Source organism: Pseudomonas sp. 39004 (genome assembly GCF_028682155.1).
In the GTDB taxonomy this organism is placed as follows: Bacteria; Pseudomonadota; Gammaproteobacteria; order Pseudomonadales; family Pseudomonadaceae; genus Aquipseudomonas; species Aquipseudomonas capeferrum.
In genome coordinates this window covers 1-42,008 of record NZ_JANIAG010000027.1, presented here as the reverse complement: position 1 = coordinate 42,008, position 42,008 = coordinate 1, and the positions used below count along the sequence as shown (strand labels likewise).

Sequence of the window (42,008 nt, the reverse complement as noted above, 5' to 3'; positions counted from 1 at the left end):
TGTGCATATCCGCCGACAACACCGCCGCCATGAACGGCGCCGGGTAGTGGGTCTTGAGCCAGGCGGTCTGGTACGACACCAAGCCATAGGCGGCAGAGTGGGATTTGTTGAAACCGTAACCGGCGAACTTCTCTACCAGGTCGAAGATGTTACCTGCCAGGTCACCATCAATGCCGTTATTGGCGCAACCTTCGATGAAACCGCCGCGCTGCTTGGCCATTTCCTCGGGCTTTTTCTTACCCATGGCACGACGCAGCATGTCGGCACCGCCCAGGGTATAGCCGGCCATGACCTGGGCAATCTGCATCACCTGCTCTTGATACAGGATGATGCCGTAGGTGGGCGCCAGTACCGGCTGCAGGCCGTCATACTGGTAATCCGGGTGCGGGTAGGCCAGCTCGGCGCGGCCGTGCTTGCGGTTGATGAAGTCGTCCACCATGCCCGACTGCAGCGGGCCCGGGCGGAACAGCGCCACCAGTGCGATAAGGTCTTCCAGGCAGTCCGGCTTGAGCTTCTTGATCAACTCCTTCATGCCGCGCGATTCGAGCTGGAACACTGCCGTGGTCTCGGCTTTTTGCAGCAGCTCGTAAGTCTTGCGGTCATCCAGCGGAATGAAGTCGATGTTCAGGTCCGGCAGGTCCTGCTTGGCCTGCTCACGGTTGATCGTCTCCATCGCCCACTTGATGATGGTCAGTGTGCGCAGGCCGAGGAAGTCGAACTTGACCAGCCCGGCGGCCTCGACATCGTCCTTGTCGAACTGGGTCACCAGGCCGCCGCCTTCTTCGTCACAGGCGATCGGCGAGAAGTCGGTGAGCTTGGTCGGGGCGATTACCACGCCACCGGCGTGTTTGCCGGTACCGCGGGTGACCCCCTCGAGCTTGAGGGCCATGTCCCAGATCTCGCGGGCATCTTCGTCGCCCTTGAGGAAGTCACGCAGGATTTCTTCCTGCTCGTAGGCCTTCTCCAGGGTCATGCCGACTTCGAAGGGGATCATCTTCGACAGGCGGTCGGCCAGGCCGTAGGACTTGCCCTGCACCCGCGCCACGTCGCGCACCACCGCCTTGGCGGCCATGGTACCGAAGGTGATGATCTGGCTGACCGCGTTACGCCCGTAGGCATCGGCCACATATTCAATGACCCGGTCGCGGCCATCCATGCAGAAGTCGACGTCGAAGTCGGGCATGGATACACGTTCAGGGTTGAGGAAGCGCTCGAACAGCAGGTCGTAGGCCAGCGGGTCGAGGTCGGTGATCTTCAGCACGTAGGCGACCAAAGAACCGGCACCCGAACCCCGGCCCGGGCCCACCGGCACACCGTTGTTCTTGGCCCACTTGATGAAGTCCATAACGATCAGGAAGTAGCCCGGGAAGCCCATCTGGATGATGATGTCCAGCTCGAACTTCAGGCGGTCCAGGTAGACCTGGCGCTTTTCTTCATAGTCTGGCGTGGTCTCCTTGGGCCAGAGCACCGCCAGGCGCTCCTCCAGGCCTTCATGGGAGACATGGCGCAGATAATCGTCGATGCCCATGCCGTTGGGCGTGGGGAAGTCGGGCAGGAAGTGCTTGCCCAACTGCACCTGGATGTTGCAACGCTTGGCGATTTCGACGGTGTTGGCGATGGCGTCGGGCAGGTCGCTGAACAGCTCGGCCATTTCGTCCGAGCTCTTGAGGTACTGCTGGTCACTGTAGTTACGCGGGCGACGCGGGTCGTCCAGGGTCCAGCCCTCACCGATGCAGACACGGGTTTCGTGGGCATCGTAGTCGGCCTGCTTGATGAAGCGCACATCGTTGGTCGCCACCAGCGGCGCGCCAACCTTGTCGGCCAGGGCCACGGCGGCGTGCACGTATTCTTCGTCGCGCGCGCGGTTGGTGCGCTGCACTTCGACGTAGAAGCGCTCGGGGAACATGCCCAGCCAATCGCGCAGCAGCGCTTCGGCCTCTTCAACCCTGCCGCCCAGCAGCGCCGCGCCGATGTCGCCTTCCTTGCCGGCGGACAAGGCGATCAGGCCCTCGCTGGCGGGGGCGATCCATTCACGCTGCAGAATCACCAGGCCATTACGCTGGCCTTCGACCCAGCCCCGCGAAATCAGCTCGGTGAGGTTGCGATAGCCCGTGGGGTTCATCGCCAGGAAGCAGATGCGCGACAACGGTGCTTCCGGGTCGGCCCCGGCCAGCCACAGGTCGGCACCACAGATCGGCTTGATCCCGGCGCCCATGGCGGACTTGTAGAATTTCACCAGCGAGCACATGTTGCTCTGGTCGGTGATCGCCACCGCCGGCATGTTCATCCCCGCCAGCGCCTTGGCCAGCGGTTTGATCCGCACCAGACCGTCGACCAGCGAGAATTCGGAGTGCACGCGAAGGTGAACGAAGGGAACCGACATGGATGATCCTGTAGCAGAACGACAAGGGCGGGATTGTAGCGTAAAAACGAGGGTATTTTGGGGCCGCTGCGCGGCCCTGGCAGGCTAAATCAAGGAATCGACAACGCCTTCGCGCGCTTCCCAGGCCGCCCGCACAGGCGCAAAGGAACGCCGATGAATGGGCGTTGGCCCAAGCCGCGCCAGGGCCTCAAGGTGCACCGGCGTCGGGTAGCCCTTGTGCCCACCGATGCCATAACCGGGGTAGATCAGCTCGAACGCGCTCATCTCTCGGTCACGTGTCACCTTGGCCAGGATCGAGGCCGCCGCGATCGCCGGCACCTGGCTATCACCCTTGATCACCGGCGCCGCAGGCACTGCGAGTTTCGGACAGCGGTTACCGTCGATCAGTGCCAGCTTGGGCGTAACGTGCAGGCCCTCGACCGCGCGCTGCATCGCCAGCATGGTGGCCTGAAGGATGTTCAGGCGATCGATTTCGTCGACCTCGGCGCGGGCAATGCAATAGCTCAGTGCCTTTTCGCAGATTTCGTCGAACAACGCTTCGCGCTTGGCTTCGGTGAGCTTCTTCGAATCATTCAGGCCCAGGATCGGCCGTGCCGGATCGAGGATCACCGCAGCGGTGACCACCGCACCGCACAGCGGGCCACGGCCGACTTCATCGACACCGGCGACCAGTTCTTCGACCAGGTTGAAATCCAGTCCTACTTGCATGTCAGCGGTCCTTGAGCAAAGCCAGCACCGCCTCGGCCGCCTGGTTGGAGGCGTCCCGGCGCAGGGTGCGGTGAATCTCGTCGAAACGTTCGGTCTGCTGGCTGCCGTCGGCCACCAAGGGGACCAAGGTCTGCGCCAGGGCTTCGCTGGTGGCGTCATCCTGCAACAGTTCAGGCACCAGCGCACGCTGGGCCAGCAGGTTGGGCAACGACACGTAGGGGCTTTTCACCAGGCGCTTGAGAATCCAGTAGGTCAGCGGCGCCAGGCGGTAGGCCACCACCATGGGCCGCTTGTACAGCAGGGCCTCCAGGGTGGCGGTACCCGACGCAATCAGCACCGCATCACAGGCCGCCAAGGCCTGGTGTGACTGGCCGTCGAGCAGGGTCAGCGGCAGCTCGCGCCCTTCGAGCATCTGCTCGACCTGGGCACGCCGCGCGGCATTGGCACACGGCAGCACGAAACGTACACCTGGCACCCGCTCGCGCAAGCGCTCGGCCGCATCGAGGAACAGCGCGCCAAGGCGCCCGACCTCACCGCCACGGCTGCCTGGCATCAGTGCAACCACCGGGCCGGGCCCCAGGCCAAGCTCACTGCGCGCCGCCTGCCGATCCGCTTCGAGGGGGATGGTGTCGGCCAGCGGGTGGCCGACAAAGCGCACCGGCACACCCTGCTCTTCGTAGAACCGCGCCTCGAACGGCAGCAGTGTCAGCATCAGGTCGCAGCCTTCACGGATCTTCAGCACGCGCTTCTGCCGCCAGGCCCACACGGAAGGGCTGACGTAGTGCACGGTCTTGATACCGGCCTGACGAAGTTTCAATTCGATATTGAGGGTGAAATCCGGGGCGTCGATGCCGATGAACACATTGGGCTTTTCGGCGATCAGCGTCTGGATCAGCAGTTTACGGCGCTTGAGCAGCTCACGCAGGCGCCCCAGCACTTCGACCAGGCCCATCACGGCCAGGCGCTCCATGGGGAAATAGGACTGCAGGCCTTCGGCTTCCATCAAGGAGCCGCGAACGCCGATGAACCGTACGTCGGGATGGCGGGCCTTGAGGGCGCGCATCAAGCCGGAACCGAGAATATCGCCGCTGGCCTCACCCGCGACCAGGGCTACGCAAAGCTGGGCCATGTCAGCGCGTGATGCCGCGTGCGGAATTCAGGATCGACTGACGGAACAGCTCGACCTCGGGGTGCTGGGCTGCCGGCTCGTCCAGCGCCTTGATTGCATCTTCGACGGTCAGGCCCTGACGATAGACGATCTTGTAGCAACGCCGCAGGGTATGAATGACCTCGTCGCTGAAACCCCGGCGGCGCATGCCTTCGAAGTTCATGCTCCGGGCTTCGGCCGGGCTGCCGAACACCGTGACGAAGGCCGGCACGTCCTTGCCGATCGCCGTGCCCATGCCAGAAAACGCATGAGCACCGATATGGCAATACTGGTGCACCAAGGTGTACCCGGACAAAATCGCCCAGTCACCCACGTGCACATGCCCGGCCAACGCGGTGTTGTTCACCAGAATGCAATGATTGCCGATGACACTGTCGTGACCGATGTGCGCATAGGCCATGATCAGGTTGTGATCGCCCAGGGTGGTTTCGGCACGGTCCTGAACGGTACCGCGGTGAATGGTCACGCCTTCGCGGATCACATTGTGATCGCCAATCACCAGACGGGTCGGCTCACCCTTGTACTTGAGGTCAGGAGTGTCTTCGCCGATCGAGGAAAACTGGTAGATACGGTTGTGCTTGCCGATACGGGTCGGCCCTTTGAGCACCACATGCGGGCCAATGATGGTGCCCTCCCCGATTTCGACATCGGGGCCTACGATCGACCACGGGCCCACCTCGACACCATCGGCCAGCTTGGCCGATGGGTCGATGATGGCCCGTGGATCAATCGAATTCATAGGGAGCGTTCCGCGCAGGTGATCTGTGCCGAGCATACAGGCTTGCCGTCGACCAGGGCGCGGCATTCGAATTTCCAGATCATGCTCTTGCGGCTGAGGAACTTGGCTTCCAGCACAAGCTGGTCACCCGGCAATACCGGCTGACGGAAACGCAGTTTGTCGGAACCGACAAAGTAGTACAGGGTGCCGTCAGCCGGCTTGGCATCGAGCATCTTGAAACCGAGAATACCGGCCGCCTGGGCCATGGCCTCGATGATCAGAACGCCCGGCATGATCGGGTGGGCCGGAAAATGGCCATTGAAGAACGGCTCGTTGATGCTGACATTCTTGTAGGCACGAATGCTCTGGGCCTCGAAGTCCAGATCCGTCACGCGGTCCACCAGCAGGAACGGGTAACGGTGAGGCAGGTATTCGCGAATCTCGTTGATGTCCATCATTTCGGGGGGAAGCCTGTAATAAGAATAGGGAGCGCAGGTGCTGACCACGCGCTCCTTTTGCAGTCCAAAGAGGAGCCAGCTAGCGTCTGTTCACTCTTGCTCAGGGAATGGTATCAGCCTTCTGATGCCGGCTGGCCACCTGAGGTCACGGTATCGATGCGCTTTTCCACCTGCTGGAGACGCTTGGCCATGTCGTCCAGGTGGCGGATACGCGCGGCGCTCTTGCGCCAGTCAGCCAATGGCTGCATGGCTGTGCCGGAAGAATAGGCACCCGGTTCGGTGATCGATCGGGTCACCATGGTCATGCCAGACACAAAAACGTTATCACAGACGTCAATATGGCCCACCATGCCGACACCGCCCGCAATGGTGCAGTGCTTGCCGATGCGCGTGCTGCCGGAAATGCCAACACAGGCAGCCATCGCCGTGTGCTCGCCGATCTGGACGTTATGGGCGATCTGGATCTGGTTGTCGAGCTTGACCCCGTCGGCAATGCGCGTGTCCGACAGCGCACCACGGTCAATGGCCGTGTTGACGCCGATTTCCACATCATCACCGATGGTCACGCCGCCGATCTGGGCAATCTTGCGCCACACGCCCTTCTCGTTGGCGAAGCCGAAGCCCTCGCCACCGATCACCGCACCCGACTGGATGACGACACGCTTGCCGATGGTCACGTCATGGTACAGGGTGACCCGTGGCGCCAGCCAACCACCCTCACCGATGACGCAGCGGGCACCGACCACGCAATGAGCACCGATGCTGACATTGGCCGCAATTCGCGCACCGCTCTCGACGACCGCGAACGGGCCGATGCTGGCACTGGCATCCACCTGTGCATCTTCAGCCACCACGGCGCTGGGATGAACTCCCGCCACAGCCTTGGGCTTGGGATCGAACAGATGGGAAATGCGTGCATAGGCCAGGTACGGATCAGCGACGATCAGTGCGTTGCCGGCAAAGCCTTCAGCATCCGCAGCCTTTAGCAGTACCGCTGCCGCCTGGCTGTTATCCAGGAATTTGCGGTACTGCGGGTTGGCGAGGAAGCTCAATTGACCGGGCCCGGCCTCCTGCAAGGTGGCCAGCCCGGTAATCTGCAGCGCCTCAGGCCCCTTGAGGGTGGCCCCGAGGGCTTCGGCCAGCTGGCCAAGCGTCATGGTCAAGGTCATATCAACGGGCTTGGTTCATGCGCTCGATGACTTGGCGGGTGATGTCGTACTGAGGTTTGACATCGATGACCGCGCCACGCTCGAGGACCAGGTCGAAACCGCCCTTCTTGATCACTTCCTCGACAGCGCCGTCCAGCTTGGGCTTGAGCTGCTTGAGCATGTCGCGATCAGCAACGGCCTTGGCTTCGTTCAGTTCCTTGGACTGGAACTGGAAGTCGCGGGCCTTTTGCTTGAACTCGAGCTCCAGGCGCTCACGCTCCTGCTGCTGCATCTTGTCGCCGCCCTTGATCAGGCGGTCCTGGATGCCCTTGGCGCTGCTTTCCAGGCTCTTGAGCTTGGTCAGTTGCGGGCCGAATTTTTTCTCGGCATCGACCGCATACTTCTTGGCGGCATCCGATTCAAGCAGGGCCATCTGATAGTTCAGGACGGCAACCTTCATTTCGGCGAAAGCCGGGGTGGCGACCAGCGCCGCGGCCAAGATGGCCAGTTGAGTCAACTTACGCACGATGCACTCCTGGATAAACCGTTGTCGTTATGCAAGGGCCGACCTTAGAAGGTCTGGCCCAGAGAGAATTGGAACACCTGGGTATCGGCGTCGTCCGGTTTCTTGATCGGCATCGCCAGGCTGAAGCTCAACGGGCCCAGCGCAGTAATCCAGGTCACACCCAGGCCCACGGAGCTGGCCATGTCCGAGAAACCGACCTTGGCGCAATCAGGCTTGGAACCGCAATTGGTGTCGAACACGTTACCCACGTCCCAGAACACGGAAGTGCGCAGCGAACGTTGGTCTTTGACGAACGGCAGCGGGAACAGCAGTTCTACACCACCCTGGACCAGCACGTTGCCACCGAACGGCAGCGGATCCTGATCCGGGTCTTCGATAGTGCCCGGGTTGGTACCCCTACTCGGCGTGCTGCGCGGCCCCAGGCTGCTGTCCTTGAAGCCACGGACGGAGTTGAAGCCACCCGCGTAGTAGTTCTCGTAGAACGGCAGGCCGGAAGTGCCACCGAAACCATCACCATAGCCCAGTTCAGTGTGCAGGCGCAGGGTGTATTCGTTATTGATCGGCTTGAACAGCTGGCCGCGGTAGTCAAGCTTGTAGAACGACAGGTCGCTGCCCGGAATGGTCGACTCCAGGGTCAAGCTCTGGGAGTGACCACGGGTAGCCAACACGCCTTTGTTCAAGGTCGACTCGGACCAGCCGATCGACGCTTTGAAGTTGAGGAAGCTGTCGCCCTCTTCTTCGAGGAAATTGAAGATCTCGTCAACGGTGTACTTACCGGTCTTGATCTTGTCCTGCTGAACGCTCAGGCCGTAGGTCAGGCGCGAGGTCTCGCTGATCGGGTAACCCAGGCTGACGCCAGCGCCAAGGCTGTCGACCGCATAGCTGGCAACGTCGACATCGAGGTCGTCGTAGTCGGTGCTGCGGTAGAAGGCGTTGTAGCCCAGGCTGACGCCGTCTGCGGTGAAGTAGGGGTCGACGAAACCGAAGTTGTATCGGGTCTGGTACTCGGAACGGGTCAGGCCGATGGAGACCTTGTTACCCGTACCCAGGAAGTTGCTCTGGCTGATCGAGCCGCCGAGGATCAGGCCGGCGCTCTGGGCGAAACCGACGCTGGCGGTGATCGAGCCGGAGGCTTGTTCTTCGACGCTGTAGTTGACGTCGACCTGGTCATCGGTGCCGGGCACCGGTGGCGTTTCGACGTTGACTTCCTTGAAGAAGCCCAGACGCTCAAGACGGGTCTTGGACTGGTCGATCAGGTAGGTCGAAGCCCAGCCGCCTTCCATCTGGCGCATCTCGCGACGCAGCACTTCGTCTTCGGTCTTGGTGTTGCCGCGGTAGTTGATGCGGTTGACGTAGGCACGCTTGCCCGGGTCGACCACGAACATGATATCGACGGTGTGGTCTTCATCATTGGGCTGCGGCACGCCATTGACGTTGGCGAAGGTATAGCCTTCGTTACCCAGGCGACGGGTGATCAGCTCGGACGTGGTGGTCATCACCTTGCGCGAGAATACCTGGCCCGGCTGCACCAGCAGCAGCGACTTGACCTGGTCTTCAGGAACCTTGAGGTCACCGGAGAGCTTCACGTCACGGACGGTGTACTTCTCGCCTTCGTTGATGTTGACGGTGATGTAGACGTGCTTCTTGTCTGGCGTGATGGACACCTGGGTAGAGGCGATATCCATGTTGATGTAGCCGCGGTCCAGGTAGTAGGAACGCAAACGCTCCAGGTCACCGGACAGTTTTTCACGGGCGTACTTGTCGTCGTTCTTGAAGAACGACAGCCAGTTGGTGGTTTTCAGCTCGAACAGCTGCGACAGCTCTTCGTCGTCGAAGACGTTGTTGCCCACCACGTTGATGTGCTGGATGGCGGCGACGGTGCCTTCGTTGATCTTGATTTTCAGCGCGACGCGGTTGCGCGGCTGCGGCACGACTTCGGCGTCGACCTCGGCCGAGTAGCGGCCCTGGGCCACGTACTGGCGCTGCAGCTCGTTACGCACACCTTCGAGGGTGGCGCGCTGGAAGATTTCGCCTTCAGCCAGGCCCGACTGCTTCAGGCCCTTCATCAGGTCTTCGGTGCTGATCGCCTTGTTGCCTTCGATTTCGATGCTCGACACCGACGGGCGCTCGACCACGTTGATGATCAGGACATTGCCATCGCGGTTCAGCTGGATGTCCTGGAAGAAACCGGTCTTGAACAGGGAACGGGTCGAGTCCACGAGGCGCCGATCGTCGGCCTGGTCGCCCACGTTAAGGGGCAAGGCACCGAAGACGCTGCCGGCGGATACCCGCTGCAGGCCGTTGACACGAATATCGGAGATGGTGAAGGACTCGGCGTGAACTTCAGCGATCATCAGTGCGGAGAGGACCGCAGTTAGCAGCAGACGTTTCATGAAGTCCTTTTATTCCAACTGGCAATAAACAACCCGCCGCAAAAAGACGGCGGGTTCGCAATTGAGCGAAGCTTTTAAAGTCGACCCAGATCGTTGATCAGGGCGAGCAACATCACCCCTATGACCAAACTGATACCGATCTGGACCCCCCAACCTTGTACCCGGTCCGACAGCGGACGACCGCGCGCCCACTCAACCAGGTAAAACAGCAAATGCCCCCCATCCAGTACTGGAATGGGCAGCAGGTTAAGAACCCCCAGGCTTATGCTCAGGTAGGCCAGGAAATTCAGGAAATCCCCCACGCCGGACTGGGCTGAAGCGCCCGCCACTTTAGCAATGGTTATCGGTCCGCTCAAGTTTTTTACCGAGAGCTCTCCGAACAGCATTTTCTTCAGCGACTCGAGGGTCAGGACACTCATGTTCCAGGTGCGCGACAAGCCCTCGCCCACCGCTTCCAGCGGGCCATAGCTGACTTCGCGAAGCATGTTGGCAGGCCATTCGCCACCTTTTACCCCTGCCCCCAGGTAGCCGCCCGAGGCCTTACCCTCGCCCCGCTGGGCCAGGGTTACCGGCACATCCAGGGCAGCGCCGTCGCGCTCCACACGTACCACCACCTTGGCATGCGGGCGGGCGCGCACGGCATCGACCACCTGCTGCCATTCGGTGACGACCACACCGTCGATGGCCAGCAACTTGTCGCCCGTCTTCAGGCCCGCCGCTGCGGCCGGCCCTTTCGATTCGATTTCGGCCAGCACCGGCACGATCACCGGGCGCCAGGGGCGCAAGCCCAGGGACTGGATAGGGTCCGGTTCGTCAGCGCCTTTCAGCCAGTGGTCCAGCTTGATCTGCAGTTGACGCTCGGCGCTGGCGCCTTCATCGCGCACGCCCACCTGCAGGGTGCCGCTCTCGCCCAGGCGGCGCACCAGTTGCAGGTTGACCGCTGACCAACCGCTGGTCGGTTTGCCATCGATGGATACAATTTCCTGACCAGCGGCCAGGCCTGCCGAGGCTGCCAGGCTGTCTACCTCGACCCCACCGATGACCGGGCGGATCTGCTGGGTGCCGAGCATGGCCAGCAGCCAGAAGAACACGATGGCCAAGAGGAAATTGGCAATCGGCCCTGCTGCGACGATGGCAATGCGCTGACGCACGGATTTGCGGTTGAACGACTGGTCGGCCAGCGCAGGCGGTACATCGCCTTCGCGCTCGTCGAGCATCTTGACGTAGCCACCCAGCGGGATCGCTGCCACCACGAACTCGGTACCCTGCCGATCATGCCAGCGCAGCAGCGGCGTGCCGAAGCCTACCGAAAAACGCAGCACCTTGACGCCGCAGCGTCGGGCCACCCAGAAGTGGCCGAATTCGTGAAACGTGACCAGAACACCCAACGCCACCAGGGTGCCGACAATCATGTAGAGCGCAGTCATATCTTTCTCCAGATGACGTTCAGCAGAACGACGTTTCGCACAAGCCCTGGCAGGCCTGCATCAGTGACCGTGACGCCTCAACCACTCGCGGGACAACTCCCGCGCACGCTGGTCGGCGGCAAATACCGCGTCCAACGATGCCAGTGGCACTACGGGCTCCTGATCGAGCACCTGTTCGATCATACCCGCGATCTCCGGGAAGCGGATACGCCGCTGCAGAAATGCCTCGACCGCCACTTCGTTGGCCGCGTTGAGCACTGCGGGCGCGCTGTTGCCGGCCTCGGCAGCCTGCCGCGCCAGGCGCAGGCAAGGGAAGCGCTGTTCGTCAGGGGCCTGGAAATCCAGACGCGCGATGGCGAACAAGTCCAGCGGGGCAACCCCGGAATCAATACGCTCTGGCCAGGCCAGCGCGTTGGCGATAGGCGTGCGCATGTCGGGGTTGCCCAACTGGGCGAGCACCGAACCGTCCACGTAATCCACCAGCGAGTGGATCACGCTCTGCGGGTGCACCACCACCTCGACCTTGGCGGGCGAGGCATCGAACAACCAGCACGCCTCGATCAACTCCAGGCCCTTGTTCATCATGCTGGCCGAATCCACGGAAATCTTGCGACCCATGGACCAGTTGGGATGGGCGCAGGCCTGTTCCGGGGTGACATCGGCCAGGGCCGCATGCGGTGTTTCGCGGAACGGGCCGCCCGACGCGGTGAGCAGGATGCGGCGCACCCCAACCTGGCTCAGGCCACGGGCATAGTCACCCGGCAGGCACTGGAAGATCGCATTGTGCTCGCTGTCGATCGGCAACAGCACGGCACCACTGCGCCGCACCGCCTCCATGAACAGCGCGCCGGACATCACCAGCGCCTCCTTGTTGGCCAGCAGCACCTTCTTGCCCGCCTCGACGGCCGCCAAGGTCGGTCGCAGCCCGGCCGCGCCCACGATGGCCGCCATGACCGCATCCACTTCCGCCGCCGCAGCCACCTGGCACAGCCCCGCCTCGCCTTCCAGCACCTGCGTGGCGCAACCCGCTGCCGCCAGGCCGTCACGTAAACGTGCAGCACCCTCGGCACTTGGCACCACCGCAAACTCGGGACGATGGCGCACGCACAACGCCAGCAACTCATCGATGCGCGAATAGCCGCTCAATGCGAAAACCGAGTAGCGCTCGGGGTGACGCGCGATCACATCCAGCGTGCTCAGGCCAATGGAGCCTGTGGCGCCAAGCACGGTGATGCGTTGCACTGCACTCACATCACACCCCATTCAGCAGCCCACAGCAACACCGCAAACAGCGGGATAGCTGCGGTCAGGCTGTCGATGCGGTCAAGCACGCCACCATGGCCGGGCAGCAGGTTACTGCTGTCCTTGATGCCGGAACGCCGCTTGAACATGCTTTCGGTCAGGTCACCGATCACCGAGGCCATGACCACCAGCGCCGCGCCCAGCAGGCCCAGCAAAATCTGGCCGATGCCCCAGTCGCGACTGATACCGACTGCCAGGGTGATGACCAGGCTGACGGCCAGGCCGCCATAGACGCCTTCCCAGCTCTTGCCCGGGCTGACCTGCGGCGCCAGCTTGCGCTTGCCGAAGGCTCGGCCAGAGAAATAGGCACCGATGTCGGCGGCCCATACCAGCACCATCACCGACAGGATCAGCCAGTTGCCCAGCGGCCAGTGCTTGAGCAGCACCAGGCCCTGCCACGCCGGCAGCAATACCAGCAGGCCGATCAGCAGGCGGCAGGCCGCACTGGCCCACAGTTCGCTGCTGCGCGGGTAGGTCAGCACCAGCCAGGTGGCCAACGCCCACCAGATCACCGACGCACCGAGCACCCAGGGCGCCAGGTCAGGCATCAGGTGCAGCAGCATCAGCGCACCGCCGACGACGGCGGCATAGGCAATGCGCAGCGGCTGGGCCATCAACCCAGCCAGGCGCGCCCACTCCCAGGCCCCGAGGGTGACCACGAAGCCGATGAACAGGGCGAAATCCCCACCGTTGAGCAGGAAGAAGCCACCCAGCGCGACCGGCAGCAGGATCAGCGCGGTAATGATGCGTTGTTTAAGCATTAAGCACGAGCTCCAGCCTCGACCTGCTCGCTGGTCTTACCGAAGCGGCGCTGGCGCGAAGCGAAATCGGCCAGGGCATTGCGCATGGCCTCGTGTTTGAAGTCCGGCCAGTACAGGTCGGAGAAATACAGCTCGGCATAGGCCAGCTGCCACAGCAGGAAATTGCTGATGCGCCGCTCGCCACCGGTACGGATACACAAGTCGGGCAACGGCAACTCGCCCGTGGACAGGCAGGTTTGCAGCAGACCCGGCGTAATGTCGTCCGGGCGCAGATGGCCGGCCTGTACTTCCCGCGCCAGGCGCTGGGCAGCCTGGGCGATGTCCCACTGGCCACCGTAGTTGGCCGCGATCTGCAAGATGAAGCGGTTGTTGCCGGCGGTCAGCGCTTCAGCCTCACGCATGGCAGCCTGCAGCTCGGGATGGAAGCGTGAGCGATCGCCGATGATGCGCAAGCAGATGTTGTTCTCGTTGAGGCGGCGAGCCTCACGGCGCAAGGCCGAGAAGAACAGCTCCATCAGCGCACCGACTTCTTCGGCGGGGCGTTGCCAGTTCTCGCTGGAGAAGGCGAACAGGGTCAGCACCTCGACCCCCGATTCGGCACAGACTTCGATGACCGCGCGAACGGCATCGACGCCAGCCTTGTGCCCGGCAACGCCGGGCAACAGGCGCTTCTTCGCCCAGCGGTTGTTGCCATCCATGATGATCGCGACGTGTCGCGGCACCGAGGACGGCGCCGCTGGCTTGGTCTTTTCCATTAAAAAACCTCGGCCTTAAACGGCCAACAGGTCCTTTTCCTTGGCTTTGAACGCCGCGTCGATTTCAGCGACGAACTTGTCGGTGAGTTTCTGGATCTCGTCAGCAGCGCGACGTTCTTCGTCTTCGCTGATTTCCTTGTCCTTGGTCAGTTTCTTCAGGTCGGCGAGGGCATCGCGGCGCACGTTACGCACGGCAACCTTGGCATCTTCGGCAACGCCGCTGGCCTGCTTGGTGTAACCCTTGCGGGTTTCCTCGGTCAGGGCCGGCATCGGTACGCGGATGGTGGTACCGGCGCTGGACGGGTTCAGGCCCAGGTCGGAGGTCAGGATGGCCTTTTCAATGGCTGCGCTGAGGTTCTTGTCGTGGGCGACGATCTTCAGGGTGCGGGCGTCTTCGACGGAAATCGCAGCCACCTGGTTCAGCGGCATCTCGCTACCCCAGGCAGTCACCTTGACGCTGTCCAGGATGCTTGGGTGGGCGCGACCGGTGCGGATAGCGGCCAGGTGGCGACCCAGCGCCTCGATGGACTTGCCCATGCGGTCCTGGGCGTCTTTCTTGATAGCGTTGATCATTTTTGAACTTCCTCGATCAGAGTTCCTTCCGCGCCGCCATGCACGATGTTCAGCAAGGCGCCGGGTTTGTTCATGTTGAAGACGCGCAACGGCATCTTGTGGTCGCGGCACAGACAGATTGCCGTCAGATCCATCACACCCAGCTTGCGATCCAGCACTTCATCGTAGGTCAGATGATCGAACTTCTCGGCATGCGGGTCCTTGAATGGATCTGCAGTGTATACACCATCGACCTTGGTTGCCTTCAATACCACGTCGGCATCGATTTCGATGGCGCGCAGGCAAGCGGCGGAGTCGGTGGTAAAGAACGGGTTGCCGGTACCGGCAGCGAAGATCACGACCTCTTTGGCATTGAGGTGGCGCATGGCTTTGCGGCGATCATAGTGATCGGTTACGCCAACCATGGAAATGGCCGACATGACGATGGCGGTAATGTTTGCCCGCTCCAGCGCGTCGCGCATGGCCAGGGCGTTCATCACGGTCGCCAGCATGCCCATGTGGTCACCGGTGACGCGGTCCATGCCGGCTGCACTGAGCGCCGCACCACGGAACAAGTTGCCACCGCCGATCACCAGACCTACCTGAACACCGATGCCGACCAACTGGCCGACCTCCAGTGCCATGCGATCCAGGACCTTGGGGTCGATCCCGAACTCTTCCGAGCCCATCAGGGCCTCGCCGCTAAGTTTGAGTAGAATGCGTTTATAGCGAGCCTGATAACCACTGCCCTGCTGAGCCATTGCGAATCTCTCCTGCGGCGTTTGTAAAATTCTGCGGGCTGTTTGAGCCTGCGTGTAACTCTAACGTGACGCAGCGACTGCGTCAGCGAGGAACGGTTCTGAAAACCACTCCCGCTTTGACAAAGAGGCTGCGCGCGTGAGCGGGCAGCCTCTTTGGGGCGACAGACGGGTCTGTCTTACTGCTTGGCAGCAGCCAGCTGAGCAGCAACTTCTTCAGCGAAGTTGTCGACCGGCTTCTCGATGCCTTCGCCTACTTTGAAGTAGGTGAAGGAAACGATTTCAGCGCCGGCTTTCTTGGCCAGTTCGCCGACTTTGATTTCCGGGTTCATGACGAAGGCCTGTTCAACCAGGCTGGCTTCGGCCAGGAACTTGGAAATACGGCCTTTGATCATGTTCTCGACGATGTTCTCAGGCTTGCCTTTGATCTTGTCTTCGTTCAGCTGCAGGAAGACCGCCTTCTCACGCTCGATAGCCTCAGCCGAGACTTCCGATGGCAGCAGGAACTCTGGGTTGCTGGCAGCCACGTGCATGGCGATTTCTTTGGCCAGTTGAACGTCGCCGCCCTTCAGCACAACAGCAACACCGATCTTGTTGCCGTGCAGGTAGGTACCGACAACGTCACCCTCAACGCGCACCAGGCGACGGATGTTGACGTTCTCGCCAACCTTGGCAACCAGGGCTTCGCGAGCCGCTTCACGGGAAGCGATCAGCGGAGCGGCATCGGTCAGCTTCTCGGCGAAGGCTTGCTCGACGCTTTCAGCAACGAAGTTCTTGAAGTCGTCTTGCAGGGCCAGGAAGTCGGTCTGCGAGTTCACTTCCAGCAGAACGGCGGACTTTTCGTCGGCCTTGATGGCGATAGCGCCTTCAGCAGCAACGTTGCCAGCCTTTTTGGCAGCCTTGATGGCGCCGGAGGCACGCATGTCGTCAATGGCTTTTTCGATGTCGCCGCCGGCCTTGGTCAGCGCCTTTTTGCAATCCATCATGCCTTCGCCGGTACGCTCGCGCAGTTCTTTGACCAGCGCCGCAGTAATCTCTGCCATTTCAAAATCCTCTTGGAAAGTTTTTCAACCATTCCACCCGCTCGTCACGGGCGTTCAATTCTGCAAATCCGCTGCTTTCATCTCAGCAGGCCCATAGTGCGGGGCCGTTGCTGACAGCAGGATTTCAAGGTGGCAAAAAGGGGGCAGAGCCCCCTTTTTGCGTGCCAAGTAGACGCCAGGCGTCAATTACTCAGCAGCAGGTGCAGCCGCTTCTTCAGCGTAGACTTCGGTGCCGCCAGCAACGTTGTTGCGGCCGCGGATGATGGCGTCAGCCATCGAAGTCATGTACAGCTCGATAGCGCGAATGGCGTCATCGTTACCTGGGATGATGTAGTCAACACCTTCCGGGCTGCTGTTGGTATCGACAACGCCGATAACCGGGATGCCCAGCTTGTTGGCTTCGGTGATAGCAATGCGCTCGTGGTCAACGTCGATCACGAACAGGGCATCAGGCAGGCCGCCCATGTCCTTGATACCACCCAGGCTGCGGTCCAGCTTTTCCAGATCGCGCGAACGCATCAGGGCTTCTTTCTTGGTCAGCTTGGCAAAGGTGCCATCTTCGGCCTGAGTTTCCAGGTCGCGCAGACGCTTGATCGAAGCACGGATGGTTTTGTAGTTGGTCAGCATGCCGCCCAACCAGCGGTGGTCAACGTATGGCGAACCGGCACGAGCAGCTTGCTCGGCGACGATCTTGCCGGCGGAACGCTTGGTGCCGACGAACATGATCTTGTTCTTGCCCTGGGCCAGGCGCTCTACGAAGGCCAGAGCCTCGTTGAACATCGGCAGGGTTTTTTCCAGGTTGATGATGTGGATCTTGTTACGCGCGCCGAAAATGTACTTGCCCATTTTCGGGTTCCAGTAACGGGTCTGGTGACCGAAGTGCACACCGGCCTTCAGCATATCGCGCATGTTGACTTGGGACATGATAGTTCCTTGGTAAGTCGGGTTGGGCCTCCACGCATCCCAATGACCAACCCGCAAATTCTGCAATTCGGGGCACCCAGGTCATCGTGTCGACACGTGTGTGGGTTTAAGGCTAACGGGGTCTACCCCGAAAGCGGCGCATTTTATACCACAGACCGCGAGCGAACGGAACCCGAATACTGTTGCGTCCGTCAGCGGCTTTTGCAGCACCCAGGCTTTCAGGCCAGAATGCCCTCTATAGACAGCAGCTTGGCCGCCTTTATCCCGACCGATTGCCGCCCTGCTCTGCTAGAATCCGGCCTTTCCCGTTTGTTCGCGCCGTGCACGGCGCCGTAGAGAGCCTGTAATGACCGTCACCATCAAGACCGCAGAAGACATCGAGAAGATGCGCATCGCCGGCCGCCTGGCCGCCGACGTGCTGGAAATGATCGAAGAGCACGTCAAGCCCGGTGTCACCACCGAAGAACTGGACCGCCTGTGCCACGACTACATCGTCAACGTCCAGCAGGCCATCCCGGCGCCGCTCAACTACAAGGGCTACCCCAAGTCGATCTGCACCTCGATCAACCATGTGGTCTGCCACGGCATCCCCAACGACAAGCCGCTCAAGGACGGTGACACGCTGAACATCGACGTCACCGTGATCAAGGACGGCTACCACGGCGACACCAGCCGCATGTTCCACGTCGGCAAGGTACCCGTGTGGGCCGAGCGCCTGTCCCAGGTCACCCAGGAATGCATGTACAAGGCCATCGAACTGGTCAAGCCTGGCTGCCGCCTGGGCGACATCGGCGAAGTGATCCAGAAGCACGCTGAAAAGAACGGCTTCTCGGTGGTGCGCGAATTCTGCGGCCATGGCATCGGCAAGGTATTCCATGAAGAACCGCAAATTCTTCACTACGGCCGCGCCGGCACCGGCATGGAACTCAAAGAAGGCATGACCTTCACCATCGAGCCGATGATCAACCAGGGCAAGGCCGACACCAAGGTGCTGGGCGACGGCTGGACCGCCATCACCAAGGACCGCAAGCTCTCGGCCCAGTGGGAGCACACCCTGGTGGTGACCGCTACCGGCTACGAGATCTTTACCCTGCGCAAGGACGACACCATCGCGCGCACCTCGGCCTGAGTCCGCGCCAGGCACCCCACGACAGGAACGCGACGCAATGCCCCAGGTGGATCCCGAGCTGTTCGACCGCGGCCAGTTCCAGGCGGAACTGGCCCTCAAGGCGAGCCCTATCACCGCCTTCAAGAAAGCCATCCGCCAGGCTGGCGAGGTGCTCGACAAGCGTTTTCGCGATGGCCGCGAGATCCGCCGACTGATCGAGGACCGCGCCTGGCTCGTCGACAACATCCTGCAGCAGGCCTGGAACCAGTTCGACTGGGGCGACCAGCACGGTATCGCCCTGGTCGCTGTGGGCGGCTACGGGCGCGGTGAACTGCACCCGCACTCGGACATCGACCTGCTGATCCTGCTGGGCGCCGCCGAGCACGAGCAGTACCGCGAGGCCATCGAGCGCTTCCTCACCCTGCTGTGGGACATCGGCCTGGAAGTGGGCCAGAGCGTGCGCACCGTCGACGAGTGTGCCGAACAGGCGCGTGCGGACCTGACGGTCATCACCAACATGATGGAAAGCCGTACCATCGCCGGCCCCGAAGCCTTGCGACAACGCATGCTCGAAGTCACCAGCACCGAGCACATGTGGCCAAGCAAGGAGTTCTTCCTGGCCAAGCGTGCCGAGCTCAAGGCCCGTCACCACAAGTACAACGACACCGAGTACAACCTTGAGCCCAACGTCAAGGGCTCACCCGGTGGCCTGCGCGACATCCAGACCGTGCTGTGGGTGGCCCGCCGCCAATACGGCACCCTGAACCTGCACGCACTGGCAGGCGAAGGCTTCTTGCTGGAAAGCGAGAATGAACTGCTGGCCTCCTCCCAGGACTTCCTGTGGAAGGTGCGCTACGCCCTGCACATGCTGGCCGGGCGCGCCGAAGACCGCTTGCTGTTCGATCACCAGCGCAGCATCGCCGCGCTGCTGGGCTACAGCGACGAAAACCCCAAGCGCGCGATCGAACAGTTCATGCAGCAGTACTACCGGGTGGTGATGAGCATCAGCCAGTTGTGCGACCTGATCATCCAGCACTTCGAGGAAGTCATCCTCGCCGACGATGACAGTGGCACTACTCAGCCGCTGAATGCGCGCTTCCGCCTGCACGACGGCTATATAGAAGCGACCAAGCCGAACGTGTTCAAGCGCACGCCGTTCGCCATGCTGGAAATTTTCGTGCTGATGGCCCAGCATCCGGAGATCAAAGGGGTACGTGCCGACACCGTGCGCCTGCTGCGCGAACACCGCCACCTGATCGACGAAACGTTCCGCCACGATATCCGCAACACCAGCCTGTTCATCGAGCTGTTCAAGTGCGAGATCGGCATCCACCGCAACCTGCGGCGGATGAACCGCTACGGCATTCTTGGCCGCTACCTGCCGGAGTTCGGCCTGATCGTCGGGCAGATGCAGCATGACCTGTTCCACATCTATACGGTCGATGCGCACACGCTCAACCTGATCAAGCACCTGCGCAAACTGCAGTACACGCCGGTTTCCGAAAAATTCCCGCTGGCCAGCAAGCTCATGGGCCGCCTGCCCAAACCCGAGCTTATCTACCTGGCCGGGCTTTACCACGACATCGGCAAGGGCCGCCAGGGTGACCATTCGGAGCTGGGCGCGGTGGACGCGCAAGCGTTCTGCGAGCGCCACCAGTTGCCCGCCTGGGACAGCCGCCTGATCGTCTGGCTGGTGCTGAACCACTTGGTGATGTCCACCACCGCCCAGCGCAAGGACCTGTCCGACCCGCAGGTGATCAACGATTTCGCCTTGCACGTGGGTGACGAAACCCGCCTGGACTACCTCTACGTGCTGACCGTGGCCGACATCAACGCCACCAACCCGAGCCTGTGGAACTCCTGGCGTGCCAGCCTGCTGCGCCAGCTCTACACCGAAACCAAGCGCGCGCTGCGCCGTGGGTTGGAAAACCCGCTGGACCGTGAAGAGCAGATTCGCCAGACCCAGAGCGCGGCACTGGACATCCTGATCCGCGAAGGCACCGACCCGGACGACGTGGAACAGCTCTGGTCGCAGCTGGGTGACGACTACTTCCTCAAGCACACCGCCGCCGACGTGGCCTGGCACAGTGACGCCATCCTCCAGCAGCCCGCTGACGGTGGGCCACTGGTGCTGATCAAGGAAACCACCTCGCGTGAGTTCGAGGGCGGCACGCAGATCTTCATCTATGCCCCCGACCAACACGACTTCTTCGCCGTGACCGTGGCGGCCATGTCGCAGCTCAACCTGAACATCCATGACGCGCGGATCATCACCTCAAGCAGCCAGTTCACCCTCGACACCTATATCGTGCTCGACAATGACGGTGGCTCGATCGGCGACAACCCGCAGCGGGTCAAACAGATTCGCGATGGCCTGACCGAAGCGCTGCGCAACCCCGAGGACTACCCGACGATCATTCAACGTCGGGTGCCGCGTCAGCTCAAGCACTTCAACTTCCCGCCGCAGGTCACCATCCTCAACGATGCCCAGCGGCCAGTGACCATCCTCGAGATCACCGCCCCCGACCGCCCGGGCCTGCTGGCCAGGATCGGGCGCATCTTCCTGGAGTTCGACCTGTCGCTGCAGAACGCCAAGATCGCCACCCTTGGCGAGCGCGTGGAAGACGTATTCTTCATCACCGACGCCGACAACCAGCCGCTGTCCGACCCGCAGCTTTGCAGCCGCCTGCAGGAGGCTATCGTGCAGCAGCTGCAGGCCGGCCAGGCGAGCGATGCCAGCCCTACCCGCGTGACCTTTTAACGATTGACGAGACCTTGCGCCGATGAACCATGCCCTGACCCAGCTTCAGCCCTACCCGTTCGAGAAACTCCGTGCCCTGCTGGGCAGCGTAAAGCCTGCGGCGGACAAACGCGCCATCGCCCTGTCGATCGGCGAGCCCAAGCACGCCTCGCCGGCGTTCGTCGCCCAGGCCATGACCGACAACCTCGACAAGCTGGCGGTGTACCCCAGCACCCTTGGCCTGCCAGCCTTGCGCCAGGCCATCGGCCAGTGGTGCGAGCGTCGTTTCGGCGTGCCGGCCGGCTGGCTGGATGCCGACCGCCACATCCTGCCGGTCAACGGCACCCGTGAAGCGCTGTTCGCCTTCACCCAGGCCGTGGTCAACCGCGCCGATGATGGCCTGGTGGTCAGCCCGAACCCGTTCTACCAGATCTACGAGGGCGCGGCCCTGCTGGCAGGTGCCACCCCGCATTACCTGCCGTGCCTGGAAAACAACGGTTTCAACCCAGACTTCGATGCCGTGCCCGCCGACGTCTGGCAGCGTTGCCAGATCCTGTTCCTGTGCTCGCCGGGCAACCCCACTGGCGCGCTGGTGCCGATGGACACCCTGAAGAAGCTGATCGCTTTGGCCGACGAGCACGATTTCGTGATTGCCGCCGACGAGTGCTACAGCGAGCTGTACTTCGACGAAGACGCGCCACCCCCGGGCCTGCTCAGCGCCTGCGCCGAGCTAGGCCGCAGCGACTTCAAGCGTTGCGTGGTGTTCCACAGCCTGTCCAAGCGCTCCAACCTGCCTGGCCTGCGCTCGGGCTTCGTGGCAGGTGATGCCGAAATCATCAAACCCTTCCTGCTGTACCGCACCTACCACGGCTGCGCCATGCCCGTGCAAACCCAGCTGGCCAGCATCGCGGCCTGGCAGGATGAGGCGCATGTGCGCGACAACCGTGACCAGTACCGGGCCAAGTACGCTGCCGTGCTGGATATCCTGCAGCCGGTGATGGATGTGCAGCGGCCCGATGGCAGCTTCTACCTGTGGGCCAAGGTACCGGGCTGCGATGCTGCGTTCACCCGCGACCTGTTCGAAACCGAGCATGTGACCGTGGTGCCCGGGTCGTACCTGTCGCGTGAAGTGGATGGCGTCAACCCCGGCGCTGGCCGGGTGCGCATGGCGCTGGTTGCGCCGTTGGCCGAATGCATCGAGGCGGCTGAGCGAATTCGCGCGTTCCTGCAGAATCGCTGATCGAGCTGAAGGGGGCGCTTGGCGCCCCTTTCGCTACCTACCTGACAGCCCCCAGGTTCGCCTCGCTCATATCCAGCTCACCCAGCACCTGCCGCACCACCTCATCGCCCACCAGGTGCTGGCGATGCAGGTTGTACAACTCCAGCCGCTGCGCCCGCAGCGCACGCAGGCGCAAACGCCGCTCAAGCAAGTCCATCTGCTCAGCCAGGGCCCGCGCCTCGGCCGTGTCGTTGTAACTGTTCAGCTCGTCGCGGTACTCCGCCATCAGCCGCGCCTTAAGCTCGGTTGCCAAGGTCGCCTGGGCCGCATCCTGCGGTGCATTGGCATCGATCACCTCCTCCGCTTCCAGCGCATGAATCGCAGCCTCTGCGGTACGCCGCCAGGCTTCCAGCACTTCCTGGTGCAGGCGCTCGTCGGGGCTTTTGGTCACACCGCGCAGCAGGATCGGCAAGGCGATACAGGCACTGATCAGCGACAACAGGATCACCCCGGCCGCAATGAAAATCAGCAGGTCACGCTCGGGGAAGGCTTTGCCCGCCCCCATCAGCAGCGGCACCGACATCACACCGGCCAAGGTGACCGCACCGCGTACGCCACCGAGGGTCAGCAACCAGCAGGAACGCGCCGTGGGCATCAGCACCAGCGCCGGCTTGCCGCGCCAACGGCGCACCACCCCGATGGCCCGCCAGATGCTCTGCACCCAGATGAACCGCAGCAGGATCAACGCGGCAAAGATCGCCAGCACATCCAGGCAGCGCCAGGCCAGGGTCGGCCACACGCTGGGCTCGTGGCTTACCACGGCCTTGATGATGTCCGGCAACTGCAAGCCGAGCAGCAGGAAGATCAAGCCATTGAAGGCAAACTCCAGCAACGACCACACACTGCGGTTGAGCAGGCGGGTGCTGGTCTGGCGTGGCAGCAGGTCGAGCCAGCTCTGCATCATGCCGGCAGCTACCGCCGAGAGGATGCCGGACACGCCCAGGCGCTCGGCCAGTACGTAAGCGGCAAAGGGCAGCAGCAGCATGAACACCACGTGGGTAGCCGGGTCGTCCCAGCCCCGCGCGATCATCCAGGTGCGCAGCCGGCCGATCAGCCAGCTCAGCGCAACGCCGACCGCCAGGCCGCCGAGGGCAACCAGGACGAAACTGAAGCTGGCATCGGCCAACGAGAACACCCCGGTGATCGCTGCGGCCAAGGCAAACTTGAACGTCACCAGGCCCGAGGCATCGTTCATCAACGCTTCGCCCTGCAGCATGTGCATCAGCGGTGTCGGCAAGCGGTCCTGGGCGATGGCCGAGACCGCCACGGCATCGGTCGGCGACAGCACGGCCGCCAGGGCGAAGGCGACAGCCAGCGGGATGCTGGGCAGTAGCCAGTGAATGAAGTAACCGGCGCCCACCACGGTGAACAGCACCAGGCCCACGGCCAGCGCCACCACTGGGCCACGAATGCGCCACAGCTCGCGCTTGGGAATGCGCCAGCCGTCGGCAAACAGCAGCGGTGGCAGGAACAGGAACAGGAACAGTTCAGGGTCCAGGGCCACGTGCAGGCCCAGGGTCGGCCAGGCTAACAAGGCACCGGCGGCGATCTGCACCAAGGGCAGCGGCAGCGGAATGATTCGGCCGACCAGTTTTGACACGCTTACCAGCGTCAGCAGGATGAGGACGGTATAGGCTGACTGCATCGGTGAAAGCTTCCTTTATGAATCAATAACTACAGCGGGGTGAAACATCGCCATTGAAACAATATGTTAGCGGCGAGTGGGGATTCTGGACCGCTGCACCATAGTCGCAAGTGGCACATGAATATGTAACACAATGCTGCGTGTGTTTGCGCGATGGGGGGGCATGGCGGCAGAGCTCTGGCGCCTGTGAGATCGAGCGCCGCGCGGGCGGCGCTCGATTTCATAGGCGCCAAAAAACCCGAACCTTACCCTATACCCCCCATTCGCCCACACCCCGTGGCGCTCACCACATCGTTCACGCATAATCCCGCGACTGACATTCGAAAATGGAGAGATTGGGGCAGCCTGTGGCCTCAATGTACACAATGACCTACACGCTCTACGGCATCAAAGCCTGCGACACCATGAAAAAGGCGCGCACCTGGCTCGAAGACAAAGCCATCGGCTACGAATTCCACGACTACAAGACCCAAGGCATCGACCGTGACAGCCTGAAGCGCTGGTGCGACGAACACGGCTGGGAAGTCATCCTCAACCGTGCCGGCACCACCTTCCGCAAGCTCGACGATGCCAGCAAGGCCGACATTGACCAAGCCAAGGCCGTCGAACTGATGCTGGCCCAGCCGTCGATGATCAAGCGTCCGGTACTCGACCTTGGCACGCGCACATTGGTCGGCTTCAAGCCGGACCTGTACGCCGCCGCACTGGCCTGAGCCCGTCACCGCTCAATACCCTATTTCGCACGAGGTAATCACATGTCCAATACTCTGTTCAGCCTGGCCTTCGGTGTCGGCTCCCAGAACCGCCAGGGCACCTGGCTGGAAGTCTTCTACGCCCAACCTCTGGTCAACCCAAGCGCCGACCTGATCGCCGCCGTTGCCCCGATCCTGGGCTACGAAGGCGGCAACCAGGCCATTGCGTTCAGCAACGGGCAAGCGGCGCAACTGGCCGAAGCCGTGAAAGGTGTCGATGCCGCCCAGGCCGCCCTGCTGACCCGCTTGGCCGAAAGCCACAAGCCGCTGGTCGCCACCTTGCTGGCCGAAGACACAGCGCTGACCTCGACCCCAGAGGCCTACCTCAAGCTGCACCTGCTGTCGCACCGCCTGGTCAAGCCGCACGGCGTGAGCCTGGCCGGCATCTTCCCGCTGCTGCCGAACGTTGCCTGGACCAACCTGGGCGCCGTCGACCTGGCCGAGCTGGCCCAACTGCAACTGGAAGCGCGCCTGAAGGGCGAGCTGCTGGAAGTGTTCTCGGTTGACAAGTTCCCGAAAATGACCGACTACGTGGTCCCGGCCGGCGTGCGTATCGCCGACACCGCCCGTGTGCGCCTGGGCGCCTACATCGGCGAAGGCACCACCATCATGCACGAAGGCTTCGTCAACTTTAACGCCGGCACCGAAGGCCCGGGCATGATCGAAGGCCGCGTGTCGGCAGGCGTGTTCGTCGGCAAGGGTTCGGACCTGGGCGGCGGCTGCTCGACCATGGGCACCCTGTCCGGCGGCGGCAACATCGTCATCAAGGTTGGCGAAGGCTGCCTGATCGGTGCCAACGCCGGTATCGGCATCCCGCTGGGCGACCGCAACACCGTCGAAGCCGGCCTGTACATCACTGCCGGCACCAAGGTGAACCTGCTGGACGAGCACAACGAGCTGGTCAAAGTGGTCAAGGCCCGCGACCTGGCCGGCCAGACCGACCTGCTGTTCCGCCGCAACTCGCTGAACGGCGCTGTGGAATGCAAGACCCACAAGTCGGCCATCGAGCTGAACGAGGCGCTGCACGCCCATAACTGAGAACCTTCCACGGTTTGAAGTGATAAGATCGGGTCTGGCGTAATGCCAGACCCGTTTTTCATTCCAGGCCCCGCGAACATGTTCCAGCCCTCCCCCTGGCGTGCCGATTTCCCCGCCATCGACGCCCTGCAACGGCAGCACCAGACCTACCTGGACAGCGCCGCCACCAGCCAGAAACCGCAAGCCCTGCTCGATGCCCTGAGCCATTACTACGGCCGTGGCGCGGCCAACGTGCACCGCGCCCAGCACTTGCCCGGCGCGTTGGCGACCCAGGCGTTCGAAACCAGCCGCGACAAGGTTGCCGCCTGGCTCAATGCCGCCGACTCGCAGCAGATCATCTTCACCCACGGCGCCACCTCGGCCTTGAACCTGCTGGCCTACGGCCTGGAACACCGCTTCGAAGCCGGCGACGAAATCGCCGTCAGCGCCCTGGAGCACCATGCCAACCTGCTGCCGTGGCAACAGCTGGCCCGGCGACGCAACCTGCGCCTGGTGATCCTGCCGCTGGACGTGCAGGGCCGTATCGACCTCGATCAGGCACTGCAACTGATCGGGCCACGCACGCGGGTACTGGCGGTCAGCCAGCTGTCCAACGTGCTCGGCACCTGGCAACCGCTGCCGGCCTTGCTGGCCCACGCCCGGGCGCAAGGCGCGCTGACCGTGGTCGATGGCGCCCAAGGCGTGGTGCACGGCCGTCATGATGTGCAGCAGTTGGCCTGCGATTACTATGTGTTTTCCAGCCACAAGCTGTACGGCCCGGAAGGTGTCGGCGTGCTCTACGGCCGCAGCCAGGCGCTGGCGTTGCTGCGTCACTGGCAATTTGGCGGTGAAATGGTGCAACTGGCCGAGTACCAGAGTGCCAGCTTCCGCCCCGCGCCACTGGGGTTTGAAGCCGGAACCCCGCCCATCGCAGGTGTTATCGGCCTGGGCGCGACACTCGATTACCTGGCCAGCCTCGACGCCCATGCGGTCGAACGGCATGAGTCCAGCTTGCACCAGCACTTGCTGCGTGGCCTGGCCGACCGCGATGGCATCCGGGTGCTCGGTGCACCGCAGACGGCGTTGGCCAGCTTCGTCATCGAGGGGGTACATAACGCAGACATCGCCCACCTGCTGACCGAACAAGGCATCGCCGTGCGTGCCGGTCATCATTGCGCTATGCCGCTGCTCAAGGGGCTGGGGCTGGAGGGGGCGATTCGAGTGTCGCTGGGGCTGTATAACGACAGCGATGACCTGCAACGCTTCTTCGAGGCGCTGGATCAAGGGCTGGAGTTGTTGCGATGAATGTGCCGACACCTGCCCGCGAAGCACTGGAACAGTTCGAACAGGCCCGTGGCTGGGAACAACGTGCACGGCTGCTGATGCAGTGGGGTGATCGGCTTGAGCCGCTGAGCGATGCGGACAAATGCGAGCGCAACCGCGTGCATGGCTGTGAAAGCCTGGTGTGGCTGGTGGCTGAGCCGCATGACGGCCAGTGGCAGTTCAAGGCCAGCAGCGATGCACGGTTGTTGCGCGGGCTGCTGGCGTTGCTGCTGGTGCGGGTGCAGGGCTTGGCCAGCAGCGAGCTGGCTGAACTGGATCTGCGGGCCTGGTTCAACCAGCTAGGGCTGGAACGGCAGCTGTCACCCTCGCGCAGCAATGGGCTGCATGCGGTGTTGCAGCGCATGGCCGAGCTGGTTTCTGTCAGTTGAATCGGCGTTGGATGCTTCGCGGGGCTAGCCCGCTCCCACAAGAACCCGCTCATCAATGAGTTAACGGGCTACTGTGGGAGTGGGCTTGCCCCGCGAAAAATGCTGCACAGATCGTGCGCCTTACTCGGGCTTGACCCGCTCCGAAGGCCGCCGGGCACCTGCCACAAGCTTTTCCACGGCCTTGCTCGCCGCCACCATGGCAAAGGTCGCAGTCACCATCATCACCGCACCAAACCCGCCCGAGCAGTCCAGGCGCACGCCTTCACCGACGAAGCTCTTCTGCAGGCAAACGCTGCCATCCCCCTTGGGGTAGCGCAGCTGCTCGCTGGAAAACACACACGGCACACCGTAGTTGCGGCTGACATTGCGCGAGAAGTTGTAGTCGCGGCGCAAGGTCGAGCGTACCCGCGAGGCCAGCGGGTCGTTGAAGGTCTTGTTGAGGTCACCGACCTGGATCTGCGTCGGGTCGATCTGCCCACCTGCGCCACCGGTGGTGACGATGGCGATCTTGCGGCGCTTGCACCAGGCGATCAGTGCGGCCTTGGCCATGACACTGTCGATACAGTCGATGACACAGTCGAGCCCTTCGGTGATGTACTCGGCCATGGTTTCGCGGGTCACGAAGTCAGCTACCGCATGCACAGTACACGCCGGGTTGATCGCCCGCAGGCGCTCGGCCATGACTTCAACCTTGGGCCTGCCCACCTGCCCTTCCAGGGCATGGGCCTGGCGGTTGGTATTGCTCACGCAGACATCGTCGAGGTCGAACAGGGTAATTTCGCCCACGCCACTGCGGGCCAATGCCTCGGCCGCCCAGGAGCCGACCCCGCCGATACCGACGACCGCCACATGGGCCAACTTCAGCCGTTGCAGGCCATCGTCGCCGTACAACCGGGCAACGCCGGCAAAGCGTGGATCTTCTGTGCTCATCTTGCTACCCCGAAGCTCATACCCCAAAAAACGGCGCGCATTATATGCCAATGGCACCCGTAGCCTCCATCGTTAGGAAAGTGCCTACCAATCCTGCTTTAATATTCACTCAATTCGACAGACTTGGACGACAATGTCATCACGCAAATTCGGCCTCAACCTGGTCGTGGTCCTGGCCATCGCTGCGCTATTCACCGGGTTCTGGGCGCTGATCAACCGCCCGGTGTCCGCGCCCGCCTGGCCGGAACAGATCTCCGGCTTCTCGTATTCGCCGTTCCGTCTGGGCGAAAGCCCGCAAAAGGGCCAATACCCCAACGACGACGAGATGCGCCAGGACCTGGAGCAGATGAGCAAGCTGACCGACAGCATCCGCATCTACACCGTAGAGGGCACCCAGGCCGATATCCCGCGCCTGGCCGAAGAATTCGGCCTGCGGGTGACCTTGGGCATCTGGATCAGCCCGGACCTTGAGCGCAACGAGCGTGAAATCGCCAGCGCCATCGAACTGGCCAACACCTCGCGCAGTGTGGTGCGGGTAGTAGTGGGCAACGAGGCACTGTTCCGCGAAGAAGTCACCCCGCAAGCCTTGATCCAGTACCTGGACCGGGTACGCGCGGCGGTCAAGGTGCCGGTCACCACCAGTGAGCAATGGCATATCTGGAAGGAAAACCCGGAGCTGGCCAAGCACGTCGACCTGATCGCCGCGCACATCCTGCCTTACTGGGAATTCGTGCCGATGAAAGACTCGGTGGAATTCGTGCTCGACCGCGCCCGCGAGCTCAAGCAGCAGTTCCCACGCAAGCCACTGCTGTTGTCGGAAGTCGGCTGGCCGAGCAACGGCCGTATGCGCGGTGGCGCCGATGCCACCCAGGCCGACCAGGCCATCTACCTGCGCACCTTGGTCAACACCCTCAACCGCCGCGGCTACAACTACTTTGTCATCGAGGCCTACGACCAGCCTTGGAAGGCCAGCGACGAAGGTTCGGTTGGCGCCTACTGGGGCGTGTTCAACGCCGAACGCCAGCAGAAGTTCAACTTCGATGGCCCCGTGGTCGCCATCCCGCAGTGGCGGGCCCTGGCGGTGGCGTCGGTGGTACTGGCGATGATTGCCCTGGCCGTGCTGCTGATCGATGGTTCGGCCTTGCGCCAGCGTGGCCGCACCTTCCTGACCTTCATCACCTTCCTGTGTGGGTCGGTGCTGGTGTGGATCGCCTACGACTACAGCCAGCAATACAGCACCTGGTTCAGCCTGACCGTCGGCGTGCTGCTGGCGCTGGGGGCATTGGGCGTGTTCATCGTGCTGATGACCGAGGCCCACGAACTGGCGGAGGCGGTATGGATTCACAAGCGACGGCGCGAGTTCCTGCCGGTGCAGGCCGACAGCGCCTACCGGCCCAAGGTGTCGGTGCATGTACCGTGCTACAACGAGCCGCCCGAGATGGTCAAGCAGACCCTCGACGCCCTGGCCGCGCTGGATTACCCCGACTATGAAGTGCTGGTGATCGACAACAACACCAAGGACCCGGCCGTGTGGGAGCCGCTCAAGGCGCACTGCGAGAAGCTCGGCGAGCGCTTCAAGTTCTTCCACGTCGCGCCGTTGGCCGGCTTCAAGGGCGGCGCACTCAACTACCTGCTCCCGCACACCGCCAAGGACGCCGAAGTGATCGCGGTGATCGACTCGGACTACTGCGTCGACCGCAACTGGCTCAAGCACATGGTGCCGCATTTCGCCGACCCGAAGATCGCCGTGGTGCAGTCGCCGCAGGACTATCGCGACCAGCACGAAAGCGCCTTCAAGAAGCTGTGCTACAGCGAATACAAGGGCTTTTTCCACATCGGCATGGTGACCCGCAACGACCGTGACGCGATCATCCAGCACGGCACCATGACCATGACCCGCCGCTCAGTCCTGGAAGAGCTCGGCTGGGCCGAATGGTGCATCTGCGAGGATGCCGAACTGGGCCTGCGGGTATTCGAGAAAGGCCTGTCGGCCGCCTACGCCCACAACAGCTACGGCAAGGGCCTGATGCCCGACACCTTCATCGACTTCAAGAAGCAGCGCTTCCGCTGGGCCTATGGCGCCATCCAGATCATCAAGCACCATGCCGGCGCCCTGCTGCGCGGCAAGGGCAGCGAGCTGACCCGTGGCCAGCGCTACCACTTCCTGGCCGGCTGGCTGCCGTGGGTGGCCGACGGCATGAACATCTTCTTCACCGTCGGCGCATTGCTGTGGTCGGCGGCGATGATCATCGTCCCGCACCGGGTCGACCCGCCGCTGATGATTTTCGCCATCCCGCCGCTGGCGCTGTTCTTCTTCAAGGTCGGCAAGATCATCTTCCTGTACCGCCGGGCGGTCGGGGTCAACCTCAAGGATGCCTTCGCCGCGGCGCTGGCGGGGCTGGCGTTGTCGCACACCATCGCCAAGGCGGTGTTGTACGGGTTCTTCACCAGCAGCATGCCGTTCTTCCGCACGCCGAAGAACGCCGACAGCCACGGGGTGCTGGTGGCCCTCTCCGAAGCACGTGAAGAGCTGTTCATCATGTTGCTGCTTTGGGGCGCGGCTCTGGGCATCTTCCTGGTGCAAGGGCTGCCAAGCTCGGACATGCGCTTCTGGGTGGCGATGTTGCTGGTGCAGTCGTTGCCGTATCTGGCGGCGTTGGTGATGGCGTTGCTGTCTTCGCTGCCAAAGCCTGCGGACAAGGTTGCACAGCCACAGCAGGCCTGAAAATCCGGGGGCGCTTTGCGCCCCATCGGCCCGCCTGTTTGATATAAGATAACGCCCCTCGTTTTTCCGCCTTGCCTTGCCCCGGAGTTCCCCATGACGGCCCCTGCCGAGCTCTCGCCTACCCTTCAACTGGCCTGCGACCTGATCCGTCGCCCCTCGGTCACCCCCGTCGATGCCGACTGCCAGGCACAAATGATGAATCGCCTGGGCGCCGTGGGCTTCACCCTCGAACCCATGCGCATCGAGGATGTCGACAACTTCTGGGCCACCCATGGCAACCAGGAAGGTCCGGTGCTGTGCTTCGCCGGCCACACCGACGTGGTGCCGACCGGCCCGGTGCAGCAGTGGCAGCATGAGCCGTTCGAAGCGCTGATCGATGCCGACGGCATGCTCTGCGGCCGTGGCGCCGCCGACATGAAGGGCAGCCTGGCCTCGATGGTGGTGGCCAGCGAGCGTTTCGTGCGTGACTACCCGGGCCACCGCGGCAAGGTCGCCTTCCTGATCACCAGCGACGAAGAAGGCCCGGCCCACCACGGCACCAAGGCCGTGGTCGAGCGCCTGAAAGCGCGCAACGAGCGCCTGGACTGGTGCATCGTCGGCGAGCCTTCGAGCACCAACCTGCTCGGCGACGTGGTCAAGAACGGCCGCCGCGGCTCGCTGGGCGCCAAGCTGACCGTACGTGGCAAGCAAGGCCATGTGGCCTACCCGCACCTGGCGCGCAACCCGATCCACCTCGCCGCCCCCGCCCTGGCAGAACTGGCGGCCGAACACTGGGACGAAGGCAACGCCTTCTTCCCGCCGACCAGCTTCCAGATCTCCAACCTCAACTCCGGTACTGGCGCCACCAACGTGGTACCCGGCGAACTGACCGCGCTGTTCAACTTCCGCTTCTCCACCGAGTCGACCGTCGAAGGCCTGCAACAGCGGGTAGCGGCGATCCTCGACAAGCATCAGCTTGAGTGGAGCGTCGAGTGGGCGCTGTCTGGCCTGCCGTTCCTCACCGAACCGGGCGAGTTGCTCGATGCCGTGTCGGCCAGCATCAAGGCAGTCACCGACCGTGATACCCACCCCTCCACCAGTGGCGGCACCTCGGACGGCCGGTTCATCGCCACCATGGGCACCCAGGTGGTCGAACTCGGCCCGGTCAACGCCACCATTCACCAGGTCGATGAGCGGATCCTGGCCAGCGACCTCGACTTGCTGACCGAGATCTACTACCAGACCCTGGTCCGGTTGCTCGCCTGATGCTCGCCTGCCCCCTCTGCCAGGCAGCCCTGACACCGCTCGACAACGGCGTGGTGTGCCCTGCGGGCCACCGCTTCGACCGTGCGCGCCAGGGTTACCTGAACCTGCTGCCGGTGCAGCACAAGAACAGCCGTGACCCCGGTGATAACCAGGCCATGGTCGAAGCCCGTCGCGACTTCCTCGACGCCGGCCACTATGCCCCGGTGGCCCGCCGCCTGGCCGAGCTGGCCGCCGAGCGCCAGCCCGGTGCCTGGCTGGACATCGGTTGCGGTGAAGGCTATTACACCGCACAGCTCGCCAACGCCCTGCCCGATGCCGACGGCTATGCCCTGGACATCTCGCGTGAGGCGGTCAAGCGTGCCTGCCGGCGTGATCCAGCGGTTACCTGGATGGTCGCCAGCATGGCCCGCGTGCCCCTGGCAGATGCCAGCTGCCAGTTCATCGCCAGCGTGTTCAGCCCGCTGGACTGGGCCGAAGCCAAACGCCTGCTCAGCCCCGGCGGCGGCTTGATGCGGGTCGGCCCGACCAGCGGCCACCTGATGGAGCTGCGCGAAGTGCTCTACGATGAAGTGCGTCCGTATGCCGATGACAAACACCTGGCCCTGGTGCCGGAGGGCATGGCCCACGCGCACAGCGAAACCCTCGAGTTCCGCCTGAGCCTCGCGGCGCCCAAGGCACGCGCCGACCTGCTGGCCATGACCCCGCACGGCTGGCGCGCCAGCGCCGAAAAACGGGCACAGGTGATCGACCAGCCCGAGCCGTTCGAGGTCACGGTTTCCATGCGTTATGACTATTTCGTGCGCCAAGACTGAGCACACCCGGAGCCCTTATGCGCCAACCTGATATCGAGATTTACCTGAAGGACGCCGACGTCGACCACAAGCAGATTGCCGACTGGCTGGCCCAAGCCGTGGGCCCGTGCAGCGAGTGGCAGCAGAAAGGCCAGACCTTCAAGTGCAAGGCCGGTAACATTCCAGTCACCTGGTTACCCAAGGCTGTGGGGAAATGGAACAGCCTCTACCTGGAAAGCGACCAGACCCCGTGGGCTGATGACATCGCCTGCGCCCGCGCGGCGCACGCCGCACTCGGCGTCGAAGTCCGCTGCGCACCGGGTGGCTGGGTCGAGGAAGACGGTGAAGAAGATGCCGATCGCTGGGTTCGCATCAGCGCCGACGGTGAAGAGGAAATCACCTGGCGCACTTCTTGAGCTGCAAGCTTTAAGCTGCAAGCGCCAAGACGGATCGCATCAGGCTGCAAGTACACGGTCACTTGCAGCTTGAGGCTTACAGCTTGAGGCTCAGAGCCCTACTACGTCCTCGGCTTGCAGGCCTTTCTGGCCCTGCACGCAGGCGTACTCGACCTGCTGCCCTTCGACCAGGGTACGATGCCCCTCACCGCGGATCGCCCGATAGTGGACAAACACATCCGCACCACCTTCGCGCTGAATGAAGCCATAGCCCTTGGCATCGTTGAACCACTTTACATTCCCAGTCTCACGAGACGACATCTGAACTACTCCGGATTTTTTATTGTGAAGATCGCCTTGTAGGCACGCAGTCATCACCACGTGCCGACGCCGCTTGCCGAAATATCCTGCAAGTGGCAGGCCGAGTATATGACACAGATTAAAAAAAATTGATGACGGCCCCGCTTTTTGCCGATTTTTGCTGAACTTGCGCACATACGGCAGACTAAATGGCTGGATACTCACCTGAAAATCATACCCAGGGCACACACCCCATGACCCGTTCCCCCCTGCGCCGCCTGATCTTCGGCGCCCTGCGTCGCCTGTTGTACCTGTGGGTGCGCTCCGAGACCATCAACCAGTCGTCGCTGACGCTCAAGCTCGACCGCAGCCGCCCGGTGTTCTATGCCCTGCCCTCGCCCTCACTGACCGACCTGGCGGTACTCGACCGCGAATGCACCAAAGCGGGGCTGCCACGCCCGGTGTTGCCGGTGGCCGTGGGCACACTGCAGGAGCCGGCGGCGTTCTTCTACCTGACGCCCGACCCCGACTGGCTGGGCCGCCAGGACAAGAGCGGCGCCCCGCCCACCCTCGAACGCCTGGTCGCAGCGGTAAGCCAGCATGCCGAGGAAGATGCGCAGATCATCCCGGTGAGCGTGTTCTGGGGGCAGACCCCCGCCAGTGAGTCCAGCCCATGGAAGCTGCTGTTCGCCGACAGCTGGGCGGTCACCGGGCGCCTGCGCCGGCTGCTGACCGTGCTGATACTGGGGCGCAAGACCCGCGTGCAGTTCTCTGCCCCGATCCACCTGCGCGAGCTGGTCCAGCACAACAAAGGCCATGAGCGCACCGTGCGCATGGCCCAACGCCTGATGCGCGTGCACTTTCGCAACCTCAAGACGGCAGTCATCGGCCCCGACATCTCGCACCGGCGCAACCTGGTCAAAGGCCTGGTCCATGCCCCGCAGGTGCGCCAGGCCATCAGCGACGAGGCCGAACGTGAGGGCATCCCGCTGGCCAAGGCCGAAGCCCAGGCACTGCGCTATGGCAACGAGATCGCCTCGGACTACACCTACACCGCGATCCGCTTCCTTGAAGTGGTACTGAGCTGGTTCTGGAACAAGATCTACGACGGCATCAAGGTCAACCACATCGAGCAGGTGCAGGGCATCGCCCCTGGCCACGAAGTGGTCTACGTGCCCTGCCACCGCAGCCACATCGACTACCTGCTGCTGTCCTACCTGCTGTTCCGCAACGGCCTCACCCCACCGCACGTGGCGGCCGGCATCAACCTCAACATGCCGGTGGTCGGTAGCCTGCTGCGCCGTGGCGGGGCGTTTTTCATGCGCCGTACCTTCAAGGGCAACCCGCTTTATACCGCTGTGTTCAACGAGTACCTGCACACGCTGTTCAGCAAGGGCTTCCCGGTGGAGTACTTCGTCGAAGGTGGCCGCTCGCGCACCGGGCGCATGCTGCAGCCGCGCACCGGCATGCTGGCGATCACCCTGCGCAGCTTCCTGCGCTCTTCGCGCACGCCGATCGTCTTCGTGCCGGTGTACATCGGCTACGAGCGCGTGCTCGAAGGCCGCACCTACCTGGGCGAGTTGCGCGGCGCCAGCAAGAAGAAGGAATCGATCTTCGACATCTTCAAGGTGTTCAGCGCGCTCAAGCAGCGTTTTGGCCAGGTCTATGTCAACTTTGGCGAGCCGATCCGTTTGGCCGGCTTTCTCGATGCGCAGCAACCCGGCTGGCGCGAGCAGGAGCATGGCCCGCAGTTCCGCCCAGCCTGGCTGAATGAAACCACCACACGCCTGGGTGAAACCGTAGCCCGCCACCTCAATGGGGCTGCGGCGATCAACCCGGTCAACCTGGTGGCCCTGGCGCTTCTGTCCACCAGCCGCCACGCCCTCGACGAACGCGCCCTGTGCCGCGTGCTCGACCTGTACCTGGCGCTGTTGCGCCAAGTACCGTATTCGCCCCACACCACCTTGCCCGAGGGTGACGGCCTGGCGCTGATCGAGCATGTGAAGGGCATGAAGCTGCTGGCTGAGCAGAAGGACGCCTTGGGCCGCATCCTGTACCTGGATGAAGCCGATGCGGTGCTGATGACCTATTACCGCAACAACGTCCTGCACATCTTCGCCCTACCGGCGCTGCTGGCCAGCTTCTTCCTCAGCAGCTCGCGGATGAGCCGCGAACTGCTTGGCCAGTATGTCAAAGCGTTGTACCCGTACCTGCAGGCCGAGCTGTTCCTGCGCTGGGCACCCGAGCAACTGGACGAGGTGATCGACCAGTGGCTGGCGGCGCTGGTGGAGCAAGGGCTGCTGCGCCAGGAAAACGATGTGTACCTGCGCCCGGCCCCCAGCTCGCGCCCGTTCGTGTTGCTGACCTTGCTGGCCCGCAACATCACCCAGACCCTGCAGCGCTTCTACATGGCCACCTCGCTGCTGCTCAACAGCGGCCAACACAGCCTGAGCGCCGAAGCACTGGAAGACCTCTGCGTGATGATGGCCCAGCGCCTGTCGATCCTGCATGGCCTGAATGCCCCGGAGTTCTTCGACAAGAGCCTGTTCCGCCACTTCATCCAGACGTTGATCGAGCAAGGGGTGCTGCAAGCGGACGCGCAAGGCAAGCTGGGCTATCACGACAAGCTCGCCGAGCTGGCCGAAGGGGTCGCCAAGCGTGTGCTGTCGGCAGAGCTGCGGCTGTCGATCCGCCAGGTGGCCTTGCATCGCGACGATGCCCTGGAAACTTCGGCCCTCTAAGGCTTCATCTGCCGCGCAAATCCGTTAAAGTCCTTGGCGTTGGCCACAAGCCAACGCCACGGACAACGGAGATTCCATGAAAAAGCTCGTTATGCTGTGTTGTGCATCCCTGCTCGCAGCCTGCTCCAGCCACACGCCGTCGCCCCAGGCGAGCCTTGAGGGTGAAGTCTTCTACCTGCAGCGCATCGCCCTGCCGCCCACCGCCACCCTCAGCGTGGAGCTGCAGGATGTGTCGCTGATGGACGCCCCTGCCGTCACCCTGGCGCGCCAGGCCGGCCCGGTCAAAGGCAACATGCCACTGCCGTTCCACCTCACCTACGACCCGGCCCAAGTCAAGCCTGGCCACCGCTATGCGTTGAGTGCCCGTATCGAGCTGGACGGCAAGCTGCTGTTCATCAACACCGAGCATCACGGCGTCACGCTGGATGGCAGCGACGTGCAGCCAGTACGGGTCAAAGTCGACCCCGTACGCTGATACCCGCCTATTTCTGTTCAAAAGGAAAGCTTCATGATTCGCTCCTCCCTGCGTTTCACCGCCCTGTGCGCCGGCCTGCTGCTGTCGGCCAGCGCCCTGGCCCTGTCGCTCGGCGACCTGACCCAGAAGGACGCCAGCGGTGGCCTGAAAGACGCCCTGACCCAGGGCGCGCAGATTGCCGTCAAGCAGCTGAGTGCTCCCGGCGGCTTCAGCAACAACCCGGACGTGCGCATCGAGTTGCCGGGCAACCTCGGCAAGGCCGCCAAGGCCATGAAGATGTTCGGCAAGGGTGACCAGGTTACAGCCCTGGAAGACAGCATGAACAAGGCCGCAGAGGCGGCGGTACCGCAAGCCCAGGCAATCCTGGTAGATGCGGTGAAGAACATGAGCGTGACCGATGCCAAGGGCATCCTCAGCGGTGGCGACGACTCTGCCACCCAGTACCTGAACAAGAGCAGCCGCGAGCAGATCCGCGCCAAGTTCCTGCCGATCGTCAAGGCGGCGACCGACAAGGTTGGCGTGGTTCAGCAGTACAACAACTTTGCCGGTCAAGCTTCAGCCCTGGGGCTGGGCAGTGCCAAGAGCGCCAATGTCGAGAGCTACGTGACCGAAAAGGCCCTGGATGGCCTGTTTGAAATGATCGCCAAGCAGGAGCAGAGCATTCGCCAGAACCCGGCCGAGGCCGCTACCAGCCTGGCCAAAAAGGTATTTGGCGCACTGTGATGCCAAAACGACAAGGCCGCTCCTGCGCAGGAGCGGCCTTGTGTCGCGAAAGGAGGGCAAAGCCCTCCCAGCGGCCTCAGCCCTTCCGGACCCTGAACCACGCCGCATACAACGCCGGCAAGAACAGCAACGTCAACGCCGTCGCAACGATCAACCCGCCCATGATCGCCACCGCCATCGGCCCATAGAACACGCTACGCGACAACGGGATCATCGCCAGCACCGCCGCCAGTGCCGTCAGCACGATCGGCCGGAAGCGCCGTACCGTAGCCTCGATGATCGCCTGCCAACGCTCCATCCCCGAGGCGATGTCCTGTTCGATCTGGTCCACCAGAATCACCGAGTTGCGCATGATCATCCCGGCCAGGGCAATGGTGCCGAGCATGGCCACGAAGCCGAACGGCTGGCGGAACACCAGCAGGAACAAGGTCACGCCAATCAGCCCCAGGGGCGCGGTAAGGAACACCATCACCGTGCGCGAGAAACTGCGTAGCTGGATCATCAACAAGCTCAACACCACCACGATGAACAGCGGCATACCGGCATTCACCGATTTCTGCCCGCGCTCGGAATCTTCCACGGTGCCGCCCACCTCGAGCAGGTAGCCATCCGGCAGCTTGGCCTTGACGTCGCTTAACGTCGGCTCGATCTGTCGCACCAGGGTCGCCGGCTGCTCCTTATCGTAGATGTCGGCACGCACGGTCACCGTTGGCAGGCGGTTGCGGTGCCAGATGATGCCTTCCTCAAAGCCGTACTCCAGGGTTGCCACCTGCGACAGCGCCACGCTCTGGCCGTTGTCGGTGGGCAGCGCCAGGCTGCCCAGATTAGCCAGGTCGCCACGCTCTTTCTGCGTGCCGCGCAAAAGGATCTCGATCAGTTCGTTGTCCTCGCGGTACTGGCTGACCGTGGTGCCGGTCAGCGAGCTGCGCAAGAAGCTCGACAGGTGCGCGGTACTCACGCCAAGGGCGCGGGCGCGGTCCTGATCGATGGCCAGGAACACCGCCTTGCTTGGCTCCTCCCAGTCCAGGTGCACGTTTACCACGTGCGGGTTCTCGCGCACCTTGTCGGCCACTTCGCGGGCCAGGGCGCGCACCTTCTCGATATGCTCGCCGGTCACCCGGAACTGCACCGGGTAACCCACGGGTGGGCCGTTTTCCAGGCGCGTGACGCGGGCGCGCAAGTCAGGGAACTGCTGGTCGACGGTATCGATCAGCCAACTGCGCAGCCGTTCGCGCTCTTCCATCGATTTGGCCAGCACGACGAACTGGGCAAAGCTGGCAGCCGGCAGCTGCTGGTCCAGCGGCAGGTAAAAGCGCGGCGACCCGGTGCCCACATAGGCCACATAGTTGTCGATGCCGTCCTGCTGCTTGAGCAGCACCTCCAGTTGTTTGACCCGCTCGGCGGTATTGGCCAGCGACGCGCCTTCGGCCAGCTTCAGGTCGACCATCAGCTCTGGGCGACCGGAAGCCGGGAAGAACTGCTGCGGCACGAAGCGGAACAGCAGGATGCTGCCAACGAACGCTGCGAGGGTCAGCAGAATGACTGTCTTGCGACGCCGCACGCACCACTCGACCACGCGCCGTACACGTTGATAGAACGGCGTGGCGTAAGGGTCTGGCGCATGCCCATCGCTGCCATGACGGGCAGCATGCAGCTTGGCCAGGTCCGGCAGCAGGCGTTCGCCCAGGTAAGGGACAAACACCACCGCCGCAACCCAGGAGGTCAGCAGCGCAATGGTCACGACCTGGAAGATCGAACGGGTGTACTCGCCCGTGCTCGACGCCGCCGTGGCAATCGGCAAGAAGCCGGCAGCGGTAATCAAGGTACCGGTCAGCATGGGGAAGGCCGTACTGGTCCAGGCGTAGCTGGCCGCCTTGAACCGGTCGTAGCCCTGCTCCATCTTGATCGCCATCATCTCCACGGCAATGATCGCGTCGTCCACCAGCAAACCCAGCGCCAGCACCAGCGCACCGAGCGAAATCTTGTGCAAGCCGATGCCGAAATAGTGCATGGCGGCAAAGGTCATGGCCAGTACCAACGGAATGGCCAATGCCACCACCAGCCCGGTGCGCAGGCCCAAGGAGAAGAAGCTCACCAGCAGGACGATGACCAGCGCCTCGACCAGTACCTGGACGAACTCACCGACGCCGGCCTTGACCGCAGCCGGCTGGTCAGAGACCTTGCGCAGCTCCATACCGGCCGGCAGGTTGCGCGCCAGGCGCTCGAACTCGCCCTCCAGGGCTTTGCCCAGCACCAGGATGTCGCCGCCGTCCTTCATCGAGACGGCCAGGCCGATGGCGTCTTCACCCATGAAGCGCATGCGCGGCGCGGGTGGGTCGTTGAAGCCGCGGTGCACCTCGGCTACGTCACCAATGCGGAAGGTGCGATCGCCCACCCGAATCGGGAACTGACGAATTTGCTCGACACTGTCGAAGCGGCCGCTGACCCGCAGTTGCAGGCGCTCGCTGGGCGTCTCGAAGAAGCCCGCCGTGCTGACCGCGTTCTGCTCCTGCAGGGCCTGCTGAACGGCTTCCAATGGCACGCCGAGGGTCGCCAGCTTGAGGTTGGACAGCTCGATCCAGACCTTCTCGTCCTGCAGCCCGACCAGCTCGACCTTGCCCACATCCTTGACCCGCTGCAGCTGGATCTGGATGCGGTCGGCGTAGTCCTTGAGCACCGCATAGTCGAAGCCCGTGCCGGTCAGCGCGTAGATATTGCCGAACGTGGTGCCGAATTCGTCATTGAAGAACGGGCCCTGGATTTCCGGCGGCAAGGTGTGGCGGATGTCCGCGACTTTCTTGCGGATCTGGTACCACAGCTCGGGGATATCCTTGGAATGCAGCGAGTCGCGGGCCATGAAGGTCACCTGCGACTCGCCCGGGCGGGAGAACGAGACGATCTTCTCGTACTCGCCGGTCTCCATCAGCTTCTTCTCGATGCGCTCGGTGACCTGGCGCGACACTTCCTCGGCGGTGGCGCCGGGCCACACGGTGCGCACGACCATGGCCTTGAAGGTGAACGGCGGGTCCTCGCTCTGGCCCAGCTTGGTGTAGGACATGGCGCCAATGGCAGCCAGCAGGATCATCAGGAACAGTACGATCTGGCGATTGCGCAGCGCCCAGGCGGAAAGGTTGAAACCCATCGGGACTTACTCCTTGGCCGTCAGGTTCACTACACGGTTGGTGCGATCCACGGGGCGCACCTCCTGCCCCTCGCGCAACACATGGCCCCCGGCGGCGACCACCCAGTCGCCCGGTTTCAAGCCTTCGAGCACCGGTACACTGTCAGAGCCATACGGCCCCAGGCGCACTACCGTGCGTTCCAGGCGGCGGTCCTGGCCGACCCGCCAGACATAGGCTTGGCCGTTTTCTGCAGTGACCGCCGACAACGGCACTGCCAGTGGGATCAGCCCTTCATGGGCGATGAAAACACGTGCGCTCTGGCCCAGCTCGGCGGGCGCCTTGGCCGAGGTGAAGGCGATGCGTGCGGCGAAGGTTCGCGAACGTGGGTCGGCTGCCGGCGAGAGTTCACGGATACGCCCGTCGAAGCGCTCGCCTGGGTGCGACCACAGCTCCACGCTGACGCCTTGGCCCACGGCAAAACGGGAAAATTGCTGCTCCGGCAGGCCGATGACCACCTCACGCTCGCCGTCTGCGGCCAAGGTGAACACGGTCTGCCCGGCCGCGACCACCTGGCCGACTTCGACCTGGCGCTTGGCGATGACACCGGCCTGCGGCGCACGCAGCACCGCATACTCGGCCTGGTTGCCGGCCACATCGAACTCGGCCTTGGCTTGTTTCAGGCGGGCCATGCCGGCGCGGTACAGGTTTTCGGCATTGTCGTATTGCGAGTGGCTGACCATTTGCCGGTCCAGCAGCTTCTGGTAGCGATCACGCTCGGCGCGCACCAGCGACAGGTTGGCTTCGGCGGCGGCCATCTGGGCACGATTGGCTTCCAGTTGCAGGCGCACATCCTGTGGGTCAAGCTCGGCCAGCGGCTGCTCGGCCTTGACCCGCTGGCCCTCTTCGACCAGGCGTTTGCTGACTTTGCCGGCAATGCGGAAGGCCAGCTCCGGTTCGAAACGCGCGCGCACTTCGCCGGGGTAGCTGTCGGCAGCCGCTTCGGCCGGCTGTGGCTGAATCACCAGTGCCGGGCGCGGCGCGGCGGGTGGCGCGGCTTCCTGGCCGCACGCCGCAAGGAGCAGGGCGACGGCAGTGGGCAGAGCGATGGACAAGGCATGGCGCAACATGATGAATCCTTTCGCGAAGAGCACATCGAATATTTATACTGGCGGGTATATTAAATCAGGGAATCGGCGCCGGGAAGGGTGTCTGTGGTGGTTTTTGCAGGGTGGGGCTTGAGGCCTCTGGCGCCTGTGAGATCGAGCGCCGCCCGCGCGGCGCTCG

At 63.1% G+C, this 42,008-nt stretch carries 35 protein-coding genes; 14 read left to right on the top strand and 21 right to left on the bottom strand.

Annotation, left to right across the window (positions count from 1 at the left end):
* From dnaE to rpsB, 16 genes are all read right to left on the bottom strand, one after another.
* Window positions 1-2,383: DNA polymerase III subunit alpha (gene dnaE, locus NP534_RS07350; protein ID WP_274098296.1), on the bottom strand; the 2,383-nt coding region annotated here is incomplete at its 3' end.
* An 84-nt stretch (window positions 2,384-2,467) separates the two neighbouring features.
* The gene (gene rnhB, locus NP534_RS07345) at window positions 2,468-3,091 is read right to left on the bottom strand and encodes a ribonuclease HII (RefSeq protein ID WP_274098295.1); all 624 of its coding nucleotides are present in this window, start codon (window positions 3,089-3,091) and stop codon (window positions 2,468-2,470) included.
* 1 nt (window position 3,092) lies between these two features.
* Window positions 3,093-4,220 (bottom strand): lipid-A-disaccharide synthase, encoded by a 1,128-nt coding sequence (lpxB, locus tag NP534_RS07340; RefSeq protein WP_274098294.1) that lies wholly within the window; start codon window positions 4,218-4,220, stop codon window positions 3,093-3,095.
* Between the two features lies 1 nt (window position 4,221).
* The gene (gene lpxA, locus NP534_RS07335) at window positions 4,222-4,998 is read right to left on the bottom strand and encodes an acyl-ACP--UDP-N-acetylglucosamine O-acyltransferase (protein ID WP_033700874.1); all 777 of its coding nucleotides are present in this window, start codon (window positions 4,996-4,998) and stop codon (window positions 4,222-4,224) included.
* A complete protein-coding gene (fabZ, locus tag NP534_RS07330) occupies window positions 4,995-5,435 on the bottom strand; it encodes a 3-hydroxyacyl-ACP dehydratase FabZ (protein WP_008094893.1) in 441 nt (146 codons plus the stop codon). Before fabZ ends, lpxA begins: the two co-directional genes overlap by 4 nt.
* 113 nt (window positions 5,436-5,548) lie before the next feature.
* On the bottom strand, window positions 5,549-6,604 hold the full coding sequence (lpxD, locus tag NP534_RS07325) for a UDP-3-O-(3-hydroxymyristoyl)glucosamine N-acyltransferase (RefSeq protein ID WP_033700876.1): 1,056 nt from the start codon (window positions 6,602-6,604) through the stop codon (window positions 5,549-5,551).
* A gap of 1 nt (window position 6,605) precedes the next feature.
* Window positions 6,606-7,109 (bottom strand): OmpH family outer membrane protein, encoded by a 504-nt coding sequence (locus NP534_RS07320; protein ID WP_027595800.1) that lies wholly within the window; start codon window positions 7,107-7,109, stop codon window positions 6,606-6,608.
* 44 nt (window positions 7,110-7,153) lie between these two features.
* Window positions 7,154-9,502, bottom strand: a complete 2,349-nt coding sequence (gene bamA / locus NP534_RS07315; protein ID WP_274098293.1) for an outer membrane protein assembly factor BamA — start codon at window positions 9,500-9,502, stop codon at window positions 7,154-7,156.
* A 74-nt stretch (window positions 9,503-9,576) separates the two neighbouring features.
* Entirely contained in the window at window positions 9,577-10,929 is a 1,353-nt protein-coding gene (gene rseP / locus NP534_RS07310) for an RIP metalloprotease RseP (protein WP_274098292.1), read from the bottom strand.
* Window positions 10,930-10,989: 60 nt separating this feature from the next.
* Window positions 10,990-12,180 (bottom strand): 1-deoxy-D-xylulose-5-phosphate reductoisomerase, encoded by a 1,191-nt coding sequence (ispC, locus tag NP534_RS07305; RefSeq protein WP_033700880.1) that lies wholly within the window; start codon window positions 12,178-12,180, stop codon window positions 10,990-10,992.
* A complete protein-coding gene (locus tag NP534_RS07300) occupies window positions 12,177-12,992 on the bottom strand; it encodes a phosphatidate cytidylyltransferase (protein WP_186654483.1) in 816 nt (271 codons plus the stop codon). The genes ispC and NP534_RS07300 overlap by 4 nt, the downstream gene beginning before the upstream one ends.
* Window positions 12,992-13,747: a polyprenyl diphosphate synthase gene (gene uppS, locus NP534_RS07295; protein WP_033700882.1), complete on the bottom strand. Its 756-nt coding sequence runs from the start codon at window positions 13,745-13,747 to the stop codon at window positions 12,992-12,994. Before uppS ends, NP534_RS07300 begins: the two co-directional genes overlap by 1 nt.
* Window positions 13,748-13,762: 15 nt before the next feature.
* Complete coding sequence (gene frr, locus NP534_RS07290; protein WP_274098291.1) at window positions 13,763-14,320, bottom strand: ribosome recycling factor; 558 nt, start codon at window positions 14,318-14,320, stop codon at window positions 13,763-13,765.
* Window positions 14,317-15,060 (bottom strand): UMP kinase, encoded by a 744-nt coding sequence (gene pyrH / locus NP534_RS07285; protein WP_016392310.1) that lies wholly within the window; start codon window positions 15,058-15,060, stop codon window positions 14,317-14,319. The genes frr and pyrH overlap by 4 nt, the downstream gene beginning before the upstream one ends.
* Window positions 15,061-15,236: 176 nt before the next feature.
* Window positions 15,237-16,100 carry a translation elongation factor Ts gene (gene tsf, locus NP534_RS07280; protein WP_033700885.1) on the bottom strand — a complete coding sequence of 288 codons (864 nt, stop codon included), beginning with the start codon at window positions 16,098-16,100 and terminating at the stop codon, window positions 15,237-15,239.
* A gap of 186 nt (window positions 16,101-16,286) precedes the next feature.
* Window positions 16,287-17,024: a 30S ribosomal protein S2 gene (gene rpsB / locus NP534_RS07275; protein WP_027595792.1), complete on the bottom strand. Its 738-nt coding sequence runs from the start codon at window positions 17,022-17,024 to the stop codon at window positions 16,287-16,289.
* Window positions 17,025-17,370: 346 nt separating this feature from the next.
* On the opposite strand from rpsB, the gene map reads away from it, so the two are divergent.
* Genes map through dapC form a run of 3 tightly spaced genes read left to right on the top strand, consistent with a single transcriptional unit; the run spans window position 17,371 to window position 22,112 of the window.
* On the top strand, window positions 17,371-18,153 hold the full coding sequence (map, locus tag NP534_RS07270) for a type I methionyl aminopeptidase (protein ID WP_274098290.1): 783 nt from the start codon (window positions 17,371-17,373) through the stop codon (window positions 18,151-18,153).
* Between the two features lie 37 nt (window positions 18,154-18,190).
* Window positions 18,191-20,893, top strand: a complete 2,703-nt coding sequence (locus NP534_RS07265; RefSeq protein WP_274098289.1) for a [protein-PII] uridylyltransferase — start codon at window positions 18,191-18,193, stop codon at window positions 20,891-20,893.
* A gap of 22 nt (window positions 20,894-20,915) precedes the next feature.
* Window positions 20,916-22,112 carry a succinyldiaminopimelate transaminase gene (gene dapC / locus NP534_RS07260; RefSeq protein ID WP_274098288.1) on the top strand — a complete coding sequence of 399 codons (1,197 nt, stop codon included), beginning with the start codon at window positions 20,916-20,918 and terminating at the stop codon, window positions 22,110-22,112.
* A 37-nt stretch (window positions 22,113-22,149) separates the two neighbouring features.
* Here dapC and NP534_RS07255 read toward each other — a convergent pair whose 3' ends face one another.
* The gene (locus NP534_RS07255) at window positions 22,150-23,796 is read right to left on the bottom strand and encodes a Na+/H+ antiporter (protein ID WP_274098287.1); all 1,647 of its coding nucleotides are present in this window, start codon (window positions 23,794-23,796) and stop codon (window positions 22,150-22,152) included.
* A 365-nt stretch (window positions 23,797-24,161) separates the two neighbouring features.
* Here NP534_RS07255 and NP534_RS07250 point away from each other — a divergent pair, with 365 nt between their 5' ends.
* From NP534_RS07250 to NP534_RS07235, 4 genes are all read left to right on the top strand, one after another.
* The gene (locus tag NP534_RS07250) at window positions 24,162-24,509 is read left to right on the top strand and encodes an ArsC family reductase (RefSeq protein WP_274098297.1); all 348 of its coding nucleotides are present in this window, start codon (window positions 24,162-24,164) and stop codon (window positions 24,507-24,509) included.
* A gap of 42 nt (window positions 24,510-24,551) precedes the next feature.
* The gene (gene dapD / locus NP534_RS07245) at window positions 24,552-25,586 is read left to right on the top strand and encodes a 2,3,4,5-tetrahydropyridine-2,6-dicarboxylate N-succinyltransferase (protein WP_186654464.1); all 1,035 of its coding nucleotides are present in this window, start codon (window positions 24,552-24,554) and stop codon (window positions 25,584-25,586) included.
* Between the two features lie 78 nt (window positions 25,587-25,664).
* On the top strand, window positions 25,665-26,870 hold the full coding sequence (locus tag NP534_RS07240; RefSeq protein WP_274098286.1) for a cysteine desulfurase: 1,206 nt from the start codon (window positions 25,665-25,667) through the stop codon (window positions 26,868-26,870).
* The gene (locus NP534_RS07235) at window positions 26,867-27,277 is read left to right on the top strand and encodes a SufE family protein (protein WP_274098285.1); all 411 of its coding nucleotides are present in this window, start codon (window positions 26,867-26,869) and stop codon (window positions 27,275-27,277) included. Before NP534_RS07240 ends, NP534_RS07235 begins: the two co-directional genes overlap by 4 nt.
* Before the next feature lie 120 nt (window positions 27,278-27,397).
* Here NP534_RS07235 and tcdA read toward each other — a convergent pair whose 3' ends face one another.
* A complete protein-coding gene (gene tcdA / locus NP534_RS07230; protein WP_095064085.1) occupies window positions 27,398-28,207 on the bottom strand; it encodes a tRNA cyclic N6-threonylcarbamoyladenosine(37) synthase TcdA in 810 nt (269 codons plus the stop codon).
* A gap of 133 nt (window positions 28,208-28,340) precedes the next feature.
* Here tcdA and NP534_RS07225 point away from each other — a divergent pair, with 133 nt between their 5' ends.
* From NP534_RS07225 to NP534_RS07210, 4 genes are all read left to right on the top strand, one after another.
* Window positions 28,341-30,932: a glycosyltransferase gene (locus NP534_RS07225; RefSeq protein ID WP_274098284.1), complete on the top strand. Its 2,592-nt coding sequence runs from the start codon at window positions 28,341-28,343 to the stop codon at window positions 30,930-30,932.
* A gap of 93 nt (window positions 30,933-31,025) precedes the next feature.
* Window positions 31,026-32,177 carry a succinyl-diaminopimelate desuccinylase gene (gene dapE / locus NP534_RS07220; protein WP_033700897.1) on the top strand — a complete coding sequence of 384 codons (1,152 nt, stop codon included), beginning with the start codon at window positions 31,026-31,028 and terminating at the stop codon, window positions 32,175-32,177.
* On the top strand, window positions 32,177-32,989 hold the full coding sequence (locus NP534_RS07215; RefSeq protein WP_186662968.1) for a putative RNA methyltransferase: 813 nt from the start codon (window positions 32,177-32,179) through the stop codon (window positions 32,987-32,989). The genes dapE and NP534_RS07215 overlap by 1 nt, the downstream gene beginning before the upstream one ends.
* A gap of 17 nt (window positions 32,990-33,006) precedes the next feature.
* A complete protein-coding gene (locus NP534_RS07210) occupies window positions 33,007-33,384 on the top strand; it encodes a hypothetical protein (protein WP_033700900.1) in 378 nt (125 codons plus the stop codon).
* A 90-nt stretch (window positions 33,385-33,474) separates the two neighbouring features.
* On the opposite strand, the gene NP534_RS07205 is transcribed toward NP534_RS07210, so the two are convergent.
* Complete coding sequence (locus NP534_RS07205) at window positions 33,475-33,684, bottom strand: cold-shock protein (RefSeq protein WP_027595776.1); 210 nt, start codon at window positions 33,682-33,684, stop codon at window positions 33,475-33,477.
* A gap of 233 nt (window positions 33,685-33,917) precedes the next feature.
* Here NP534_RS07205 and plsB point away from each other — a divergent pair, with 233 nt between their 5' ends.
* From plsB to NP534_RS07190, 3 genes are all read left to right on the top strand, one after another.
* Window positions 33,918-36,404 carry a glycerol-3-phosphate 1-O-acyltransferase PlsB gene (gene plsB / locus NP534_RS07200; protein WP_274098283.1) on the top strand — a complete coding sequence of 829 codons (2,487 nt, stop codon included), beginning with the start codon at window positions 33,918-33,920 and terminating at the stop codon, window positions 36,402-36,404.
* A gap of 76 nt (window positions 36,405-36,480) precedes the next feature.
* The gene (locus NP534_RS07195) at window positions 36,481-36,879 is read left to right on the top strand and encodes a YbaY family lipoprotein (RefSeq protein ID WP_274098282.1); all 399 of its coding nucleotides are present in this window, start codon (window positions 36,481-36,483) and stop codon (window positions 36,877-36,879) included.
* Window positions 36,880-36,912: 33 nt separating this feature from the next.
* A complete protein-coding gene (locus NP534_RS07190) occupies window positions 36,913-37,602 on the top strand; it encodes a DUF4197 domain-containing protein (RefSeq protein WP_033700903.1) in 690 nt (229 codons plus the stop codon).
* A gap of 76 nt (window positions 37,603-37,678) precedes the next feature.
* On the opposite strand, the gene NP534_RS07185 is transcribed toward NP534_RS07190, so the two are convergent.
* Complete coding sequence (locus NP534_RS07185) at window positions 37,679-40,744, bottom strand: efflux RND transporter permease subunit (RefSeq protein WP_186654428.1); 3,066 nt, start codon at window positions 40,742-40,744, stop codon at window positions 37,679-37,681.
* Between the two features lie 6 nt (window positions 40,745-40,750).
* Window positions 40,751-41,851, bottom strand: a complete 1,101-nt coding sequence (locus NP534_RS07180; RefSeq protein ID WP_274098281.1) for an efflux RND transporter periplasmic adaptor subunit — start codon at window positions 41,849-41,851, stop codon at window positions 40,751-40,753.
* Window positions 41,852-42,008 lie beyond the last annotated feature (157 nt).

Coding starts and splice junctions, on each gene's coding strand:
- rnhB (WP_274098295.1), bottom strand. CDS start 3,091: ATGCAAGTAGGACTGGATTTCAACCTGGTCGAAGAACTGGTCGCCGGT.
- lpxB (WP_274098294.1), bottom strand. CDS start 4,220: ATGGCCCAGCTTTGCGTAGCCCTGGTCGCGGGTGAGGCCAGCGGCGAT.
- lpxA (WP_033700874.1), bottom strand. CDS start 4,998: ATGAATTCGATTGATCCACGGGCCATCATCGACCCATCGGCCAAGCTG.
- fabZ (WP_008094893.1), bottom strand. CDS start 5,435: ATGATGGACATCAACGAGATTCGCGAATACCTGCCTCACCGTTACCCG.
- lpxD (WP_033700876.1), bottom strand. CDS start 6,604: ATGACCTTGACCATGACGCTTGGCCAGCTGGCCGAAGCCCTCGGGGCC.
- bamA (WP_274098293.1), bottom strand. CDS start 9,502: ATGAAACGTCTGCTGCTAACTGCGGTCCTCTCCGCACTGATGATCGCT.
- rseP (WP_274098292.1), bottom strand. CDS start 10,929: ATGACTGCGCTCTACATGATTGTCGGCACCCTGGTGGCGTTGGGTGTT.
- NP534_RS07300 (WP_186654483.1), bottom strand. CDS start 12,992: ATGCTTAAACAACGCATCATTACCGCGCTGATCCTGCTGCCGGTCGCG.
- uppS (WP_033700882.1), bottom strand. CDS start 13,747: ATGGAAAAGACCAAGCCAGCGGCGCCGTCCTCGGTGCCGCGACACGTC.
- frr (WP_274098291.1), bottom strand. CDS start 14,320: ATGATCAACGCTATCAAGAAAGACGCCCAGGACCGCATGGGCAAGTCC.
- pyrH (WP_016392310.1), bottom strand. CDS start 15,060: ATGGCTCAGCAGGGCAGTGGTTATCAGGCTCGCTATAAACGCATTCTA.
- tsf (WP_033700885.1), bottom strand. CDS start 16,100: ATGGCAGAGATTACTGCGGCGCTGGTCAAAGAACTGCGCGAGCGTACC.
- rpsB (WP_027595792.1), bottom strand. CDS start 17,024: ATGTCCCAAGTCAACATGCGCGATATGCTGAAGGCCGGTGTGCACTTC.
- map (WP_274098290.1), top strand. CDS start 17,371: ATGACCGTCACCATCAAGACCGCAGAAGACATCGAGAAGATGCGCATC.
- NP534_RS07265 (WP_274098289.1), top strand. CDS start 18,191: ATGCCCCAGGTGGATCCCGAGCTGTTCGACCGCGGCCAGTTCCAGGCG.
- dapC (WP_274098288.1), top strand. CDS start 20,916: ATGAACCATGCCCTGACCCAGCTTCAGCCCTACCCGTTCGAGAAACTC.
- NP534_RS07255 (WP_274098287.1), bottom strand. CDS start 23,796: ATGCAGTCAGCCTATACCGTCCTCATCCTGCTGACGCTGGTAAGCGTG.
- NP534_RS07250 (WP_274098297.1), top strand. CDS start 24,162: ATGACCTACACGCTCTACGGCATCAAAGCCTGCGACACCATGAAAAAG.
- dapD (WP_186654464.1), top strand. CDS start 24,552: ATGTCCAATACTCTGTTCAGCCTGGCCTTCGGTGTCGGCTCCCAGAAC.
- NP534_RS07240 (WP_274098286.1), top strand. CDS start 25,665: ATGTTCCAGCCCTCCCCCTGGCGTGCCGATTTCCCCGCCATCGACGCC.
- NP534_RS07235 (WP_274098285.1), top strand. CDS start 26,867: ATGAATGTGCCGACACCTGCCCGCGAAGCACTGGAACAGTTCGAACAG.
- tcdA (WP_095064085.1), bottom strand. CDS start 28,207: ATGAGCACAGAAGATCCACGCTTTGCCGGCGTTGCCCGGTTGTACGGC.
- NP534_RS07225 (WP_274098284.1), top strand. CDS start 28,341: ATGTCATCACGCAAATTCGGCCTCAACCTGGTCGTGGTCCTGGCCATC.
- dapE (WP_033700897.1), top strand. CDS start 31,026: ATGACGGCCCCTGCCGAGCTCTCGCCTACCCTTCAACTGGCCTGCGAC.
- NP534_RS07215 (WP_186662968.1), top strand. CDS start 32,177: ATGCTCGCCTGCCCCCTCTGCCAGGCAGCCCTGACACCGCTCGACAAC.
- NP534_RS07210 (WP_033700900.1), top strand. CDS start 33,007: ATGCGCCAACCTGATATCGAGATTTACCTGAAGGACGCCGACGTCGAC.
- NP534_RS07205 (WP_027595776.1), bottom strand. CDS start 33,684: ATGTCGTCTCGTGAGACTGGGAATGTAAAGTGGTTCAACGATGCCAAG.
- plsB (WP_274098283.1), top strand. CDS start 33,918: ATGACCCGTTCCCCCCTGCGCCGCCTGATCTTCGGCGCCCTGCGTCGC.
- NP534_RS07195 (WP_274098282.1), top strand. CDS start 36,481: ATGAAAAAGCTCGTTATGCTGTGTTGTGCATCCCTGCTCGCAGCCTGC.
- NP534_RS07190 (WP_033700903.1), top strand. CDS start 36,913: ATGATTCGCTCCTCCCTGCGTTTCACCGCCCTGTGCGCCGGCCTGCTG.
- NP534_RS07185 (WP_186654428.1), bottom strand. CDS start 40,744: ATGGGTTTCAACCTTTCCGCCTGGGCGCTGCGCAATCGCCAGATCGTA.
- NP534_RS07180 (WP_274098281.1), bottom strand. CDS start 41,851: ATGTTGCGCCATGCCTTGTCCATCGCTCTGCCCACTGCCGTCGCCCTG.